Source organism: Varibaculum timonense (assembly GCF_027694345.1).
GTDB lineage: Bacteria > Actinomycetota > Actinomycetes > Actinomycetales > Actinomycetaceae > Varibaculum > Varibaculum timonense_A.
In genome coordinates this window covers 115,343-173,013 of the sequence record NZ_JAQEVU010000005.1, presented here as the reverse complement: position 1 = coordinate 173,013, position 57,671 = coordinate 115,343, and the positions used below count along the sequence as shown (strand labels likewise).

At 49.9% G+C, this 57,671-nt stretch carries 46 protein-coding genes (2 of these 46 running past the window's edge); 13 read left to right on the top strand and 33 right to left on the bottom strand.

All coding sequences use genetic code 11. From position 1 onward, the window contains the following. From rpsQ to PG728_RS05715, 19 genes are all read right to left on the bottom strand, one after another. A protein-coding gene (rpsQ, locus tag PG728_RS05805; RefSeq protein WP_072510704.1) for a 30S ribosomal protein S17 crosses the window boundary here: on the bottom strand, nucleotides 1-53 show its 5' portion. The gene continues 232 nt to the left of window position 1, outside the view; the window shows 53 of its 285 coding nt (coding positions 1-53); it begins with the start codon at nucleotides 51-53; the stop codon falls past the left edge of the window. 5 nt (nucleotides 54-58) lie between these two features. After that, complete coding sequence (rpmC, locus tag PG728_RS05800; protein WP_072510703.1) at nucleotides 59-289, bottom strand: 50S ribosomal protein L29; 231 nt, start codon at nucleotides 287-289, stop codon at nucleotides 59-61. Continuing rightward, nucleotides 289-708 carry a 50S ribosomal protein L16 gene (gene rplP / locus PG728_RS05795; protein WP_072510702.1) on the bottom strand — a complete coding sequence of 140 codons (420 nt, stop codon included), beginning with the start codon at nucleotides 706-708 and terminating at the stop codon, nucleotides 289-291. The genes rpmC and rplP overlap by 1 nt, the downstream gene beginning before the upstream one ends. Nucleotide 709: 1 nt before the next feature. Continuing rightward, nucleotides 710-1,621 (bottom strand): 30S ribosomal protein S3, encoded by a 912-nt coding sequence (gene rpsC / locus PG728_RS05790; protein WP_270626301.1) that lies wholly within the window; start codon nucleotides 1,619-1,621, stop codon nucleotides 710-712. Continuing rightward, entirely contained in the window at nucleotides 1,621-1,989 is a 369-nt protein-coding gene (rplV, locus tag PG728_RS05785) for a 50S ribosomal protein L22 (protein WP_072510701.1), read from the bottom strand. Before rplV ends, rpsC begins: the two co-directional genes overlap by 1 nt. 27 nt (nucleotides 1,990-2,016) lie before the next feature. Continuing rightward, a complete protein-coding gene (gene rpsS / locus PG728_RS05780) occupies nucleotides 2,017-2,298 on the bottom strand; it encodes a 30S ribosomal protein S19 (protein WP_022864274.1) in 282 nt (93 codons plus the stop codon). A 14-nt stretch (nucleotides 2,299-2,312) separates the two neighbouring features. After that, nucleotides 2,313-3,149, bottom strand: coding sequence for a 50S ribosomal protein L2 (rplB, locus tag PG728_RS05775; RefSeq protein ID WP_072510700.1), 837 nt, complete (start codon nucleotides 3,147-3,149; stop codon nucleotides 2,313-2,315). 15 nt (nucleotides 3,150-3,164) lie between these two features. Continuing rightward, nucleotides 3,165-3,470: a 50S ribosomal protein L23 gene (gene rplW / locus PG728_RS05770; protein ID WP_072510699.1), complete on the bottom strand. Its 306-nt coding sequence runs from the start codon at nucleotides 3,468-3,470 to the stop codon at nucleotides 3,165-3,167. A 4-nt stretch (nucleotides 3,471-3,474) separates the two neighbouring features. Then, a complete protein-coding gene (rplD, locus tag PG728_RS05765) occupies nucleotides 3,475-4,119 on the bottom strand; it encodes a 50S ribosomal protein L4 (protein WP_270626296.1) in 645 nt (214 codons plus the stop codon). Between the two features lie 2 nt (nucleotides 4,120-4,121). Then, nucleotides 4,122-4,790, bottom strand: coding sequence for a 50S ribosomal protein L3 (gene rplC / locus PG728_RS05760; RefSeq protein ID WP_072510697.1), 669 nt, complete (start codon nucleotides 4,788-4,790; stop codon nucleotides 4,122-4,124). A gap of 11 nt (nucleotides 4,791-4,801) precedes the next feature. Further along, nucleotides 4,802-5,110 carry a 30S ribosomal protein S10 gene (gene rpsJ / locus PG728_RS05755; protein ID WP_072510696.1) on the bottom strand — a complete coding sequence of 103 codons (309 nt, stop codon included), beginning with the start codon at nucleotides 5,108-5,110 and terminating at the stop codon, nucleotides 4,802-4,804. A 702-nt stretch (nucleotides 5,111-5,812) separates the two neighbouring features. Next, complete coding sequence (locus tag PG728_RS05750) at nucleotides 5,813-6,196, bottom strand: type II toxin-antitoxin system death-on-curing family toxin (protein ID WP_270626293.1); 384 nt, start codon at nucleotides 6,194-6,196, stop codon at nucleotides 5,813-5,815. Next, entirely contained in the window at nucleotides 6,193-6,405 is a 213-nt protein-coding gene (locus tag PG728_RS05745) for a type II toxin-antitoxin system Phd/YefM family antitoxin (RefSeq protein WP_238127726.1), read from the bottom strand. The genes PG728_RS05750 and PG728_RS05745 overlap by 4 nt, the downstream gene beginning before the upstream one ends. 599 nt (nucleotides 6,406-7,004) lie before the next feature. After that, nucleotides 7,005-7,226 (bottom strand): type II toxin-antitoxin system RelB family antitoxin, encoded by a 222-nt coding sequence (gene relB, locus PG728_RS05740; RefSeq protein WP_270626291.1) that lies wholly within the window; start codon nucleotides 7,224-7,226, stop codon nucleotides 7,005-7,007. Nucleotides 7,227-7,331: 105 nt separating this feature from the next. Then, nucleotides 7,332-8,060 carry an NYN domain-containing protein gene (locus tag PG728_RS05735; protein WP_270626289.1) on the bottom strand — a complete coding sequence of 243 codons (729 nt, stop codon included), beginning with the start codon at nucleotides 8,058-8,060 and terminating at the stop codon, nucleotides 7,332-7,334. 531 nt (nucleotides 8,061-8,591) lie between these two features. Continuing rightward, nucleotides 8,592-9,326: a pilin N-terminal domain-containing protein gene (locus PG728_RS05730; RefSeq protein WP_270626287.1), complete on the bottom strand. Its 735-nt coding sequence runs from the start codon at nucleotides 9,324-9,326 to the stop codon at nucleotides 8,592-8,594. Further along, the gene (locus tag PG728_RS05725) at nucleotides 9,323-10,324 is read right to left on the bottom strand and encodes a class C sortase (protein ID WP_333558166.1); all 1,002 of its coding nucleotides are present in this window, start codon (nucleotides 10,322-10,324) and stop codon (nucleotides 9,323-9,325) included. The genes PG728_RS05730 and PG728_RS05725 overlap by 4 nt, the downstream gene beginning before the upstream one ends. A gap of 57 nt (nucleotides 10,325-10,381) precedes the next feature. Then, nucleotides 10,382-11,854: a SpaH/EbpB family LPXTG-anchored major pilin gene (locus tag PG728_RS05720; protein ID WP_270626285.1), complete on the bottom strand. Its 1,473-nt coding sequence runs from the start codon at nucleotides 11,852-11,854 to the stop codon at nucleotides 10,382-10,384. A gap of 201 nt (nucleotides 11,855-12,055) precedes the next feature. Further along, entirely contained in the window at nucleotides 12,056-18,775 is a 6,720-nt protein-coding gene (locus PG728_RS05715) for a DUF5979 domain-containing protein (RefSeq protein WP_270626283.1), read from the bottom strand. Nucleotides 18,776-18,908: 133 nt separating this feature from the next. Between PG728_RS05715 and PG728_RS05710 the strand changes: the two genes are divergently transcribed. Further along, nucleotides 18,909-19,067: a hypothetical protein gene (locus tag PG728_RS05710; RefSeq protein ID WP_270626281.1), complete on the top strand. Its 159-nt coding sequence runs from the start codon at nucleotides 18,909-18,911 to the stop codon at nucleotides 19,065-19,067. A 146-nt stretch (nucleotides 19,068-19,213) separates the two neighbouring features. On the opposite strand, the gene tuf is transcribed toward PG728_RS05710, so the two are convergent. From tuf to rpsL, 4 genes are all read right to left on the bottom strand, one after another. Beyond that, on the bottom strand, nucleotides 19,214-20,404 hold the full coding sequence (gene tuf / locus PG728_RS05705; RefSeq protein ID WP_072510689.1) for an elongation factor Tu: 1,191 nt from the start codon (nucleotides 20,402-20,404) through the stop codon (nucleotides 19,214-19,216). 126 nt (nucleotides 20,405-20,530) lie between these two features. Further along, nucleotides 20,531-22,684, bottom strand: a complete 2,154-nt coding sequence (fusA, locus tag PG728_RS05700) for an elongation factor G (RefSeq protein ID WP_072510688.1) — start codon at nucleotides 22,682-22,684, stop codon at nucleotides 20,531-20,533. A 21-nt stretch (nucleotides 22,685-22,705) separates the two neighbouring features. After that, nucleotides 22,706-23,176, bottom strand: coding sequence for a 30S ribosomal protein S7 (gene rpsG / locus PG728_RS05695; RefSeq protein ID WP_072510687.1), 471 nt, complete (start codon nucleotides 23,174-23,176; stop codon nucleotides 22,706-22,708). A 1-nt stretch (nucleotide 23,177) separates the two neighbouring features. Then, entirely contained in the window at nucleotides 23,178-23,552 is a 375-nt protein-coding gene (gene rpsL / locus PG728_RS05690) for a 30S ribosomal protein S12 (protein ID WP_072510686.1), read from the bottom strand. 2,871 nt (nucleotides 23,553-26,423) lie between these two features. Here rpsL and PG728_RS05685 point away from each other — a divergent pair. Beyond that, nucleotides 26,424-27,974, top strand: a complete 1,551-nt coding sequence (locus PG728_RS05685) for an isochorismate synthase (protein ID WP_270626277.1) — start codon at nucleotides 26,424-26,426, stop codon at nucleotides 27,972-27,974. 157 nt (nucleotides 27,975-28,131) lie between these two features. On the opposite strand, the gene PG728_RS05680 is transcribed toward PG728_RS05685, so the two are convergent. The 4 genes from PG728_RS05680 to PG728_RS05665 form a co-directional block, all read right to left on the bottom strand. Further along, nucleotides 28,132-30,303 carry a hypothetical protein gene (locus tag PG728_RS05680; protein ID WP_270626275.1) on the bottom strand — a complete coding sequence of 724 codons (2,172 nt, stop codon included), beginning with the start codon at nucleotides 30,301-30,303 and terminating at the stop codon, nucleotides 28,132-28,134. A gap of 145 nt (nucleotides 30,304-30,448) precedes the next feature. After that, nucleotides 30,449-32,722: a thiamine pyrophosphate-binding protein gene (locus tag PG728_RS05675; RefSeq protein ID WP_270626272.1), complete on the bottom strand. Its 2,274-nt coding sequence runs from the start codon at nucleotides 32,720-32,722 to the stop codon at nucleotides 30,449-30,451. Further along, on the bottom strand, nucleotides 32,719-33,801 hold the full coding sequence (locus PG728_RS05670) for an o-succinylbenzoate synthase (RefSeq protein ID WP_270626270.1): 1,083 nt from the start codon (nucleotides 33,799-33,801) through the stop codon (nucleotides 32,719-32,721). Before PG728_RS05670 ends, PG728_RS05675 begins: the two co-directional genes overlap by 4 nt. 113 nt (nucleotides 33,802-33,914) lie before the next feature. Continuing rightward, nucleotides 33,915-35,147, bottom strand: coding sequence for a 1,4-dihydroxy-2-naphthoyl-CoA synthase (locus tag PG728_RS05665; protein ID WP_270626268.1), 1,233 nt, complete (start codon nucleotides 35,145-35,147; stop codon nucleotides 33,915-33,917). A 1,402-nt stretch (nucleotides 35,148-36,549) separates the two neighbouring features. Here PG728_RS05665 and PG728_RS05660 point away from each other — a divergent pair. After that, nucleotides 36,550-38,463 carry an AMP-binding protein gene (locus tag PG728_RS05660; protein WP_270626266.1) on the top strand — a complete coding sequence of 638 codons (1,914 nt, stop codon included), beginning with the start codon at nucleotides 36,550-36,552 and terminating at the stop codon, nucleotides 38,461-38,463. 6 nt (nucleotides 38,464-38,469) lie between these two features. Here PG728_RS05660 and PG728_RS05655 read toward each other — a convergent pair whose 3' ends face one another. The 6 genes from PG728_RS05655 to PG728_RS05630 all read right to left on the bottom strand — a co-directional run bounded on the left by PG728_RS05655 (nucleotide 38,470) and on the right by PG728_RS05630 (nucleotide 47,160). Continuing rightward, nucleotides 38,470-39,312: a hypothetical protein gene (locus PG728_RS05655; RefSeq protein WP_270626265.1), complete on the bottom strand. Its 843-nt coding sequence runs from the start codon at nucleotides 39,310-39,312 to the stop codon at nucleotides 38,470-38,472. 90 nt (nucleotides 39,313-39,402) lie between these two features. Next, on the bottom strand, nucleotides 39,403-40,923 hold the full coding sequence (locus tag PG728_RS05650) for an alginate O-acetyltransferase AlgX-related protein (RefSeq protein ID WP_270626263.1): 1,521 nt from the start codon (nucleotides 40,921-40,923) through the stop codon (nucleotides 39,403-39,405). 18 nt (nucleotides 40,924-40,941) lie between these two features. Then, nucleotides 40,942-42,399 carry an MBOAT family O-acyltransferase gene (locus tag PG728_RS05645; protein ID WP_270626262.1) on the bottom strand — a complete coding sequence of 486 codons (1,458 nt, stop codon included), beginning with the start codon at nucleotides 42,397-42,399 and terminating at the stop codon, nucleotides 40,942-40,944. Beyond that, a complete protein-coding gene (locus PG728_RS05640) occupies nucleotides 42,399-44,138 on the bottom strand; it encodes a peptidoglycan-binding domain-containing protein (RefSeq protein ID WP_270626260.1) in 1,740 nt (579 codons plus the stop codon). Before PG728_RS05640 ends, PG728_RS05645 begins: the two co-directional genes overlap by 1 nt. Before the next feature lie 202 nt (nucleotides 44,139-44,340). Further along, nucleotides 44,341-45,279, bottom strand: coding sequence for a hypothetical protein (locus tag PG728_RS05635; protein WP_270626259.1), 939 nt, complete (start codon nucleotides 45,277-45,279; stop codon nucleotides 44,341-44,343). A 36-nt stretch (nucleotides 45,280-45,315) separates the two neighbouring features. Further along, nucleotides 45,316-47,160 (bottom strand): aminotransferase class I/II-fold pyridoxal phosphate-dependent enzyme, encoded by a 1,845-nt coding sequence (locus PG728_RS05630; protein ID WP_270626258.1) that lies wholly within the window; start codon nucleotides 47,158-47,160, stop codon nucleotides 45,316-45,318. A gap of 170 nt (nucleotides 47,161-47,330) precedes the next feature. Between PG728_RS05630 and PG728_RS05625 the strand changes: the two genes are divergently transcribed. The 10 genes from PG728_RS05625 to PG728_RS05580 form a co-directional block, all read left to right on the top strand. After that, the gene (locus tag PG728_RS05625) at nucleotides 47,331-48,380 is read left to right on the top strand and encodes a glycosyltransferase family 2 protein (protein WP_270626257.1); all 1,050 of its coding nucleotides are present in this window, start codon (nucleotides 47,331-47,333) and stop codon (nucleotides 48,378-48,380) included. Between the two features lie 146 nt (nucleotides 48,381-48,526). Next, a complete protein-coding gene (locus tag PG728_RS05620; RefSeq protein ID WP_270626256.1) occupies nucleotides 48,527-49,261 on the top strand; it encodes an IspD/TarI family cytidylyltransferase in 735 nt (244 codons plus the stop codon). Next, nucleotides 49,258-50,268, top strand: a complete 1,011-nt coding sequence (locus tag PG728_RS05615) for an alcohol dehydrogenase catalytic domain-containing protein (RefSeq protein WP_270626255.1) — start codon at nucleotides 49,258-49,260, stop codon at nucleotides 50,266-50,268. Before PG728_RS05620 ends, PG728_RS05615 begins: the two co-directional genes overlap by 4 nt. A 5-nt stretch (nucleotides 50,269-50,273) precedes the next feature. Next, a complete protein-coding gene (locus PG728_RS05610) occupies nucleotides 50,274-51,287 on the top strand; it encodes a glycosyltransferase family 2 protein (protein ID WP_270626254.1) in 1,014 nt (337 codons plus the stop codon). Further along, nucleotides 51,274-52,401 (top strand): glycosyltransferase family 4 protein, encoded by a 1,128-nt coding sequence (locus PG728_RS05605; protein ID WP_270626253.1) that lies wholly within the window; start codon nucleotides 51,274-51,276, stop codon nucleotides 52,399-52,401. Before PG728_RS05610 ends, PG728_RS05605 begins: the two co-directional genes overlap by 14 nt. Before the next feature lie 101 nt (nucleotides 52,402-52,502). Beyond that, entirely contained in the window at nucleotides 52,503-53,351 is an 849-nt protein-coding gene (locus tag PG728_RS05600; RefSeq protein WP_270626251.1) for a LicD family protein, read from the top strand. Nucleotides 53,352-53,377: 26 nt separating this feature from the next. Further along, on the top strand, nucleotides 53,378-54,217 hold the full coding sequence (locus tag PG728_RS05595) for a LicD family protein (protein WP_270626249.1): 840 nt from the start codon (nucleotides 53,378-53,380) through the stop codon (nucleotides 54,215-54,217). Then, nucleotides 54,217-55,911 (top strand): O-antigen polysaccharide polymerase Wzy family protein, encoded by a 1,695-nt coding sequence (locus tag PG728_RS05590; protein ID WP_270626248.1) that lies wholly within the window; start codon nucleotides 54,217-54,219, stop codon nucleotides 55,909-55,911. The genes PG728_RS05595 and PG728_RS05590 overlap by 1 nt, the downstream gene beginning before the upstream one ends. Beyond that, the gene (locus PG728_RS05585; protein ID WP_270626247.1) at nucleotides 55,904-56,944 is read left to right on the top strand and encodes a YveK family protein; all 1,041 of its coding nucleotides are present in this window, start codon (nucleotides 55,904-55,906) and stop codon (nucleotides 56,942-56,944) included. The genes PG728_RS05590 and PG728_RS05585 overlap by 8 nt, the downstream gene beginning before the upstream one ends. A gap of 29 nt (nucleotides 56,945-56,973) precedes the next feature. Further along, a protein-coding gene (locus PG728_RS05580) for an MATE family efflux transporter (protein ID WP_270626246.1) crosses the window boundary here: on the top strand, nucleotides 56,974-57,671 show its beginning. Its footprint extends 835 nt past the window's final position; only the first 698 of its 1,533 coding nucleotides appear in the window; its start codon is at nucleotides 56,974-56,976; its stop codon lies off the right edge, out of view.

The window sequence follows — 57,671 nt, the reverse complement described above, 5'->3', positions numbered from 1 at the left end:
ACCTTGCGGTGATTACGCTCTACAACAGCAGTTTTCTCAGTTTCTTCGCTCATAAATCCTACTCCTCAGCCTGCGGAGCGGTACGAATACCGAGCTCCCGCTCTCTAGCGATAGTGTAAATGCGGGCAATATCGCGACGTAGCTGCCCAATCTGTCCGCGATCTTCACCAGCACCTGTGGCCAGCTGAAAACGCAGATTAAACAGCTCAGTCTTAGCTTCATCTAGTTTCTTGGACAGCTGTTCTTCATCCAGCATATCCAAATCGGACATTTTCAAGCCCTTTGCCATTACTGATCACCGCCTTCACGGGTAATGAAACGGGTCTTAATCGGCAACTTGTGCTGTGCACGACTCATTGCCTGACGAGCTACATCTTCAGAAACACCCGCTAATTCGAACATAATGCGACCGGGCTTAACCGGAGCTACCCACCATTCGGGAGAACCCTTACCGGAACCCATACGAGTTTCAGCCGGTTTCTTCGTCAGCGGACGGTCCGGGAAAATGTTAATCCACACTTTACCGCCACGCTTAATATAGCGGGTCATAGCGATACGAGCGGCCTCGATCTGCCGGTTAGTAATGTAGGCGTGATCTAGAGCCTGAATCCCGTATTCACCGAATGCTAGTTCAGTACCGCGCTTAGCCACACCTTTTCGAGTAGGGCGATGCTGTTTGCGCCATTTAGTCCTACGAGGAATTAACACGTTACTCCTCCGTTCCGTTTTCTTGGGGCTTCACAGCCTCTTCAGCTACAGCGTTATTAGCGGCTAAAGCCTGATCGTCTTTTACTGCGTTCTCGGCGGTTTTATCCTCCGAGCTTACATTCTCGGCTTTTTCCGCTTGGGGAGCGCCTTCTTGGCGACCCTCTGTGCGTGCCGAACGCCGACCGGAACGAGAGCCATCACGACCAGCGCGTCCTCTGCGGGAACCGCGTCCGGAACGCCCTGAGGATTCAGCCTGCTTGCGGGTGAACTCCGTCTCGGTCAAATCGCCCTTATAAATCCATACTTTAACGCCAATGCGTCCGAAAGTAGTGTGAGCTTCATAGAAACCGTAATCGATAAGGGCGCGTAGCGTGTGCAACGGAACTCGACCTTCACGGTAGAACTCTGAACGCGACATTTCTGCCCCGCCTAGACGACCCGAGCACTGCACCCGGATACCCAGAGCACCACCGCGCAGCGCCGACTGCATACCTTTGCGCATTGCGCGCCTAAACGACACGCGCGCAGCCAGCTGCTCGGCGATACCCTGTGCCACCAGCTGGGCATCAATCTCGGGGTTCTTAACCTCAAGAATGTTCAGCTGCACCTGCTTACCGGTGAGTTTCTCCAAATCGCCACGTAGACGATCTGCTTCTGCACCGCGCCGACCAATAACGATACCGGGGCGGGCGGTATGCAAATCCACACGAACCCGGTCACGGGTGCGCTCAATATCAATCTTTGAAATACCCGCCCGCTCTAAGCTCTTTTCCATGAGCCGACGAATTTTCACATCTTCTTTAACGAAATCGCTGTAACGCTGTCCCGGCTTAGTGGAGTCCGAGAACCAGCGGGAACGGTGATCGGTGGTGATACCTAACCGAAAACCGGTAGGGCTTACCTTTTGTCCCATTAGTCGTTCTCCTCTTCCTGTTTGCCGTCAGAAACTACAATCGTAATATGGCTGGTCCGCTTGAGAATCCGACCTGCGCGCCCTTGAGCACGAGGACGGAAGCGTTTCATCGTAGGACCTTCATCTACGTACGCTAGCGAAACGGTCAGTTCCGCAAACGTATCTTTTTCACCAGACCGATTTGCCTTAGCGGCGGCGTTATACATTGCGCTGCGAAGTACCTTACGAACATCGGTTGCGACCGCTTGGGGAGCGAAACGCAGGATGTCGTAGGCCTCGAGGGCGTTCTTGCCGCGAATCAGGTTCACGACGCGACGCGACTTCTGCGGCGTAGAGCGCACGAACCGCGCTTTCGCCATGCCTTCCATCTTTGCCTTCTTTCTCTTCCGGCGCGCCTAACGGCGGCGTGCCTTACGGTCGTCCTTGTCATGTCCACGGAAGGTACGAGTGGGAGCGAATTCGCCCAGCTTGTGCCCAACCATGTTTTCAGTTACGTACACGGGAACGTGTTTGCGTCCATCGTGTACCGCAATGGTGTGTCCAATAAAATCGGGGGTAATCATAGAGCGGCGTGACCAGGTCTTGATAACCGACTTTTTATTGGCGTCATTCAGAGCGTCGACTTTTTTCATCAAGTGGTCGTCGACGAAAGGACCTTTCTTTAGGCTACGTGCCATGATTTATCTCCTGCCTAACGCTTCTTGCCGGTCTTACGACGACGCACGATAAGTTTGTCGCTAGCTTTATTCGGACGACGGGTACGACCTTCGGGCTTACCCCAGGGGCTAACCGGGTGACGACCGCCAGAAGTGCGACCTTCACCACCGCCATGGGGGTGATCAACCGGGTTCATTACCACACCACGTACCTTGGGACGCTTGCCTTTCCAGCGCATACGCCCGGCTTTACCCCAAGTGATATTGCCGTGATCAGAGTTACCGACCTCGCCGATGGTGGCGCGGCAAGCAACCTCAACGTTACGGATTTCACCGGAGGGCATACGTAGCTGAGCGTATTTACCTTCCTTGGCTACCAGCTGCACAGATACCCCAGCACTGCGGGCGATTTTCGCTCCCCCGCCTGGACGCATCTCTACGGCGTGAACCACGGTACCCAACGGAATGTTGGTTAGCGGTAAGCAGTTGCCGGGTTTGATATCCGCGGTCGGTCCTTGCTCGATGACATCGCCCTGATGCAGTTTATTCGGGGCAATGATGTAACGCTTGTCGCCATCTGCATAGTGCAGGAGGGCGATATTTGCGCTGCGGTTCGGATCATATTCGATGTGGGCAACCTTTGCGGGCACCCCATCTTTGTCGTGACGACGGAAATCAATCACGCGGTAACGGCGCTTATGTCCCCCGCCACGCCGGCGGGAAGTGATGCGACCGTCATTGTTACGTCCACCAGTTTTGTGGATAGGACGCAGCAGGGACTTCTCCGGGTGGTCGCGGGTGATTTCCGCGAAGTCAGATACCGATGCGAAACGGCGACCGGGAGTAGTCGGCTTGTATTTTCGAATACCCATTACTTGTTCACCCCTTTACGCAGTCGTTTCGTTGAAGATATCGATTGTGCCTTCGGCTAGGGTAACGATGGCTCGTTTGCAATCTTTGCGTTTGCCATAGCCGGTGCGGGTACGTACCCGCTTGCCTTTGCGCGCAATCGTATTTACGGTCTTTACTTTTACATCGAAGATTTTTTCGATAGCAATCCGAATCTCGGTCTTATTAGCTTTCGGGTCTACCTCGAAAGTATATTTTCCGAGATCCATTAGCCCATAGGCTTTTTCCGAGACGATTGGGCGGTAAATAATATCCCGCGGGTTCTTTGTAACCTCTAGTGCCATTTTGTTACGCCTCCTGTCCGGTCTTGTCGGAGATGAACTGGCGAATAGCAGCCTCTGTGAAGATGATGTCCTCGTTGTTGAGCACATCATAGGTGTTGAGCTGATCAACCATCAGCAGGTGTACCTGAGGTAGGTTGCGCACCGACAATACCTGTTCTTCTTCGGAGCGGGTAAGCACTACTAGGGCGTAACGCTGCTCTACTAGGGATTCGATATGTTTACGTCCCGCTTTAGTCGAGGGAGTTTCCACATCAACTAGCGCAGTCACCAGGTGCATACGGTCTTTACGTACCCGATCGGATAGGGCACAGGCGAGAGCCGCTGCTTTCATCTTCTTGGGGGTGCGCTGCGAGTAGTCACGAGGTTGCGGACCGTGTACTACCCCACCGCCACGCCATTGCGGAGCGCGGATAGAGCCTTGACGAGCCCGACCAGTTCCCTTTTGCCGCCACGGCTTCTTGCCACCGCCGCGTACCTGACCACGGGTCTTGGTCGCGTGGGTCCCTTGCCGAGCAGCGGCAAGCTGGGCATTAACTACCTGGTGCATCAAGGGAATATTGGGGTCACGATCAAATAGGCTGGCAGGCAAGTCAATAGTGCCGGTTTCTTTGCCAGCGGGATCGGTGATGCTTAGCGAAAGATTAGTCATAATCACGCACCTTTCACTGCGCTGCGAATCAGGACAATACCACCCTTAGGTCCGGGAATAGCCCCGGTTAATAAGAGGATGCCTTTTTCGACATCAAGAGCCTGAACTTTAAGATTTTGGATGGTGCGACGATCTCCGCCCATACGTCCGGCCATGCGTAAACCTTTGAATACGCGTCCGGGGGTGGCGCAAGCGCCGATTGAACCGGGCTTACGGTGGTTGCGGTGTGCACCATGTGAAGCGGAAACGCCGGCGAAGCCGTGACGTTTCATAACCCCGGCGAAACCTTTACCTTTGGTGGTTCCGGTAACGTCTACCTTTTGCCCGACCTCGAAAAGGTCAGCGGCAAGTTCCTGTCCGAGGGCGAATTCCTCGTTTTCGGCGGTACGTACCTCTACCAGATGGCGGCGGGGGGTAACTCCTGCTTTTTCAAAATGGCCGGCAAGGGGCTTGGTGACTTTACGTTTGTCGATTTCGCCGAAACCGATTTGGATGGCGCTGTAGCCGTCAGTTTCTTGGTTGCGAACCTGAGTCACCACGTTCTTGTCGACCTGCACGACGGTGATGGGAACGACTTTTCCGTCCTGATCCCAAACTTGGGTCATGCCTAGCTTGCGGCCGAGAAGTGCCCTGGTGGGTACTGCGGCAGCCGGCTGGGTCTGCGTGGTCATAATTTATTTCCTTAGAGTTTAATCTCGATATTTACGTCAGCGGGCAAATCGAGACGCATTAGCGAATCAACTGCCTTGGGCGTGGGGTCAACAATGTCAATGAGCCGTTTGTGCGTACGCATTTCAAACTGCTCCCGGCTGTCCTTGTACTTGTGGGGCGACCGAATCACGGTGAAAGTGTTCTTTTCGGTCGGCAACGGCACTGGGCCTACCACAGTAGCGCCCGCACGCTGAACCGTATCCACGATTTTCTTTGCGGACGAGTCAATGACCTGGTGGTCATATGACTTCAGCCGGATGCGGATTTTCTGTCCCGCCATTCCGTCTACCTCTTCTTTTTCCGTAGATGTTTCCCCGGTTTTCCCGGGCCTACCAGGGGATTTCATTCCCTTGCTTGCACCAGATTAGCCTGAACGAATCTGGTCGGCGACAAGCAGGTAAGTATCTTTGAAACTTACTTGGAGGTCTCTTAGCTGTTCCCCGCGATATTTTCCGCCGGGCACGCGTTGATTCCTGCATTCTTGCTGCCGAACACTAGAAGAGCGGGTACGCAAGCGCACCTTTCAACTAGAGCCAGTAAACTACTTTAACGCGCTGTCAAACACCCTTTCAAGCTGCGCTCATGTGAATGACCCCACGTACCCGCGTCCGGGCGTGTCGCGACGTTCATTTTGCCGATTTTTGCTGCCCGAGGACGCGTGTGTTCCCCTGCCCCACTGGACTTCGTTGCCGCACGCAAGAGGGCGAATTTTGCCTCGCGCCCCGAAATCCGGAAAATGCTCTGGCATTTTCACGGATTTAGTGCCCGAAGCCTACCCTTCGGCATAAATCCGCCCTCGTGCTTTTACGCGTCACGTTCCACATCTCCGCGCGGGGACTAGGTTTTATCCCAGTCTGCTAGGCGGGCGCAAAACTCGAAAGATGACCTTGTAATTATCAAGTTCGTGGGTCGGAGGATAACCTAGTTCCCGAGCATACCTGGCAAGAAATACCCCTACGCAGGCACGAAAACTGAGGTTTGGTCACTCCACTACATTTCTGACCCAACGTACGAGCTCATTGTATCCAACAGCCCCATCCGCCACACCCAGAATAGTCTCGAGAAATGAAGCATGATCAGGTTTGAAATCTATACCGGATACTCTGAGATATGTGCCTAACAGTGCGGCACCAGTTCTCTTGTTTCCATCTAGGAATGGGTGACCGGAGATAATTCCAAATGCATATCTGCACGCCTTCTCAATTGGGTCAGGGTACAAATGTTCATCACCGAAGGTCTGGAAAGGCTGTGCGAGCGCCGACTTTAGAATCCCCTCATCGCGAACTCCATCGAGTCCGCCGAACCGAACGATTGCCGCAGCATGAATAGCGAGGACATCCTGCTGCGAAAACGCAAATCCGTTCATTTGGCCAGTTCTTGGAATACGTCGGCATATTCATCCATGAAATCGACTGCAACGTCGGCTACATCGGTCGCGCCGTGTGCCGGTTGGATAATTACCCACGGCCGATTATTCTTCAAAATGGTGAGGGGTTTCCCCGTCCTGTTCACTTCTGCCGTAACCCGGGAAAAATTATTTTTTGCTTCCGCTAGACCCATTGTAAATGCAGGCATCGACATTCCCCTTCTTGACTTAGCAAAATTATGGCTAATATTTGATCCAGAGTCAATAGGTCGGCGTACCTTATGCATTTTGAGCGCGAAATGGATTGTTGGCATGAATGATGGAGTGGTTTGTTTGGGTACGCGTGTTGAGATTACGAAGCGGTTGCGTCAGTCGTATCGCGGCACTCATTTTCCGCCGCGCAAGGGTTGCTTTTGTAACGTCCTGCGCGAAAACTAGGTTTTTCCTCCCTTCCGCGCGACAGCAGGGTCCTCCACGACTGACGCAGCGGGGCTGCCGCGGTAAAAGCGCTCGGGGGACCCCAGTGAGCCTTGCTTCGCTCGACTCAAGCCCCCTCTCGCATCTTTTACCGTGCCAGCCAATTCGCAACTTCAGCACTTGCGGCTGTGTGACACCGTACCGCATGCGGGGGATAGTTTTATCCGAGTAGGTGCGGTGGGCATAAGAATTCGGAAAACGCCGCTACGTTTCCCGAAGTCTTGGGCAGGAGGAAAAACTTTCCCCCCGCGCGCACCTAGTCGAGGTTAGCTCCCGCGCGTGAACTGGCGCGGTTAAGTAACAGGTGTTTGGCAATGTTTGCGGATCTATTTCATAGACCGCACTCTTCCCAAAGTTCCTCAATGGGACGTGATTTGCGGCCATCGCGCTCGTATTCATCAAGAGCTTCGCGCGCTATCTGTAAATCGTATTCATCTTCAAGCCGTTCAAAGAACGCCTGTTTAAAGGCTTCACCGAGAGAGATTGAATGAATGCGCGCATAGCTGGAGGCTAAACGTTGTTCCTCGTCAGTCAAACTAATAGATACAGACATAATACAATCTCCCCTTTCCTTTACTTCATAGTATTCCTGGGGTTAATACCCAAATTGACATGAGGCACCACGGATCGCTAAGTATCCCATGCAAGTTGTGTGATGTTACTTAAGGCTGTAGTCGTGTAAATCCAAAGAAGCGCGGTAATCTTCCGCCCTCATATTCGTGGTCCAAAGCCGGAATCCGTCTGGGCTCAACGATCCCCTCGTATATGGCAAGTCGTTATTAAGCCATTTTACGGCTTCCACCTGGCAGTATTCGTGAGCTTGCTCAATTGCTGGGGTTAAATCGCTGTCTCTAGAGGCTAAGATGACACCATCGAAATTCCCAGAAGAAGCTAGTCGGACGAGCGCGAGCGCGCAAAGTACGTCCACCCCTTTCTCCTGGGGACTAACCGACAAATCGATACCTCGCTCAGGGTAAGGAAGATATTTGTACTTTAAGGGACGATAAACAACTTCCAATGATAAATCGTGCAACTTAGCGGACTTCATCCGTTGTTCTCGTTGCTTTAGATTTCGAGCATTTGCTTGCGGGTTGGCTTCCGAAGAGGGCAGCCCTCGATAAACTTCGACTCGGCTAATAAGAAAAGAGCAGCCCAATTTTTCCAGAGAACCCGTATTCTTTACCTTTTGCAGCTGGCGGGCAAAGTTCACGGGGCAGATCAGGGAATCTTCTATGGGACTGCTCGGTGCGAAGATTTCGTGCGCGCTAAGGTGTACATTCTGATAGTCGATGACCAGCGCCATGTTTTTTACTGGTTTATCCATTTCGCACCCATAGATAGAATAAACCTCGCCAATCCCGGAGGACGGCGAGGAGCTATAGCTCAACAATAACAGACTACAGCGCTTTACTGCAAAGCATCGGCGTACCTTATGTTTTTTGAGCGCGAAGGCGGTGTGGTGCCTCATTTAGTTTGAGCGCGGGAGGAAAGTTTTAACCGAGTGCGCGCGGGTCGCGGCCGGTAATACATATGGAAAGGACACGCTAACTAGATACAGCGGGGAGGAGGTTTTATGCCGATTAGGCTAGGTGGGCGTAAGACTTTGAAAAGACTCTAGTCTTTTCAAAGTCTTTGGGCAGGAGGCAAAAACCTCCTCCCCGCCCCCCACAAAGCCGACCGCAGAATCTCGGAGTGCTTTTAGCGAACCAGAGCCGCGCAGAAATAGCGGGAGGAAAAACCTTTCCCCGCGCGGACTCAATCGGGATAAGCTCCCGTGCACCTGACTGCGATAGGCATCCGGGCGCACGATTCGCAGTAGGTTCGGCGCATAGTAATCCCCCGCGCGGCCTTGGATACCGTGCGGGGGAAAGGAGTATTCAGTTGCGCCGGAATTCCTAAAGTGGCGGCGGGGGTTTCTTTAAGCGGCGTCGGGGGTTTCTTCGTCTTGGCGACGCCGCGAAGCAGCAATCAAGAAACCGGTGCTAAATAGCATGGCGGCAAGCAGCAGACTGCCGGTCACCATCGCACCTGTCCTCGGCATACGCGGAGATGGTGGGGTGGTTGGTTTAGGGGTGGGAGCCGGGGTAGCTTCGCTCATTAGTTTAGGAGTTACTTCGACATTAAAAGTCCATACATGCAGGTCAGGATTGCCAGCGGGCATGGTAATTAGGAACGGTTTGATACGACCATATTTATGAGTGGTGTCCGCCGGCTTCTGGTCGCTGACCAGGTATAGCCCTACCGGAACGTCGGTAAAGGTAACCTTGCCACCCTCATCAGTGACTGCGGTCTTGGCAGCTTCTAAACCTTTATCTTTTGCCTGCTTAACCGTCATTTTCTGTAGCTGCGCCCAGTCGGCGCTTACTAAATCTACCCCTTTGACTCGGTTAATTTGAATTACTTGCCCGCCGGCCGGTCCGTTCGGCTTTTGCCCGGGCGTCGGGTCATCATAGGGATTAGCAGCGGTCTTATTAACGGTTAGTTTCCCTAGGCGTGCCGGGTTGATGGTTGCCGGGTCGAGACCGGCGATATCTCCCACTACTACTGGTTGATCGGATTGCGGTGAGGCTATCGCTGATGCTGGTACCAGGGCAAGCATTAGTGCAGCCAGTAGCCCCAAGCTTGCTGTCAGCTTGTGTCGCTTACTGTTCACTGTTTTCTCCTTGCGTTTCGCGGTGGGTAGTGTTTAGTTATTTCTGGCCTCCTGACGGTCGTTCCGTCAGGAGGTGTCGGGGGTGATTCCCCGGATGCTTTCTGGTTATCTTCTTCGTCCTTTTCGCGGCGGCGCTGTTTCCACAGCCACCAGCCGAGAAGCAGGGCGGCCAGGCAGGCCACAAAAATTATGGCTCCCATCCACCATGGCCATTCCAGCTTTCCGGCTCCGGCGAAGGGGTCGGTTTTATCCATCGGTACTCGCTCCCCGGTCACCAGCAGCCGGTGGCTGTTAATTCCGTAGGGCGTGCAGGTTAGGACGGTTAGGAGGTCTTTGCCTTCTTGCCGCTGCAGGCTTTTGACCTCATTGGGACGTACTACTTGAATCCATTTCACCTGGTATTTGAGCTTTTGCCCCGCTACCTGGATATAGATAGCGTCACCTTTTTTAACCTCAGGGAGGTTGTCTAGCAAAGTGGCTGTGGAAAGTCCGCTATGCCCGGTGAGTACCGCGTGGGTTCCTTTTCCCCCCACTGGGAGGGAGGATCCGTACAGATGCCCGATTCCGCGTTCTAGGGTGTCTGGCTGGGAACCGTGGTAGATAGGTAAATCTACTTTGATTCCGGGGATTACTAGACGCCCCATTTCCGGGACGATATTTAGTTGTCTTAAATATACCTGATAGGGGTTGTTGTCTTTGGCTACCCGCGCCAGCCAGGGGTCTAGGATGGGGGCTCCTGGCGTGTGCTGGTTGTATGCCTGCGCTGCCTTGAAGGATTCAGACAGCTGTTGCCTATCTAGATTTTTTTCTGCTTTTGAGTATTCGTAGGCGATTTGGAGTTGGCGGGCATTGTTCCATTGGGTTGCTACCACGGGGTAGAGCAACACCGCAATACCCGCCAACGCCAAGATTACGGGAATCAAGGTAGAGCCGCGGCTGCGTTTGCTGTTTTGCTCCCGCTGACCGTTTGCTTTATTAGCTGTCTCTTTTTTCCCCAATTTTCGCCTTGCTATTAAGTGTCGGGGAGCGATTTGCTCCCCGACACTCTATTTTAGTTATGCGCGTACCCGGTTGCGACGAGCATAGTAGTATGCTCCGCCTAGCAATCCGGCTGCCACAATCAGGAAGAGGGCGATGCCCGCTCCACCGGTTAGCGGCAGCTTAGATAGGATATCGGAACTCTTTAGCGTGTTCTGGTACTCTACCTCTACTGCCTTTTTGGCATCAGCAGCGGCTTTAACCGCGGTCTTATCGAAACCGACTTTTTGGACGGCGCTTCCCAATTCGTATCCTTCAGGAGCCTTAGTCTGCACGATGCACAGATTGTTGTCACGTGCCGCTAGGGGCTCGTCGCTGACTTTGCCAGCTTTTAGACCGGTCAAAATGGCTTCACCTTTGGTGGAAGCATCACCAGTAGCGGCATCGTCACAAGCGTAGACGCTGAACTCCGCATTTTTATCGTTGATTGAGGTTTGTCCATCTTTGTTATTTACCTTCAGCTTAGCCATCGGAATATCCGGCTGGTCTTGAGGATCAGTTTCACTGCCGCCGTTTTCACCTTTCTCCGAGTCGTAGTTGTAGGCAGCCTTGTTCTTAATAACCCATTCACTGGCTTCTTTTTGCCAAACTTCGTCACCTTTGGGGGCAACTTTACCGGTCAAGGTCACTCGCAGGGTCTTGCCTGAATTGTCATCTAGCTTGGCAAGTCCATCAGCAGTTAGCTGAATTCCGTAAGGATTCTCAACAACGGTGTAGTCAGTAGTCACAAGCGCTGTTGTTGTAGCGCCATCTACAATTTCCACTTTCTCAATCTTGGAGTTGGTACTATCAACCTTCAGCGGTCCCGAAGGAGTATCAGTGACTTTGTAGCTCTTTAACTTGTCACCGTCAGCCTTCGCGGTCAAGGTAGGAATCGGAGATTCAATCTCGAACTTCATCTCGGAACCAGGCTTAACTACCTGGTCTTTGGCGGTGATGTCTTTCTTGGTGATCTTCCCCGCGGAACCGTTCTTGGGATATACGGTCACGGTATCCATCCAGGTTCCAGTATCCGGATCAGTCATTGGAATCAGGATTAAGGACGGAAGCGCCGCTTTAGATCCGGTAGGAGCCTTGGTTTGGGTCAAACGGTACAAACCAGGCTTGACCGTAAACGAAGTTTTACCACTGGCATCCAAGTCTTTCGTTTCTGGAGCTGGCGAGGTTGCCAGTTTGAACGTGGCGGTAGTCGCCTTGGTGGCTTCATTGTAACCAGCGGTAGTGGTCACATCGTAGTCACCTTTTTCCAGCTTGAAAGTACCTGAGGATAGTTTTTTATTTTCATCAAATTTGCCACTCTTACCATCAGCAGTTACCCCAGTTTCTCCTACCTGGGGTTCTACTGAAATGGTGAATTCTTGGTCTTTATCAATAGCGGGGGCGGCGCTGGCGCCAGGCGCGCCAATGGCTACCAATCCCAGGGCACTCATCCCTAGGGCGGCTGCTAGCGCCATCCCTTTGCGAACTAATTTATTGTTTGTCGTAAACATGGTTACCTCTTCGTGTTCTGTGGAGTTTACGTTCCAGTTTGGTTATTTCCTTATTTGCTTGTCTTCAAGATTTACGTTTTACCCCCTATTACCCAGGGTCAATGCCGGAGCGGAAGAATCTTTGCCGAACCAAAGACCTCCTCCAGGCAGCCAGCATCCACCCAGCGGGGAGGCGCGGCAAGAGGGCGCGGTGTACTTTTTTCATTCGCGCCTCCTATTCCACATTACGGCTGCCGATGCCAACACTAGGGATATGCCGAACGCCCAGAGCCACGGCAAATACCCGCCGGTTAAGGGCAGGTTCCCGAAGGTTACATCGGCTAGCTCTATCTGCCAGGCGTTAATCTGGGTAGTCGGCTTATAGACGGCGACCAGTCCGGAACTTTGAGTTTCCCCGCTCAGCCCAACTTGGGTGTCTTGGGCATCTGCTTGGGTCACCGGGTCAAGGGTGATGTCAAACTTCCAGTCGAATGGGAATCGTTCTCCGGCGTTCTTACCGGCATTAATGTTTGCCACCAGGTAGCTTCCAGGAGCCAGCTCCGTTGCGGATTCATAAACCCCGTTTTGTCCCGCAACTGCTTTCAGGGGTATTTCCTCCCCTGGCTTGCCGTTCTGGTTTGCTTTGACCAGCTTAAAGGAAGCATCGGGGATAACGTTTCCTTTGGGGCTGTCAGCTTTATAGATACGCACTTTGGAGCCGTTGGTATAGACCGAGTACAGCACTACCCCGCGCTGCGTATCCTGATTTAAGGTGACTGTAAAGGGCGAACTGCTAAGGGCGTTCTTTACCAAACCCGGTTGGTTAAAGTTGGTGCTGTCTTCTAGGAAGAACCCTAGTTTATCTGCGTCCCAAGGCACCCAGTTTCCTGCCACTTTCAAATAGGGGGTGGCGGAAGTATCGGGTTTATTACCGGTGACTACGCAGGTGCTTCCGACCGGCACTTTCGGTAGGGCAACGAATTTGCCTCGCTCTGCCTGGTCGGTTGTACCCTCTACTTTGGGATATTTCCCATCCGCATAGGCAGCGGGTACTGGAAGCCCCTCGGGGTAGGAACAGGAGTAACTGTACTGATATTTGATGTCAGCGGGTAGCACTTCATCGCGACGCGCGCCCTCTACCGCTGTTCCTACCTCGTATTTGGCGTAGGGGGCAAAGTAGAAATCTTCAAAAGTAATAGTGGTTACTTTCTTACCCTCTTTATCCAGATTTAGGGGGCTAACCTTTAGGGAATCCGGTTTGCTCTGGTTAGCGGATTTCTCTTCTTGGTTTGGCGTTCCCTCGGTTGTTACCGTGGCACTGGGGTTTAGGGACAGTTGGGGCGCATAGGTTGCTACCGGGTCTTTGCCGTCTTGGTTTTCATGCCAGAACACGCATTTGGAGGTGGCGGGTACGAAGTTTGCGCCCTCTTGCCCGGACAACAAGCTCACCGTAGAGTCAGCAGCTAAATCTGCCGATCCTTGGTAAACCTTGGGGTCGCCGCCCGTCTCTTTTAGATATTTGTCGGTACACCGATAGTGAACCCGGTATCCTACCTGCCCTTTATCGACCAATACCTGCCCGAACGACATATCCGTGTCGGTACTATCCTTGCGCACCACCTGCGCAACTTTAACGTTCGCTGCCGGGCGATCAAACTTGTTTTCGATAGTGAACAGGGATTGCTTTTGTGATTCTTGAGCATCATTTACCAACTGGGGGTGCACAATAAATCCGAGGATTTGCTGATCGCCGCTCTGCAAGTTCAGGTTAGAATCATCTTTCGCCTGCGAGTTTTTCCCTTTATTGTAGGCGAACAGGTCGGTCAATCCGTCTTTATCGGCAGTCACAGTTGGTTGGGTCGCATCTTTTGTAATGGTGGTGGTGACTTTAGCATCTAGTTGCGGGAATTTTGCTTCCGCTAATACGCAGCGATAATTCACCGGAATCAACTGATTAGCGACCGCGTCCTCCCAGGTTCCCGGGTTGGTTTCACTTTCTTTAAAGGTGAGTTCAACATTGATAATCGCGGCAGCACTGCCGGGGAGTTCTGCCCCTTCAGCTCCAATCAGAGGAGGCGGGGCGCAGTACAAACGGGCGCTAAAGGTTTTCCCGTGGGCGAGCGCAGCCCCGTTACCACTATTATTCAAACTAGCTTTCACCTGGGTTTTTTGGAAAGTGTAGTTGTTCCAAGGAACCATAGTTCCCGCAAAGTTCTCGGGCAAGGTATCGGGAACTACCGGGTTGCGGGGCTTACCTTGCGAATCTTTGGGGTTGTCTTTTTCGTTGTTGAAGTAGGGATTAGCTTTGGCTTCTTTATCCCGCGGTAACAGCACTTGGGCTTTAACCGTAGTCCCTTCATCTGCGGGGCGACATTTATCTGAGGAGGCCTCGCAAGCAGTGGCAGGTTCACGGCTGCGGTAGCCGTCAGTTATCTCCCAGTAGTGATCCCAAACGGTGTTTTCTACCTGTGCATTATCGGAGTTTTCGGTGAGGGTACAGACCGCTCCCGCCGGCAGGGCATCAACCACGTGCCATTCACCTTGCAAAAAACGTCCCATAGTGGCTCTACCACTGGGTTTAAGGTTTTGCAGCCGGGAAGCCAGGTCATCACCAAAGCTTGCCTGGGCATTGGTGTTTACATCAATGGTACGCGGAGCAGGAATGTTAATCGCTTTCCCGTTCAGGGTACAGGTCCAGTCCATTTGGAACTGTTTATCCCCGGAGATAATGGTTACCCCTTCACCACCAACTTTCTTTTTGAGGTTGAAAGAGGCGAGCTGCATCCGGTAGTCACGTTTTAGGGTAATGCTTTGCCCGTCACCGGAAGTCCAATCGTATTGGTATCCGTTAGTGGCAGCCGTGCCGTTTGCGCCCTCCCATTCCGGTTTCTGTAACGTAGTTCCCGGAATCTTTAACGCGGCTTGGGTAGCACTCACAGAGCAGTTCCAGCCGTTAGGTACGCTCAGGGATTTCGCGCTGCCCCCGTTGGATAGGTGCAGCGGATAGGTCACCGTGGATTCGTTGGCTCCGGAACCTAGTTTGCAGGAAACATTTAGGGGAACCATTTTGCTATCAGCATCATTGGCAGCTATCCCGAGGGCGGCTTTACGCCACTGATCGGGTACCGGGATTCTGTCTGTAGTTGCGGTCGCGTTCGCTGCTTTAGAGGTCCACATACTAGAGCTAGAAGCCAGGTTTACGCTGGTATTTTTGGTTTTGAACCACAGGTGTAAAGCTTGGGTTCTGCTCTTTCCGCTTTCGGGAGCTACCGCATTCACCGTTAGCTTTGCTCCCTTTTCTGCCTGCTCGTAGTTATCACCATTAATGGCGTAACGTACCTCAAACTTACTTTCTTCTGATTGCGGGATTAGTTGTCCGCTGAGAGTGCAGTTCGCTTGAGAGGGAATCCCTGCGGTTGCTATCTCGGTGGGACTACCATTCTTCAAATCGATGGCAACTGTTTGAGTATCAGCCGCGCCCTCACATTTAAGGGTAGCGTTTACCTTATCGGGGATTAAGCTGCGTAGCGCCTGATATTCAGGGCGCGAATGAATTACCGGGCGCAGATACCAACTGCCCGCCGCCGGTAAGGAATAGGTGGTAGTTAAATCCACAGTTGCAGTCCCGCTGGCAGGAATGGTGACTTGTTTCGGGGCAGCTTCATAGTTTACGGCAATATCGTTGATGTCTTGCGGCACTGATTGGATATTGCAGATTGAACCAGCCGGTAAATCCGTCAGGGTTTGAGCCCCATTTCCAGTGATGGTAACGGTTTTATCTGGTTGTGCTGCCTCGCCGGGAACCCGGCAGGAGGCAGTAATCAGATTATCTTTAGTCATTAAGACCTGCTGGGTTGCTGCCTCAGGTTCTGGGTTTTTCCAGGTTACAGTGTGATTAATTTTCAGGTTTGCCCGTTTATAGGTCAGGTCATTGGTGACGGTGACATCTTTTATAACGGTGGTGTCAGCAATGGGAGTGATTTTTATCGGTGCTGGTATTGCCACTTCAGCGTTTTGGAGGGCGCTGCCTTGCGCGTCCTCGATCAGGGTACAGGAGGCTCCGGCAGGAACATTCTCCACTATTTGCGGCTCTGAACGTTTGACACTGAAATTGTAGGTTTCTTTACCGTTTACCGGCAGATTATTTCCTTCGTCTTGACAGGACAGATGCATAGGGAAGTCCTTGCCAATCCCCTGGCTAGCGGCCTCGCCGGTGAGTTGTTTAGTCACCCGCAGTTTCCCTTTCAGGCGCTGTAAATCCTCGGTGAGGTGGATGACTTGTTCTCCGCCGGAATGAACCCAGAAATAATTGTTTTTACATTTCTTGGCAGCGCTTGGTTTACTGATGGCATCTTCGGCGCAAATCGTGGAGCTGTAGCTGTCTTTGGTTACGACTCCGGGAATCTTTACCGGTTGCCCTATTGCCGGGTTCGGTCCGTGGATATTAGCATTTGGCGGAGTGGTAGCAAATAAACAGTGAGTCCCAACCGGCCAGACATCATTTCCTTTCTGGTCTTTACCGAGGGTAATACTGGCGGTCCCATCAGTGTTTACTCCTACCCAGTCCACTCCGACGAAACCAGGATAGGAACCCACGTTCGTTTCGGGAAGTTCCGGGGGTTTAGTGGGGTCAGGCATGAAACGGCAATTGTAGTAAACCGGAATCTTCTTCGGTAAAGTACCGTTAGCGATTTTTGCTGCTATCGCCGCATCGTTACCAGAGTTAGAGAACTTTACATCAATTTTGATATGCGCTCGCAGCGACGAATAGGTGGTGTTTGAAACTAATTGCGAAATCTCGGTAGTGGTGTTGTCCGGGTTAAATAACTGGACATTACCCACTATCTTGTTGGAAACAGATTGTCCACCGTCTTTAGTTTTCTGGGTTTGGGTTTCGTCTAGCTTGAAGTTGGTTCCTTTGACTTCAGTGTTGGAAGTGAAAAGTGAATTCGCTTTTGCCAGGGTGTACCCTGCCGGTAGGTTCAGGGTTTCGTTAATTGTGCATTGCGTGCCGACCGGCATCGCGACATCGGAAATATCTATCGGGTCTAAGGTAACAGCTACGTTTAGCCCTTTTACTTGGCGGTTAGCAGTTCCTTGCGCAACTACCGCCTGGGGGTCTTTTGCCTTGGGATCGGTGCACTTCCATTGGAAACCATAGCTGACGCCTCCCTGGTAGGCGGTGGGCTGTCCGCCAATCTCGTAACGAATTTGTTCGTTTTCTACTCCAGCTTTCTTGATTAGCTGCATTTTTTGCAGCGGTCGTGAATAGCTAGAACATTTAATGGAGAAGAATTTGTTGTATTGGTCTGCCGTTATTCTAAATCCAGTTCTACCACTAGCATCTTTGTCAAGATTTTCGGGGAAGAAATCTTCGGATTGTCCATCTGTTCTGTTTAACCCGCGACAGCGGGCATTATGCCCTTGGAATTGGGTAAAGACATACTTGTCGGTTCGTTCCGGTTGGCGAACATCAACTCCCCTGGTCATTTGCGCCTTGGTTAGGTTGATAACTATTCGCCCGTCACTGCCGGTGGTATGGTTCTGGGCAGTAGTTGAGGCATTGAGAGGGCTAAAGTTAATGATTTGCCGCGAATTCGGTTTCACATAGCGGAAATCCCCATCAAGTAGGTCAGAGGTTAATGAAAGGTGGGTATCCTCCCACATCCACCCACGCATAGATTTTTCAAAAGTACCGTTGGCAATACCGTCTTTTGCGGGATTCCGATAATAGTTACCGTTCGGGTAAGCAAAGTGACCGTTTGGAGCCCCAGCACTATCAGAGGGGAAAGGAATGTATTGATAGTTGCTAGTGGGTTGTTTATAGTCCTGCACCCCGGTTAAAGCCCTCAGGAACATATGGCGAGTGGATTCACCACCACCAGTTGAATTGGGGAATCTATCAACCCAGTCCCCCATACCCATCGTGCGGATATCGGCTCCCATACCGCGAATCATGCGGGCAACATCTAGCATCCCTGCCCGCCCCGGATTCCTTTCTAACGGCAGACCATTCCACAGGCATTGATGTAAAAACTGTGAATCAAGGTTCTCGGGGTCATCTACGAAACGTCCCTCTGCGTCGTGAACGACCGCCCATTCTGTATAATTGGTTTTACAGATATTATCCGTGGTGGTTACCGACTTACTCAGATGCCAGTGCGGATCTGAAACCGACATGATAATAATTTTGGAATAGAGAGGACGGGGAACGAATCCGGGTTCCCCCCCGTGTTCTTTTAACTGTTCTTGCTTGTACAGGTACATATCCCGGTAGAGTTTACCTAAACCCCACTCACTGTTTCCGCCGTATCCAGTTTCCATGTTTCCGCCCTTGCCATTGGTGGCATCCAATGACCAGACCTTATCCATGACTTTCTGATAACCAGCCGCATCTGCCAGTGACGTGGCTTTCAGGTCGGGGGTGTTATTGCCGTATCTTCCTTGGTCTTGTTTACGGGCATAGTGGTAAATACCGACCGACAGGGGGGATCCTTTGAGCCCTTCGATAACCTTGGCTACCGCCTGATTCTGATCCCAGTTTCGGCAATTAGAGTTCCATTGACCATCATTTAGGCGTTTTCGGGAGGCTGGTATTTCGGGATAATCGTGCGGACAGGCTCTACCGGCAGTTCCTGGGATAGCGCCACCCATAGTTTGATAACCGTACCAAGACCCAAACTCAAAGACTAGCGCAACCGAGCCAGCATTTTTAATGTCTTGAGATTCTAGCTCTCGGGGAGAATCTAGCGGCCACGGGTCGTCCGCTCCTCCAATTATCGGGTGACTAGGGTCGGAAGGTTCTGCTTGCGCCTGTGGCAACGCCAACACTGCCACCGGAATTAACGCAATAACCAGCCCTAACAGGGTTAGCACCGCTACCAATTTCTGAGATTTGTTATGTCCTGCCACGTTACACCTAACAATCTTCATACTTTGCATATGAGTAATCCCCCCCCCCCCAACAAAGTGAGAGAGGGAACTACCGTCAATTAAGTATTATTATAGCTTTACCACAATCTAGATAACAAGATTTTAACGAAGAAAAATCGGCTATTTTTATAAAACTCAGATTGTGCCGTCACCACTAGGACTTTACGCCCATCGAAAAGTTCTCACGGTTTGCCCGGCAGTATTCTCCGTCTCCAGTGAGCGATACCAAGGGGGCTGTAATCCTGCCTATCTATCTTTAGCTATCTCCTCTAATACTCCCGCTCAACCCGGTCTTATGTAGGAATAATCCCAAAAAGAGTCCACATAACTTCGAGGAAAGCCTTAACCGGCATTACCTCAATTAAAGGCGCACATAAAAAAAGTTGTGCCTGGGAGCTAACCTCCCAGGCACAACTAAAAAGATTAGAAACTAATCGTCAGATTAGTTTACAGATCAATCTTGGTTACACGACCGGAACCAACGGTACGGCCACCTTCACGAATAGCGAAGCCCAGACCAACCTCCATAGCGATAGGCTGAATCAGCTCTACCGAGATTTCAGTGGTGTCACCAGGCATAACCATTTCCTTGCCCTCGGGCAGGGTGATAACGCCAGTCACGTCAGTGGTACGGAAGTAGAACTGAGGACGGTAGCCAGAGTAGAAGCTCTTGTGACGACCACCCTCGTCCTTCTTCAAGATGTAGACCTGACCCTCGAACTGGGTGTGAGTGGTGATAGAACCAGGAGCAACCACAACCTGACCGCGTTCAACGTCTTCACGCTTGATACCACGCAGCAACAGACCGGTGTTGTCACCAGCTTCAGCCTGATCCATGGACTTGTGGAAAGTCTCGATACCGGTAACAGTGGTCTTCTGCGGATCACGGATACCCAGAATCTCAACCTCGGAGTTCAAAGGCAGCTTACCGCGCTCAACACGACCGGTAACTACGGTGCCACGACCAGTAATGGTGAACACGTCCTCGATCGGCATCAAGAAGGGCTTATCCAAATCGCGGGTGGGTTCAGGAATGAACTCATCAACCGCATCCATAAGCGCCTTAACCTGACCAACCCACTGTTCGTCGCCCTCAAGAGCCTTCAAAGCGGAAACACGAACGATAGGAGCGTTATCTCCATCGAAGTCCTGGCTGGAGAGCAGGTCGCGGCATTCTTCCTCAACCAGTTCCAGCATCTCGTCGTCATCAACCATGTCGCACTTGTTCAGAGCAACCAGGATTGCCGGAACGCCCACCTGACGAGCGAGCAGTACGTGCTCGCGAGTCTGAGCCATAGGACCGTCAGTAGCGGCAACCACCAGGATTGCGCCGTCCATCTGAGCAGCACCAGTAATCATGTTCTTGATGTAGTCAGCGTGACCAGGAGCGTCTACGTGTGCGTAGTGACGCTTTTCGGTCTGGTATTCAACGTGGGAAACGTTAATAGTAATCCCGCGTTCACGCTCTTCCGGAGCGTTGTCTACGTCCTCGAAAGGAGTAAACGCATTCAGTTCCGGATAGGTGTCGTGCAGCACTTTGGTGATAGCCGCGGTCAAGGTAGTCTTGCCGTGGTCAACGTGCCCAATAGTACCAATATTAACGTGCGGTTTAGTCCGCTCGTACTTAGCCTTAGCCAATTAATGTCCTCCTGGACTCGGGTAGTTATCTATCGCTTGGTTGTCACTGTTAAGGCTAACACCCAACGCGAATGATCTCCTACGGGTTATTTGTGATATTTAATAAAATAAAGGCACCCGCGAGGGCTATTCGCCTCGGGTCTTAGCGATGACTTCCTCAGCAACCGACTTCGGAACCTCATCGTAGCTGTCGAACTGCATGGTATATACCGCACGCCCCTGGGTCTTAGACCGCAGGTCACCCACGTAACCAAACATTTCCGACAACGGAACCTTTGCCCGGACTTCTTTCACTCCGTTCACGTCATCCATGGACTGAATGAATCCGCGGCGAGAAGAAAGGTCACCCATCACGTCACCCATATACTCTTCCGGAGTTCTGACCTCAACGGCCATAATCGGTTCGAGCAATACGGGCTTGGCGCGACGTGCACCCTCCCTCAAAACCATGTTACCAGCTATCTTGAACGCCATTTCCGAAGAGTCTACGTCATGGTAAGCACCATCCGTCAGAGTCGCTTTGATACCGGTCAAAGGATAACCAGCCAAAACGCCTCCCTCCATGGCTTCACGAATGCCGTGATCGACCGACGGAATATATTCACGCGGAATACGTCCACCAGTAATCTTGTTTACAAACTCGTACGGTTCTTCCGCATCCAAAGGAAGCGGTTCGAAAGTAACCAGTACTTTAGCGAACTGACCAGAACCACCAGTCTGCTTCTTGTGAGTGTACTCTACATCCTCTACCGTCTTGCGGATAGTTTCGCGATAAGCAACCATCGGTGCGCCCACGTTTGCTTCCACGTGGAACTCGCGTTTCATCCTATCTACCAGCACGTCCAAGTGTAGCTCACCCATACCACCGATAACGGTCTGACCAGTTTCGTCATCGAGACGAACCGTGAAAGTCGGGTCTTCTTCCGCCAGACGCTGAATAGCAATGCCTAGTTTCTCTTGGTCGGCTTTGGTCTTGGGCTCAATCGCGACGTGGATAACCGGATCAGGGAAGTTCATAGACTCTAGCACTACCGGATGAGAACTCTCGCAAAGGGTATCACCAGTAGTAACATCTTTAAGCCCCACGAACGCATAGATATTACCTGCGTGCGCGACCTCAATCGGATTTTCCTTGTTAGAGTGCATCTGGAAAATCTTGCCAACGCGCTCTTTCTTGTCTTTGGTGGCGTTAGTCAGGTTAGAGCCAGCCTTAATCTGCCCGGAATAAATCCGGACATAAGTTAGCTTGCCATAGAAAGGATGAGCTGCAATCTTGAACGCCAAGGCAGCGAAAGGAGCATCGTTTTTCGGAGGACAAAGAACCGTCTTTTCTTCGTCTCCTGGCAGATGACCCTCAAGAGCGGGAACATCTAACGGCGAAGGCAGATAACGCAAAACAGCGTCTAGAACCGGCTGTACGCCCTTATTCTTGAAAGCACTGCCCGCAAATACCGGGTAGATTTCGCTCTTCAAAGTGAGCTCACGGATACCGGCAATAATCTGCTCATTGCTTAGCTCACCGTTTTCTAGGTAAGCCTCCATCAATTCGTCATTAGCTTCCGCGGCGGTGTCAATCAACTTTTCACGGTATTCAACGGCGCGATCTTTCAAATCGTCCGGAATCTCGGCGTATTCAAGCACCGCACCTAGAGTAGCGTCGCCCTCTTTAACCTTGCCGCCAGCCTTTTGAGCCTGCTCGGCACTGAAAGTCTCGGGGAAGTAGACTGCTTTCATTTCCAGCAAATCTACAATCCCTTTGAAATCAGCTTCCGCGCCAATCGGCAGCACCATAACTACCGGGCGGGCGTGCAAACGATCCTCAATGGTCTTTACCGAGTAGTAGAAGTCCGCGCCGAGCTTGTCCATCTTGTTGATGAAGCAGATACGGGGAACGTCATACTTGTCAGCTTGACGCCAAACGGTTTCCGACTGGGGCTCCACGCCCTCTTTGCCATCGAAAACAGCAACTGCACCGTCGAGGACGCGCAGAGAGCGCTCTACCTCTACGGTAAAATCAACGTGACCAGGGGTGTCAATAATGTTAATCTGCTGACCGTTCCAAAAACAGGTAGTAGCCGCGGAAGTAATGGTGATACCGCGTTCTTTTTCCTGCTCCATCCAGTCCATAGTTCCGGCACCATCATGGGTTTCCCCAATCTTGTAGTTGATGCCCGTGTAGTACAGGATGCGTTCGGTTACAGTGGTTTTACCAGCATCAATGTGAGCCATGATGCCAATGTTGCGAACCTGAGAGAGGTCAGCAAGCACTTCTAATGCCACAATCGTTCCTTCCGGTTAGGTTTACCAGCGGTAATGAGCGAAAGCCTTGTTGGACTCCGCCATCTTGTGCATGTCTTCACGACGCTTCACCGCAGCACCCAGGCCGTTGGAAGCATCCAAAATCTCGTTCATGAGGCGTTCGGTCATAGTCTTTTCGCGACGTTGGCGTGAATAATCAACCAACCAGCGCAAAGCCAAAGTGGTTGCCCGAGCAGGGCGAACCTCTACCGGTACCTGATAGGTGGCGCCACCAACGCGGCGAGAACGCACCTCAAGGGCGGGGCGAACATTCTCCATAGCCCGTTTGAGGACGCTGACCGGTTCTTGCTCGGTACGTTCACGTACACCCTCGAGTGCGCCGTAAACAATACGTTCCGCCAATGATTTCTTGCCATCTAGCAGCACCCGATTGACCAATTGGGTAACAATGGTCGAGTTGTAAACCGGATCAACTGCCAAAGGGCGCTTAGGAGCTGGACCTTTACGAGGCATACTACTTCTTCTCCTTCTTTGCGCCGTACTTGGATCGACCCTGGCTGCGGTCACGAACACCCTGAGTGTCCAACGCACCGCGCACAATGTGGAAACGCACACCGGGCAGATCCTTTACACGTCCACCGCGCACCAGCACGATGGAGTGTTCTTGCAGATTATGTCCCTCGCCGGGAATGTAAGCGGTTACTTCAATACCGCTGGATAGGCGCACACGTGCCACTTTCCGCAATGCCGAGTTCGGCTTCTTCGGGGTGGTGGTGTAAACACGAGTGCAAACGCCACGACGCTGAGGGGAACCCTTTAGCGCGCGAGTTTTACTCTTCGCCTTCTTAGTTGAGCGTCCTTTGCGGACCAACTGTTGGATGGTAGGCACTACTTCTCCTGTTACTGAATGTCTAAACTATTGCCACGCGGTACCGAAATATCTGACCCCAGAATCGGGCATAATCCACCGCTGGGGCCGGTCCGCAAGGTCAAGGCTGCAGGATGCTTGCCTAGGTGGTCAGCGGATTACGCCTGACTGACTTACCCTTTACGTCCGGAGCTCAAAGCAGAAGAGCCCGCGCCAGAAAATCTGGCTAGTTTGCGCCGTAACTGAGCGAACTGGACTTTTACAGTTTAAGCCGGCGGCTGCAACTGGTTGCCCAGGAGCTTGCGTAACGAACGCATCTCTGGAGCCCGGTATCGCGGGCACCGTTATTAAAATTAGCTACGGAGCGGCGAAGGGTCAAACCTGACTACGAAATATTTGCACTTTTGTGACTGATTCCATGGGTTTGTTCAAGCTGCGCTCTCTCATGCTTTGTCGATGGCGACGGATTACTGTCCTTTCCGCCCTCCGCAGACATAGTCACCCTCCCGGTTTGCGTGCAAACCCTCTTTTTTAAGTCTTACCTACAAATCAGGAGGGCGGTTCTGCACAAGGAGGGTGATTTGTGGCATTAGCGGCGACATTTTCACCCTCCCGCAACATTTCCGCCCTCCACAGACAAAAGCTCTTCCCGCTTCCAGGTCGGCGTAACATTTCCACCCTCCCAGTTCACACACAAACCCTCTTATTTAAGTCTTACCTACAAATCGGGAGGGCGGTTCTGCACAAGGAGGGTGTTTTTGTGCCATTAGCGCTGACATTTCCGCCCTCCCGTGACGTTTCCGCCCTCCACAGACAAAAGCACCCTCCCAGTTCACGCACAAACTCTCTTTTTTAAGTCTTAACTACAAATCAGGAGGACGATTCTGCACAAGGAGGGGGATCTCGTATCGGGAGGGTGATTCTGCACAGGGAGGGCGATTTTTGGCATTAGCAGTGACATTTCCGCCCTCCCGTGACGTTTCCGCCCTCCACAGACAAAAGCACCCTCCCAGTTACGGTTTTAGGTGCAGATTGGCTGGGATTTGAGGGATTAGGAGACAGTTATGGCTAGTTCAGGAGGGTGGTTTTACATCGGGAGGGTGGTTCTGCATAGGGAGGGCGATTTTTGGCATTAGCAGTGACATTTCCGCCCTCCCGTGACGTTTCCGCCCTCCACAGACAAAAGCACCCTCCCAGTTCGCGCACAAACCCTCTTTTTCAAGTCTTAACTACAAATCGGGAGGGTGATTCTGTACAGGGAGGGCGATTTTGTGGCGTTAGAGGCAACATTTTCACCCTCCCGTGACATTTTCACCCTCCGCAGACATAGTCACCCTCCCGGTTTCAGATCGGCGCAACTTTTTCACCCTCCCATGACATTTCCGCCCTCCACAGACAAAAGCACCCTCCCAGTTCGCGCACAAACCCTCTTTTTTAAGTCTTAGCAGCAAATCGGGAGGGCGATTCTGCACAGGGAGGATGGTTTTACATCGGGAGGGTGTTTTTGTGTTGGGAGGGTGTTTTTGCATCAGGAGGGCGGTTTTACATCGGGAGGGTGGTTCTTGCACAGAGAGGGTAGTTTTGTGGCGTTAGTGGCAACATTTTCACCCTCCCGTGACATTTTCACCCTCCCGGTTTCAGGTCGGCGCAACTTTTTCACCCTCCCATGACATTTCCGCCCTCCCCAGACAAAAGCACCCTCCCAGTTCACGCGCAAACCCTCTTTTTTAAGTCTTAGCAGCAAATCGGGAGGGCGATTCTGCACAGGGAGGATGGTTTTAGATCGGGAGGGTGTTTTTGTGTTGGGAGGGGGTTTTTGCATCAGGAGGGCGGTTTTACATCGGGAGGGTGGTTCTTGTACAGAGAGGGTAGTTTTGTGGCGTTAGTGGCAACATTTTCACCCTCCCGTGACATTTTCACCCTCCCGGTTTCAGGTCGGCGCAACTTTTTCACCCTCCCATGACATTTCCGCCCTCCCGTGACGTTTCCGCCCTCCGCAGACAAAAGCACCCTCCCAGTTCACGCGCAAACCCTCTTTTTTAAGTCTTACCTACAAATCAGGAGGGCGGTTCTGCACAAGGAGGGTGGTTTTATGGCATTAGAGCTGACATTTCCACCCTCCCGCAACGTTTCCACCCTCCCGCAACGTTTCCACCCTCCACAGACAAAAGCACCCTCTCAGTTCACGTACAAACCCTCTTATTTAGGTCTTAACTACAAATCGGGAGGGCGGTTCTGCACAAGGAGGGTGGTTTTGTGCCATTAGCGGCGACATTTTCACCCTCCCGCAACATTTCCACCCTCCACAGACCATATCGCCCTCCCGGTTTCAGGTCGGCATAACATTTTCACCCTCCCAGTTCCAGGTCTAGGCGACCTTTCCGCCCTCCGCAGACAAAAGTACCCTCCCAGTTCGCGTGCAAACCCTCTTTTTTTAAGTCTTAACTACAAATCGGGAGGGTGATTCTGTACAGGGAGGGCGATTTTGTGGCGTTAGTGGCAACATTTTCACCCTCCCGTGACATTTTCACCCTCCGCAGACATAGTCACCCTCCCGGTTTCAGGTCGGCGCAACTTTTTCACCCTCCCGTAACATTTCCACCCTCCACAGACAAAAGCACCCTCCCAGTTACGGTTATAGGTGCAGATTGGCTGGGATTTGAGGGATTAGGAGACAGTTATGGCTAGTTAGGGAGGGCGATTTCGTATCGGGAGGGTGATTCTGCACAGAGAGGGTGGTTTTGTGTTGGGATGCAGTTTCGCCTGCGGAGGGCATTAACGTGAGAATCAAGCAGGCCCGAAAGATGTAACACCCCAGTAACTCACCGAAGAAAGCCCTCATGCAGCGAATCGGTTCGTTTCTAGCAGCTTCCTGACTTATCATGAGGAATCGTGTGCCCATACAGCCTATCCGCAAGCAAAGTTTTGCAGTATCACGTATGCCGGCTGAGCGAACACGGCTGCCAGTTCGACCAGCTAATTGCGTATCTACAGCAAAATCAGCAGCGACTTTCCGCGCAGTTACCCGCGGAAAACGCCCTGACCGTATGGAGCGGACAGCGCCTGAAGATAGCCGGAATAGGAATAGCGTGGCAGGAATCTTTTAGCGGGACAGACAGTTTCCTTAAAGCCCAAACCACCTGGCAAAAGCTGTGTTCACACAGTCAAAACCTTAGAAACCAAATATATAACACCGCTATTTTCCCAAATGGCAATGCGGATCAGGAATATCTTCCGGACTCTCAGCCCGCACCCCTTGCCGCCAATACCGATAATCCTATTTTCCGGAAAGAAACTAGCGCTCAGTTTGATGGATACAAGGCAGATTCGACACCTACCTGGCCGTTGGTATTCGGTAGTTTCGGTTTCACTCCCTCCACTCCCTCCATTTTGCTAATACCAGCCCTCGCGGTGGTAAGCACTGATAGTGGAACCTGGCTTTGGCAGGCGCGTTTACAAGGTGAGAATAGTAATTCTCAAGGATGCGAGCCAGTTTCCTTCCAAACGCGAAGCGACAAATTAGCCACTAACTCCAGCCAAACAATAACTACGGGGTGTTCCTCTGACCCCACATTAGCCGTAGCGAAACCAGCGACCCTGCAGGCAAAAATGCCCAGTCACGGCGGGGAAAGCGCTCCAGTCTGTATCGAGAAAAGCTATCCTCATCTAAATCCGCAAGCCTGGATGCAGGCAGTAGGGCGAGCACGAAGCGAAATTCAAAGTGGTAGAGCCGAGAAAATCGTACTCGCCCGCGACATACAACTTCGCTTTGACCAGGAGATTTCTTTACTTAGAGTCACAAACTACCTCGCAAATCAATACCCAAACTGTTGGACATATGCGATAGACGACCTGGTGGGAGCTAGCCCCGAGATGCTAGCCAGCGTTCTGGACGGGAAACTGCTGTGCCGCGTCCTGGCTGGCTCGGCTATTCCCACCAAGGAGAATTATCTCTTTACCGACCCTAAAGAGCAGCTAGAACACCGATTAGCGGTGCAAAGCGCCGAAGAATCACTTGTGAACCTCGGTCTCGATTTGCAAGTCCCCTCCCCGCGGCTACTCCGCCTAGGGTATGTTACCCATTTAGCAACCGATATTACTGCCGAAAACCTAGCAGACCAGGGCGTAACCTCGCTGAGCGCTGCTGGAGCTTTACACCCCACCGCGGCTGTGTGCGGCAAACCGCGCGAAGTTGCAGCAGCCCGCCTTAGCGAACTAGAAGCAATGAATCGGGGGCGTTACGCTGCCCCAATAGGCTGGATGGATGCCAGTGGCGAGGGCGAATGGGCAATCGCGTTGCGGTGCGCGCAGCGGCATCATTCCCGTGGCGATATTTACCGAGTTATTGCTGGTGCTGGCATTATGAGGGATTCTAATCCTCAGCGCGAACTGGTCGAGACTGAAACCAAAATGTCACCAATGATTCGGGCATTAACAGCGTAAGTATACTGAGATATCTAAAAACGCGAACTTGGCGTGTTTTCTTAAAGCGCTATGCATATTAGCCGTTAGTTATAAGAAAGCTACAGCTAGTTATCGACCCTTATCCAGGTTAATGCCGATAACTAGCTGTAGCTCAAATGGTTATTTAGTTATTTTTTTAGTTTTTCGCCTTTTTACGGACTGATACTAATGCCATTCCGGCTCCTAGCATTGTGATGAAGCAGATTAGTGCTACATATGCTTGAGTGCCGGTATTTCCTAAACGACCGGAAACAGATCCCTTACCTGGCTTTGTCTTCGAGTCCTGAGATTTTCCTGGCTTAGCCTTCTCCGCAGCAGTCTTAGCCCGAACAGTCTTAGCAGGCTCAATCACAGACGAAGAACCATCAGCATAAGAAATAGTCACCTTACCGTTATCAGCAACCTCGACCTTAGCAGTATCAGGAAGATTAGGATTAGCAGCCTTAACCGCAGCCTTAACAGCATCCTTCTCACCAGCAGTCAACTTAGCAACATCATCAACCGCAACCACAACCGGATCAACCAAACTAGCCTTCTCCGCAGCAGTCTTAGCCCGAACAGTCTTAGCAGGCTCAATCACAGACGAAGAACCATCAGCATAAGAAATAGTCACCTTACCGTTATCAGCAACCTCGACCTTAGCAGTATCAGGAAGATTAGGATTAGCAGCCTTAACCGCAGCCTTAACAGCATCCTTCTCACCAGCAGTCAACTTAGCAACATCATCAACCGCAACCACAACCGGATCAACCAAACTAGCCTTCTCCGCAGCAGTCTTAGCCCGAACAGTCTTAGCAGGCTCAATCACAGACGAAGAACCATCAGCATAAGAAATAGTCACCTTACCGTTATCAGCAACCTCGACCTTAGCAGTATCAGGAAGATTAGGATTAGCAGCCTTAACCGCAGCCTTAACAGCATCCTTCTCACCAGCAGTCAACTTAGCAACATCATCAACCGCAACCACAACCGGATCAACCAAACTAGCCTTCTCCGCAGCAGTCTTAGCCCGAACAGTCTTAGCAGGCTCAATCACAGACGAAGAACCATCAGCATAAGAAATAGTCACCTTACCGTTATCAGCAACCTCGACCTTAGCAGTATCAGGAAGATTAGGATTAGCAGCCTTAACCGCAGCCTTAACAGCATCCTTCTCACCAGCAGTCAACTTAGCAACATCATCAACCGCAACCACAACCGGATCTGCGAAGTTGATTTTTACGAACATCTTGACAGTGTCAATGGAGTCGCCTTTTTGATCGTCCTTGTATTTGACGTTTACGGTAATCTCTTGGGCAACTCCGATCTTTGTAGGATCAATAGAATCGGGTACAAGTTTTGTACCTTCAGGAAGCTGCAAATCTGTCTCGTTATAATCAGCGTCGCTTGCCTTCGATTTTGCTTTAAAAGTTACCGCTTTTGCCTCGTTAATTTTATCGGAGGTTAATTCGGTGAGACTCGAAATTTCAATGGGTTTATTTACGTTATTCAAAGTCTGGTCAAGAACGGGCTCGTACTTATCCTTAAGCGGCTTAACGACGTAATACATCTTGCCAACTGATTTATCTTGATTGTTGGAGGCACGGTAAACCGTATAGGTGGTTTTATGGTCACCTAATTTCGCATCAAGAGCAACTGTGCCATGTACTTTTATTTCATACTGAGGATAACTACCATCAGCATCAGACTTAACCTGTCCACTATCTGCCATGTCCAGAAGTAGACCTTTCGGCAATTCCTGTACTTCCACGTACGGTCTACCATCGGCATTTAACTTAACTTGAGAGATTGAGGGCGTGCGGATGGTTTCACCCTTTTTATTCTTGGGATTACCCGGTAATGCCAGATTTTCTAAATACATCTTGTGGTTTACCAACCCAGCAGTATCACCGCGGAAGAAGTAAAGATTTACCGTATCCCAGGGGTAATCAGGGGCAGAAACGGTGTTGCCATTGTTTTGCCACAGTGGCAGCTGCGGAAAATCATGGGAGTCGTTATCGGTAGTCCAGGCATATTTAGTAATATCTGCAACATCCAACGTATTGGTTGAAATGTCCTTATAGAGCAAGGTTGCAACCCCACCCTCAATCGTTACATTTAACGCCTCAGGGTTCGCAGCTTTAACTTTTTCTTGAAGGGTTTTGACCTCTTGGTCAGTTAAATCCCAAGGATTATAAACCTTGATTTTCTCTGCGGGAGGTTTAGCTGGATAGTCATCCTTAGCTGCCGCAAATGCGGGAACAGCACTAAAAGACAGGGCAACAGCACCCGCTAAAGTTGCACCTGCTATTTTCTTAAATAATTTCATTTACATTATCTCCCCCCCCCCGATTCCTTAGCCTTCGACTTACAGACCAGAACCGAGGATTATATTAAGGAATTCCAACAGATTTAGATTAGCATAAGAGGAATAAAATCTGAATCCACTAACAGCAAGTCTGCAACCAAGCAGGCTACACAGATAATTCGTTAGAAATGGCGGATTCCAGTAAAGCTCTGCGAGAACGCAAATCCGGCAGGTAAGCATTAATTTCAACGATTTCACGGCGCGGAGTCTCCCGAAGAATCTTCTTCAGCTCCTCTGCGTCCTGAGCGCAACGATAATCCCAGCCCAGCCCAGTAGCCAATGCAGAAAAATCAAAACGCTGCGGGGTCAAGAAATAACGCGGAAATACCTCCCGGTAGCGCTGCTCGCCATGCTCCAAAGTAGCAAAGATATTGCCACCCCCATCGTTTAACACCATCACCTGAACGACTGGTTGTTTTTCCAGCTGCCCCGTCAGCAAACCCGTCAAATCGTGCAGACAGGTCAAATCCCCGGCAATCAGACGCACTGCCCGACCAGTTCCGGCAGCCAACCCCAAGGCGGTCGAAATATTCCCATCAATCCCGGACAGTCCCCGATTCGCGCAATACCTGATTCCCCGCCCTCCCCGAGCAGCTAAATCAAAAGCCCGAATCGTGTTAGAAGCCCCCAACATCGTCAAGGGCGGCGTGCAGCCCTGACTGGATTCCGGCGCGTACACGTCCTCATAAATGCGGGCAAAAGCAAACGGGTCTATTCCCATTTCTAACTCCCGCAGACTCTCCTCAAGTTCAGCGTTATTATCCGAATGGGACAGCCGCAGCCGATGCGCCACCTCGCTCGCTAAAGATGCTCTAGCGGTATCCCCAGAAGTTGCAAACACAACCTTGGTAGACTTACTTAAAGCTACCTCCTCAGCAGTTTTCCCTGGAGAGCTTTGACGCGAATCAAGAGCCGCATACTTCGAATTTTGCCAAACCGTTACCGCTCGTGAATCTACGCAGCGCCGATAGGCTTCCTCAACTGCGTGGGCGGCGCGCTGCCAACGTTGCAACCAACTGGTATCAGCGGCTTTAGGAAATACTTCCCCAACCCGCTCTACACTGGTCTCCACATATTTACCGGTGAGATTAGTTTTCGCTCCCAAACTGGGCAAAGAATAAATCGGAATATCCATGCGGGAAAGCAACGCCGCAACCGAACGCGATAACGTGGCATGACCAGCTACTATAACTTGCCGGATTTCAGAAGCCATAGCGGGTAAAACCTGCGGACCGTGAGCTATCTGCACCGCACTGCCAATCCCCACCCGAACCGTTGGCTCCGCTAACATCGGCAAGCCCCAAGCAGCAGCGGCCGTTTGCACCGCTAACGGGCATTGATCAGCTAAAACTACCACCGTTTTTGCTTCCGGCCTGGGAGCAGAGAATTCCTCCTGCACTCTATCTGCCTCGTCTAAAGCCGCGAGTGCGCCCTTTAGCCGCCCCTCAGCTTGCCCCACGGAGCCACTTCCACCTGGGGTTTTCTCTTTTCCTAAGGACGAGCCGGCACTTTGGTGGGTCGGGGTTAGATTCCCAGCAACACTCGGGAAAATAGCAGCGTCCTCGCCAGATTCTGCCTGTAGCAAATCTTGCGGAATCTCCCAGTTTTCGCTGCTGACCAGCGGAGGGGCGATACAAAGATTAATATGCACCGGGCAGCACTGCCGTATTCTTCCAGACACGTTAGCCCAGGCTCGCCTCACGGCGCAACGAATCTTTTCAACAGATTCTTCAATCACATCTTCTGTGGCATCAATATCTAGCGCAACCGGACAGTAGCGACCATAAATCCCCTCCTGCCAGGTAGTTTGATTGGCACCGGTGCCGCGCAGGGCGCGAGGACGATCAGCGGTTAAAACCATCAGGGGGATACCTGCGTGGAAGGCCTCCATAATTCCGGCCCCCAATTCGGCGACCGCGGTACCAGAAGTCACTACCAAAGCTACTGGCGTGTAGCTCTCTGTAAAGCCCTCATTGTTGCAGCTCTCAGCGCTTAAATCTGTGGCGCTATCACCGGTAGCCGCCAGGGTTGTGCGACTGCCGTCCTCAAAACCGGTAGTCTCTGTTCTAGATTTGACTGAATCCTGTAGATAAATGCCAGATTTCGCTAGCCCTAAAGCAAAAAAAGCGGCGGAACGTTCATCAAGACGAACATGGGTACGTACCAAACCGACCTGCTCTAACGCAGCTAAAGCATAGGTTAGGGGCGCAGAGCGCGAGCCGGGGCTAATGACGAAATCTCGCACTCCAGCCCGCACCAATTCGCTGACGGTTTCCCTGGCGAGGATGGTAGCGGATTCGGTCATATTTTCACCGGCATCAGCGGTTTGACGATTGTGATTATCGCCGGGCAAGTGGGAGGGCAGATAAGCGTCAGTCACCTAGTCGCTACCTCCGCCACATCTCGAATCCGCTGACTCCATCGTTTAACCAAATCGCGGCGAGGTTCCGTATCAGCCACCTGAATTAAATCTGGGTTTACTTCGACTGCTCGCACCTCCAAGCATCCGCCTTTGACCTGCCAATGCTCACGGGAAATATCCGATTTGAGCAGCTGGCTGGTGGCGAGGCCACAGGCGTGCGGAAGCTGGGGCAGGGCGGCAGCAGCACGCACCCCCAAGCCGATACCGATAGCGCTATCGACTGCGGAAGAAACCACCACTTCCATACCGCGTTTATTAGCTTCCTGAGCTAAATCTAGTACCGCTTGCACCCCGCCCAAAGGCTGGATTTTCACCACCATCACATCGGCACAATCTTCTGACAGTTCAGCTAGAGGATTGGGGAAACGGCGAATCAGCTCATCGACCGCTATCGGCACCGAGACGGTTTTACGCAGTTCACTGAGCTCTTCGGCGCTTTTACAGGGCTGCTCTACATATTCCAAACCCCCCGCTGCCTCATTTAAGGCTGCAATCGCGGTTTTCGCTTCCTCCAGATTCCAGGCTCCATTAGCATCAACCCTGATTTGGTAATCCCCGCCGATTTGTTTTTCGAGGGCGGCTCGCACGGCTTTTACCCGTTCCACGTCATCAGCAAGTTCAGTGCCTCTATCAGCTACTTTGACTTTCGCTGTGCGGCAACCTCCGCTTTGCTCTACGATTTGGGTGGCGCGCGCGGGAGATACCACCGGAACGGTCACGTTCACCGGCACGCTTTGCCGTACCGGGTCTGGCAGGGGCTCGGTCAGAGCATTAACCGTTGCCCACAGCCAACGTTTTGATTCATGTGGTCCATAATCCCAAAAGGGCGCGAACTCTCCCCAGCAATCCCCACGACGCAACAGCACGCCCTCGCGCACAATTATCCGGCGGAAACGGTTCACCAACGGGAGGGAATAAACCAAGGCCTGGTCAATTTCGATAGGGGGAAACTCGCTATGGTCAAAAAGACTGCTTAGCTCACTAAGTTCAGGTTTTGACACCTCAACCAACATCGGGGTGTTTATGTTTCCTACCATCACGATTCCCTTTAAAGTAAGTTGTTATCGCCCCATTTAGCTAAGCGGTTTTGGGCTTGCCGCTAGCTTTTTGAGCTTAATGTTTCCGGTTATTTTACTTTTCTCTTATAAATCTAATAGTAATAGGGGAATGCTGACCAGTCAGGCTCCCGATGTTCCAAGAATGCGGTGCGCCCCTCTTCGGCTTCATCGGTGCCGTAGGCTAATCTGGTAGCTTCTCCCGCAAAGAGTTGCTGCCCTAATAACCCATCGTCTGCCAGGTTAAACGCATATTTCAACATCCGGATAGCCTGGGGAGATTTCCGGGCGACAGTTAGTGCCCATTCTAGCGCTACGGCTTCTAGTTCCTGATGAGGTACTGCCGCGTTGATTACCCCCCATTCTTCGGCTTGCCGCGCATCATAGGTGTTTGCCAAGTAAAAGATTTGCCTTGCCCGCTTGTCACCTACTTGCCGCGCCAGCAGTGCCGAGCCATATCCGGCATCGAAGGAGCCGACATTGGCATCGGTTTGTTTGAAACGAGCATATTCTTGGCTGGCCAACGCCAGGTCACACACCACCACCAGGGAATGTCCACCCCCGGCTGCCCATCCGGGAACTGCCGCAATCACCGGTTTCGGCATTGCCCGGATTATCCGCTGTACCTCTAGAATATGTAGGCGTCCGGTACGCGCTAAATCTAGATTTTGCCGGCGCTGGGAAACTTCCGCGTCCGGGTCGGCACCTGCCTGTTCATATCTATACCCGCCGCGGTCACGAATCCGCTGGTCACCACCGGAACAAAAACTGTACCCCCCGTCGGAATCGCTAGGACCGTTCCCGGTGAGGATTACGGCTGCCACATCGGCGGCACTACGGGCATATTCCAGACACGCCAGCAGTTCATCTACGGTGTGGGGACGAAAAGCGTTGCGCACTTGTGGTCGGTCAAAGGCAATGCGCAAAACCGGAAGTTTAGCGCCATTTTCCCCGCAATCAGCCAGTTCGGTAGCTTCCAGGTTGGTTAGCTGGTAGCGTTCACGCCCGGGCTTGTAGGGTTTTGGGTTTCTACTTGATTTGACCGGGTGGGAGGTAGTTTCACCCGGCAAGGATGGGGATAAGGACGAGGGGGAGGGCGAGGGCGAGGATGGAGTTGGGAATGATGTTGAGGGCGAGGGCGAGGTCGATATTGAGGAGGAGGGGGCGGGAGTTGAAACTGGGGCATCTTCGGCAGCTGCTAAACCGTTCATGCCTCTGCTTTTCACTACTGCGCGATGAAAGGTGAGGTCAGTTAAGTTTTCAAATCCGGGAACCGGAATCCATCGCTGCGCGTCGAAAGTGTCAGATATATTTGCTAGCTGGCTCATAGCTTTACCTTATCGCGAGGTCGCTCTTACCTAAGTTTCCTCCTTAGCCACTACCCCGCAAAGCGACATCATTTCCTTTCTGCACTCGCCCTCATAAGGCAGGAAGTTTTTCCTCCCCTCCCTGTGCAAAATCACCCTCCCTATACAAAACCACCCTCACGATTTGTAGTTAAGACCTAAAAAAGAGGGTTTGGACGCGAACTGGGAGGGCGATTACGTCTCGGGAGGGCAGAAATGTAATGCCGACCCGCAACCGGGAGGGCGAAAAATCCACCACTAACGCCACATAACCACCCTCCCTATACAAAAACACCCTCCCGATTTGCAGTTAAGACCTAAAAAAGAGGGTTTGCACGCGAACCGGGAGGGCGATACTGTCTGCGGAGGGCGAAAACGTCACGGGAGGGCGGAAAATCCACCACTAACGCCACAAAACCACCCTCCCCATGCAAAACCGCCCTCCCGATTTGCAGTAAAGACCTAAAAAAGGGGGTTTACAAGCGAACTGGGAGGGCGATTACGTCTCGGGAGGGCAGAAATGTAATGCCGACCCGCAACCGGGAGGGCGAAAAATCCACCACTAACGCCACAAAACCACCCTCCCTATACAAAACCACCCTCCCGACTTGCAGTTAAGACCTAAAAAAGAGGGTTTACAAGCGAACTGGGAGGGCGATTACGTCTCGGGAGGGCAGAAACGTCACGCCGACCTAAAACCAGGAGGGCGATACTGTCTGCGGAGGGCGGAAACGTCACAGGAGGGCGAAAAATCCACCACTTACGCCGCAAAACCACCCTCCCTATACAAAACCACCCTCACGATTTGTAGTTAAGACCTAAAAAAGAGGGTTTGTGTGCGAACCGGGAGGGTGACTATGTCTGTGGAGGGCGGAAATGTCAGCGCTAATGGCACAGAATCGCCCTCCCTAAGTAAAACCACCCTCCTTATGCAAAACCGCCCTCCCTATGTAAAATCGCCCGCCTTGTGCAGAACCGCCCTCACGATTTGTAGTTAAGACCTAAAAAAGAGGGTTTACAAGCGAACTGGGAGGACGATACTGTCTGCGGAGGGTGGAAACGTCACGGGAAGGCGGAAATACCACCACTTACGCCACAAAACCACCCTCCCTATACATAACCACCCTCCCGATTTGCAGTTAAGACCTTAAAAAGGGGGTTTGCACCTGAACTGGGAGGGCGATTACGTCTCGGGAGGGCAGAAATGTAATGCCGACCCGCAACCGGGAGGGCGAAAAATCCACCACTAACGCCACAAAACCACCCTCCCTATACAAAACCACCCTCCCTAACCAGACATAACTGCCCTCCAATCCCAGCAGCCACAGCTACTGCCCACCGGCGCGATAAGCTTAACGATAGCGCCTACTATCGGAGGTCGGATTTGCGCGTTGTTCCCCCACCTAGCACAACAGCCAGGCAAGCATGCGAAATTTTAGCTTCTGCAGATAGCATCAGCGCAGGAAGCTACCATCTTGAGAAAACCGAACACGCTCCGCAAACTATCTGGCTGCAGCCGAAACCAAATAGGGAAAACTCTCCAGGACAGCCCACAGAAGATACCGCGCCTCGCCCCCTGATTTTCCTGCCAGTATCCGATAACCCAGAGCACGACGCGTTATTTTTCACCGCTCTAGAAACCAGGTTGCGAGCCGAAAAACCCTCAGCACCGGCAGCACCGGTCAATATGGAAACCTCTCAGGACAGCAAACATAAAGACCTTATTGCCGCCTTACAGATTTTAGAGAACTACCAGCCGATATTCTTTCCCGTCCGCGCTGAACGTCTCACCCCTATTTGGGCACGCCAACAGGCTTTAAGGCTAAAACGATTGCCTAAAGAGGTAGTTTTCCTGCTTTCAACTTCAGGTTCAACTAAACCCGGAGGACGCTTAGTCGGACTTTCACTCTCCGCCCTGGAAGCCTCCCACCAGGCAACTTGCGAGCGCCTGGGTACAGACGGGATTTGGATTTCGGCTCTCCCCCGCGATCATATTGCCGGTTTTCAAGTGATTGCTCGCGCCTTTGCCAGCGGTAGCGAAGCACTAACTATCGACATGACCGGCGGGTTTAAGGTCTCACGTCTTACGGATGCTCTGCTGCGGGCCAGGGAACTTACTTCCTCACTATCCCCCTCCCCCGCCTTGCCACTTTATTTGTCGTTAGTACCCACTCAGCTGCGTCGCGCCCTCGCCAATCAGGAAGCGGTTTCAGCTTTACGTTTATGCGCTGCAATCCTGGTGGGAGGAGCACGCATTTCCCCAGCTCTGCTGGCTGAGGGACGCGGGAAAGGGTTAAATCTGGTAACCACCTACGGCATGACTGAAACCTGTGGCGGATGCGTTTATGACGGAGTGCCGCTGCCGGGGGTGAAAGTTGCGGTTAATGCGGGGAGGGTTTGGCTTTGCACTCCTGGGTTGATGAGTGGATATTTAGAGGAAGAATGCGACCGTGAAATCCAGGTGTTTAACGGGGAGCGCTGGCTTAGAACGAATGATTGGGGACGGATTGTTGTTAAGGACGAGCATGGGGGCAGTATTACCGAAAACGCTGCTGGCTCCAGCGCTGGCAGGAATAAGGGCACATCGCTAGCATTCCCGCTGCCATCTCCAGAAAGTGCGCCTATTGGGCTGGAACTTCGCGAAAAGGGCAACGATGTGGGGCAAAATCAGGAGATAGGCTCCGAGGATTATGCCCAGCGAACTGCCCCGCTAATCATTGATGATATTTCTTCTGCCCTCCTAGAGGTATTAGGGAGGATAGACGACACTATTATTTGTGGGGGTGTCAATGTTTCACTTCCCCTAGTAAAGGAAGCATCTGAGAAGTTCGGTTTTTCGGGGATAGAGTTGTGCGGTCTGCCTGATGAGGAGTGGGGCGAGGTGTTGTGTGCAGTTTTTTCCCGGCAAAGGTTGAGGGGCTATGAAGCATCTTCCCCAATGCTGAATCCGAAATCTCCGGTTTCAGCAAAGCTAAACTTCGCCGGAGTAAATCCGAAAGACGTAGGTTCAAGTGAGTTAAATCCGGGAGAGTTAAGCTCGGGAGATTTGCCTTCGAGTGGGATAAATGGGATAGATGAGATAAATGCGGCAGATTTAAGCATTGGAGACTTAAATCCGGCGTACCTGGGACAAAAACTACGTGCCGCTTTGCGCGGGCGCTTGCCGGCTTCGCATTTGCCAAGGGCGGCGGCCATTCTTCCTGACTTCCCCTTATTGCCAAGCGGAAAAATCGACCGTCGCGCCCTAAAAAAAGCAGTCTACTGTCTTAACCAGCAAAACCTTATCTGGCGTCGCTGATTCTGGCTATCGCCATCCGGGATCGCCTTCACCTTTACAGGGGTTAGATTCCTGCTTGATATTACTACTTTGAGATTTTTTTCCGGCTGGTTTTGCTTTTTGCTTATTAGCTGGTGCTTTCTGTTTTTGAGTACGAGTGGTTTTAGGAGCCTTCTGGGTGGTAGATTTTTCTGTTACTTTCTTCCCTGATTCAGTTTTTTTAGATGCTTCTTGTTCGCTGGCAGCTTTGTCTGTTTCATCTGTTTCCTGCTTTTCAGCCTCCGCCTTTTCGGCGGCAGCTTTTAGAGCTTTTTGAGATTCGAGAGTGTCGAACTTTTCGCCATCTTTAGTCTCGCCTGCGAAATAGATTAATTTTAAATCCGTATCAAACCTAAGTTCTGTCTTACTTAAAGTTTTCAAGGTTTCAATCGGGAGCTGATTAACTTCATATTTTTCTTCTTCAGATGCATTAAGCAATAAATCGATAAGCGGTCTATGGTTTACTTTCGCAGCATCTGGATCACCATCTTTTTCGACCTCGTCTGCGGGAGCTTTCACATATTCGGCAGGAACGTAAAGAGTCGCCATCTCTTTATCTTTAAATTCTGTACCTTTTGTAAAGGCTAGCTTAGAGAACGCTTCGTCACCTGTTTTTTTAATCGACACTTCTTTAATACTTTTGCCCGTATTATTGGTGAGTGATACCTGAGTAGCATCTACCCCATCTGCACCAATAGCTATATTGGTAACCTTTTCTGGGGCTTTTTGCTTACTAGCGTCACTCGCGGAGCATCCGCTAAAAGCAAGCATTAGACCTAAGGCACTCAAGAGCAGAATAACTTTTTTCACCATATTTTGAAGAGCAGACACTGTTTCTTACCTTTCCTATTCTTCGAGATACGCATTTCATTTATAAATAATGTAAAGGGAGCTTAAGGAAGCCCACTTGGTTTCACTTAGCTAATTACCGTTCTCCTGTATTTCACCTATTTTTCTTACTTGCACACCGAATGCCTTACTGGCTGCATATATTTCTATACGGGTGTTCGCAGTAATATCTGATTGCGGTATATAGAATCGATACCCATAGTCATTAACTATTTGCTGGTTCCTGTTTGTAATTGATTTTCTGTAGCCTTGGTAATCTCGTATCTGTGTATCCTGTGATTCATTTTTTGCGGTCGTGATTCTGGCAAATACTTCAACATCACCTTGGCGGTGCGCGGCGGGAATAGTTCCATCGATTACTTTGAATATCCCATTCTTCTCTAGCTTGACTTTCTCTTTATCGGTACTATCCACCAGTTCATAGGCATTGAGATTAGTTGCGGGGCTCGCGAGAGCTGGAGGCTCGGTGGCGAAAAAAGGGATTAATCTTTCGGCTCGTTCTACAACTAACACTTCTGGCTCTTGGGAAAACGCATAGGTAATATCGTAGGGAATCAGCTTTGAATACTGGGCAGCGGCAAAACTGGGAGAAAGTACCGGCACTAGCGAGTTACCGAAAGAGTCCCGGAACATAAACAGATTCTTTTCACCTTGTCCCGTTGTTTGAACTAAATCCGCTGTCGCATCGGGGTTATCGTCTGCATATTCCCAGAGATCACCTTGGAATTGCTCTAGGTCGTTTATTCCTTCAGCTCGCCAGTTCGGTTCTGTCAAAGTAGAGGTCGGATTCTGCATTTTCTCTATATCACCGACGAATCCCGCCCCTAGTTTCCAATCTGGATTCTTGGCGAGGTTATCTACTTGCAAATGTTCGAGTAGCTGGTCGGCAGCAACGCACGCACCCTTGAAATTCCAATGAGTGTCTGCTTTCTGATAGAGAACCTCTTTGCTGCTTTTTAGTTTTTTGGTGAAATCAACATAGGGAACCCCTAAATCACCTAATCGCCTCTGCAAACGGTTCAAATTAGAATGCTCAAAATCTGCTGCTAAATATCGATTTGGCATATAGTTGCCGTAAAGGGTGTTCTTATTTGGCGCTAAAGCTACCGTAAATTTGATTCCGCGTTCTTCAGCCTGTTCAGAAAGAATCTTTAGATTAGTGGCAGCATTGTCTATCCCGCGGGAGGATAGCCGATTAAATCCCAGGTAGTCATCAAGGGTATCCCGGTAAAACAGGTAACCATCTTTACCTATAACAACCTGGTTGGTTATCGAGGACGAGAACAGCCCACGTTTGAGGGCGGCAGCAGTTCCAATCAGTTTTCCTCGAAAAGGGAAAGTTTTTTCGAGATAAGTTCCACTATCCCGCAAATAGTTGATGTTTAGCCCTCCGGAAGATGCTGTTAATGAGGGCGAAGTTAGTTTTGAGGCTTGCGAGGGTTCTTGCCATTTTTCTACCGGGAACAGGTGTGATACCGCTGGAATCAGCATCAGGCATAAAGTTACAGTCACGAAAATACGCATGAGGTGTTTGTTCATTTTTTCTGTTAGCGGGGTATTCTTTGCTTCGGATAAATCGCGTTTTTCATTCATTTCTACTGCCAGCACCTCCTAAAACCTGAAATAAATGAAGGGATGATAGCCACCGGCAGCCAGGATTAGCAGATTAGCTACTAGCAGTAGCAGCGTTAGGGCGAAGCTCCATATCCTGGTATCTACTACTGCCGGGCTATAGGTCGAGGAGGGATTAGTAACCCCTAGTTTTTCCCAAAAGGGCGCTTTTGGAGCCAAGATTTGAGTAACTGGGAGCATTGCGATTAAAGCGATGCAGAAAATGGTTACAGTCCACGGATCTAGGTATGACAGTGCTAAAGAACCGGCTCTCACCGTGGAATCAGTTTTTAACCCAACCATGGCGGCATAGAGATGCAAAGCTTGGGAAAAGCTATCAGCTCTGAAGATTACAAACGATGTCACCACGATGAACATCGTGTAGAAATGTCCAATCCAAGTTGGAAGTTTCTTGACGGGCAGGATTTCCTCGAGCATCAAAAATATCCCGTGGATTAGTCCCCACACTACAAAAGTCCAAGCAGCGCCGTGCCAAAGACCGCAAAGCAGAAAAACCGTGAATTTGTTTATAACCGTCCGGGTTGTGCCTTTACGGTTTCCTCCTAGAGGAATATAGAGATACTCCAAAAACCAAGTGGATAGCGAGATGTGCCAACGCCGCCAAAATTCTTGCATCGAGCGCGAAATATAGGGGTAGGTGAAGTTTTCTTGGAATTGGAAGCCGAACATTGCGGCCATCCCAATTGCCATATCCGAATAGCCGGAAAAATCGAAGTAAATCTGGAGGGCGTAACAGATAGCTGCTAGCCAGGCAGCATAAACATCTACTTGTCCACTTTGGCTTCCATAAATCCCGTCTACCACTACTGCCAAAGTGTCAGCGATAATCACTTTTTTGCTTAGTCCAACTATGAATCTACGTAAACCGCAAGCTACCCCGTTAAGGGTGATTTCGCGATGTGCTATCTGTTTTTCGATATGGCGGTAGCGCACGATTGGTCCCGCTATAAGTTGCGGGAAGAAAGAAATATAAAGCATGACCACGAAAGGATCACGAGCAGCGGAAATTCTCTTACGATAGACATCTATTACGTAAGAGAGTGCCTGAAAAGTATAGAAAGATATCCCAATCGGTAGAGATATTTCCCCGATTTTTAGGTTGAGACCCAGCACGGAATCTGCGGTTTGTACTAACATCCCTGTATATTTGAAGAACCCTAACATCCCTAGGTTAAGGACGAGCGCCAGCGTTAAAACGATATTGCGTCTGGTTGGTAGGCTGCCTTCTTTACCGGTATCCAAGGCTAAGGCTAAAGCCCAGTTCGCTAGGCAAGACACCAGCATTAACAGTACATAAATCGGTTCGCCGTAGGAATAAAACAGCAAACTCGCAAGTATCAGTACTGCGTTCTTTGCCCTTACCGAGGGGATTATCGCGGTGAGGATAAAAACAGACGGTAAGAAGAAAGAAATGAAAAGAACCGTACTAAAAACCACTAGTTAAGAGCTCTCTTATTGGCATCCCAATAGTAGATAGGAGCGTTCCAGTAGGTCTTGTAGTAAAACGCCCAGCCTCCTTTAGAACGCTTGTAAGCCATATCTTCGTCGGTATCGAAAATATAGGTGGTTCCACCGATTTTGATTTCATTCCAACCATGGGGGGCGCGTGCGTTGGCAACATATCCCAGGCGGATAGTTGCCTGCGAATACCCTAGCGCCTTAGCTATCCATTTGTAACCAGCAGCAAAGCTGTAACAGTTACCCCCGCCGTTGGCAAAAAATTCCTTGGCGTATCGGATATCCCAGTTACTGCCGCTAGGATGGGACTTCCCATGAGCACCAATATAATGATAGTTATTCACCACATACGCATAGGCACTGGATAAGGAACCATACCGCGCAACTATGGATTCTAGGGTGGCGTCTAGTTGAGCATCCCCGGAGCCAAGGTAGTTAAAATACATTCCCTTAGACCGGAGCGCTTTGATACTGCGCATCCCGACTTTGCCATCTGGGTAAATACCATTGGCTCTCTGGAAGTTTTTAACGCACTGCTCTGTAAGTTTTCCGTATCCTCCGTCTGGTGTGAAGCTACAGTATGAGGGATACAGATGGGTAAGAGCCGTTTGCACTACTTCAACTTTGTGATTCCAAGATCCATTACCCATAACACTGATGAAGTCGGTAGACGGGATAACCCAGACCGGAATCCCCTTTGCTCGTAGGGCTTTAGCAGTTTTCATCCCTACACCACCGTCTGGGGTAATCCCATGTGCCCTCTGGAAAGATTTCACAGCTGCCGTGGTTTTCCCTCCATATACTCCGTCAGCCCAGAATCCGGCATATTGTGGAAAGTATTTATTTAATCCTTGCTGCAAGACGAGCACACTGGCTACGCGAGAACCAGACCACATGGTGGCACTGGTCCAGTGGTTGGGACTTGGCTCTGGGGCATCTTTGATAACAATGTCTGTAGATGAATCCTCACGAATGGCGTCCGCGAAAGCCCGGTCTGCGATTTCACTTTCTGGCAAACCCAACTTTTCTCGGATATTACGTACACATTTAGCCGTGCCAGCCCCAAAAGTCTTATCCGGCCAGGTAATACCGCATTCATTTGGATACTTAATCATCATCCAAGTTTGTAAATTGCGCACGTAATCGCTGTTAGTCTGTCCCGGAACCAAGTTAAACTTAGTGTTGATTTTTCCAACAATCGCAGCTGTTATCCCCGCCTGGCGCAACTTTGCGGTCGTATAGTACCCAAATCCTCCATCAGCATATACCCCGAATTTGCGTTGTACACATTTGACTGCGGCCTCAGTTTTGCCACCAAACCCGCCATCGGGAGCGAAATCGACACATTCAGGATAGTAATGTGCCAACCCCAACTGCATGGTTCTAACTTCATTACTCCACTCACCGCGCCAAAGTACATGGGATACCAGAATTTGTGGACGAGACAACACTGGAAGTTGATTCGCAGCTTCTTGCCTGCTGACCGAAGTGTCCGAGTCTGCATTAGTCGGAGAGGAAGCGGGATTCGATGTTTCGGCAGAGCTTTCTCGTGTGGATTTATCCTTTTCAGGGGAATAGGAGTCGACCGTATCAGCCGCTTTGCTGTCTGATTCTTCGTTAGTTATTGTTCCGGTGTTTTCCAGTTCTTCGCCGTAAGCTGCCCCATTGACGGAAAGCATCAGCAGAATTGAAGAGAGTAAAACCGTCACAAATTTCACGCAAAAATATTTTGCTTTTGAAAACATCTATTTCCCCCTTTTATTCTCGCAAAATATGCTACCCCCCCCCCCGCGAATAAAGAGCAACTATCGTAACCAGCAGCACACCTGGGGAAATGAGCTATCAGTCTCCTTGAACAATCAAAAAGGACGAGTTAGTTGGCAATCCGGCAGTGCTCGCTAATCACCATTTACCACAGCCTCACAACCAAAATTTTCCTGCTGGCTCGCTAACATTTATCTGAGCCGAATCCGGAATGAGTTGCAGAATCTTATTGGCGAAATAGAAGTCATGAGCCACAATTCCAATGTTATAAACCAGAATTCTCTCTTCCATGCTGGTTCTTCCCGGTTTTTTCTTGGTTAAAACCTCTGCTACCTCAGCAAAATTGGGAAATTGATTAAAATACTTGAAATGTTCTATCTGGCTGGTTTCATCACCATATATCCGGTCAAAAACTAAATCCGCCTGCATAAAACCCCGAGTGTGAATGGGAATTAGAGTAGTTCCAGGCTCGAAAACCTCCGGGGATACTACATCTTCATGGAAAACAGTCACCGCCGAAAACACTACTTTCGCTCCAACCGCCGCTTCCTCCAGCGAGTCGTAATAGGAAAAATGGAGATTTGGATAACTGCTAAATCGCTCAGAGAAAAGATGATGCTGATTCTTATATTTAACAAGTCTGACGTCGAATTCTCGGTCAGGATGCCTGTGAGCAAGCACTAGCATTGCAGCCCGAGCAGTATTACCTAAGCCAACCATAGCGATTGACTGATACTCCGGAACCGCTAGTATGTCAGCGCTATGAACCGCCACCGCTCCGGTACGCATAGTAGTTATGTAATTGCCGTCAATGAGAGCCAGAGGTTTTCCAGTTTCGGTAGAATAAAGCAATATCTTGGCATCTAACGCCGGGCTTCTATCGGGATAGCGATTTACCAGCTTAACCCCGGCAATCCCCACACTGGGCATCACTATTGGCATAGTGTTCCAGAAACAATCTTTACCAGGATTAATGCTTATCTTTGCCGGCATAAGCATCTCAGTCTTATGCCTTAAAGCATCATCAACCCAATCCCACATAACAGCAGGATCCAGGTTAAGTTTTTCAATCTCTTTATGCCCGATGAGCTTCATATATCCCGTTCTTAGCTGCAGATTCTTGAATTAATTTCAGTGTTTTGCATCTTGGATGGCACGTAATACTTCCAGTAAGCGGGCGTTATCCTGGGTGGAACGAACCGCTAAGCGAATGTACTGCTTGCCATCAAAACCTTCTTTTTCAGATAAATCTTTTATGATTAAGTCATTTTCAAGACAGGAGATAGTAAGTTCCTTTGAGCTGTGGGGAGCCAGCACTTCCGCGGTTACAAAGTTGGCTTGTGAAGGGATTACCCGCAGATAGCTCAGCTGGTTCAGATCTTCTACGAACTTCGCCCTCACCGTTTTTATTTTCTCTAAGGCAGCTGCATAGTCTTTCTGGTATTTTTCTTCTATTTGCAGATAGAACTCGGCAAAAGAGTTAATGTTCCAGATAGAAACATCTTTCTTGAAACTTGCGATAGCGGCCGTATCCGAACTTGCTAAAATTCCCAGACGCAAGCCGGCAACCCCGTAACTCTTGGAAATAGATTTCATGATGAATAAGTGCGGATGGGAATCCAGAATTTCCTGGCTTAGTAGTGAATTGTCTTGGCCTTCAGCAAAGTCAATGAAACTTTCGTCGAGAACTAGGGTTACCCCCTCTTCTTCCGCCCAATCTGCCAGGCGGAGCGCATCTGCCTGGGGGATGAAGTTACCCGAAGGATTGTCAGGGTTAATCACAATCAGGGCTTTCACCCGCTCCCCGCTGTCTGTTTTCCCCTGTTCGTTGTTCCCGAAAAACTCTATTAAGTCATCTGCGGTGTAGGAAAAATCTGGGTTATCTGCCTGGAATACAACCGGCTTTTGCGAGCACCGATTGGGATACTCTTCAAAGGTGGGTCTAACCACTCCGTAAGGCATTGGCAGCTGCGCCATTAGAGATTTGATTAGCTCTGCTGCCCCATTCCCAACCACTACTTGTTCGGGGCGTAAAGCAAAGTTCTTGGCGGCAAGCAAAGAGTTCACTCCCATACCGGACGGATAGTCAGCAAGCAGGGAATCAAAGTTTGCTCGCATCTCGTCCTTCATGCGTTGGGGAGGGAAATAGGGATTTACCAGATAGCAATAGTCGAGCATCTTGGGGTAACGCCAATATCCGCCATAGCGGGATTCAAATAATTTCTTGCGTTGAGCAGTGTCAGGATGGAATATCGAGGACGCAATATCAAGATCTTGCACGTCATCGATTTCGTACCATTTCTGCCCATCTAGACGTTTAGCTTTTATCGCGGGATCATCTAGTAAAGTAATAACCCGCAAGACTTGCTCATAGTATTCATTACGTCCTAGAGCCTGGGTATAGGCATCTAGGAACGGAACATAATGCGTGGTAGAAAACTCTTTGGAAAACTTATAGATATTGACAGTCTTGTAGTAGGAATCAATATCGCGGTAAACAAATTTCTTGCCGGGGACGAAAGCAGAAATACTATCGTCCTCATCTAGTTTGACGACTGTGCCATCCATCCAGGACTCATATTTATCTACCAGCGCCAACGTAGGACGAGAATCGTCAAGGAGGGCATCTAGGATGCTATCTTCAAAAATCAAGTCTGACTCTAGTAGCACCGTATCTTCTTCAAGAAGTTTGTCCTTGGCTAGCCAAAGTGAATAGATATTATTCGTTTGGTCATAAATCGGGTTATTGATGAACTCTATCGGAGTAGAAATATCAAGAGTTTCAATAAAATCGATTAGCTTCTGCCCCTCATAGCCGGTCACAATTATGATTTTGGAAAAAGCTTTATTTTCAAGCTGATTGAGCATCCGCTCAATCATAGTTACCCCATTGACTTTCACCATGCACTTGGTGTTATCTGCAGTGAGATCTTTAAGGCGAGACCCCATTCCTGCCGCCAAAATAAGTGCCTGCATGAGACCAACTTTCTATCTATCGGTAGCCTTTGTTCGGTTTCTAATTCCCTAATGATACCGAATCGCAACTCTCTTACTCTGTTATCCGGGCAGTGTGTTTTGGACAAACCATGCGGTGAGCAAGGATAGTATAGACACACTAACTATTGGCGTCCTACCCAGGAAATAGTATGAATCACTTGGAGTCTGTAAAAAAACCGAAAATATCTGTGGGGATTATTGCATTAAACGAAGAGGAATATCTTCCCGATATGCTCTCCTGTATCCAGGCTCAAGACTACCCACACCATCTTATCCAGGTGGTACTGGTAGATAGCAGTTCTGAAGATGCTACCCCCCGGATTATGAAGGACTTTGCCGCGCAGGCAACCGACTTTGAATCCATTACTCTGCTCCCTAACCCCGGTAAAACCCTACCTAAGGGATTTAATCTATTCCTTAACTCTGCTACCGGAGAGATAATAGTCAGACTAGATGCTCACGCCCGTATCCCAAATAATTTTTTGAGCCAAATGGTAACGGTTCTGCATGAAGGAGAGGACGTGGTCGGCGGACCTCGACCTACTGTCACTCCCAAGAATGCCACCGCCTGGCAACGGGTATTGCATACGGTCGAAGAATCTTTATTTGGAGCCTCAATTGCAAAATATCGAGGGGAATCAAAGTCCGATGCTAACGCACCTCAGTACGTAAAATCGGTATTCCACCCCGGATACCGCCGCTCGGTGATAGATAAAGTGGGTTCTTTTAACGAGGAGCTCACTCGCACTGAGGACAACGACTATTCCTACCGCATTCGCAAGGCCGGATACAAGATTCGTTTTGATTCTAGAATCCATTCTGAACAGGTAATTCGCCCTTCACTTTCTGCAATGATTAGACAGAAATACCATAACGGCTACTGGATAGGGCGAACCCTGTTCGTACAACCCGGATGTGTCGAGGTCTACCATCTGGTACCTGGTGCTTTTGTATTGGCAATTGCCCTGGGAATCGCGCTGCGACTACGAGGAGTTAAGCTACCGTTGCGGCTGCTAGCGGCCAGCTATGGAACCGCCGACCTGGCTTTAAGTGCGCTATCGCTTCCAACCCTGAATCCGCCCACCAGTAAAGCTGCCGCCCTGCCTTTGATTTTCCCCGCCCTCCATATCGCCTACGGCATCGGCACTTGGAAAGGAATAGTTGAAGGCGCCTATAGAGCCTTCAGAGGGAAGAAATAGAACTTCCTCAGGATGATTTTTAACTGAATTGCCCTATCTATAAATATGAACTCCAGCGCCACTCGACAAATGTTCAGCTCCCAAAATCACAAACAGCTATAATTCGGATTACGTAAGCCTCTAAACAACCAGAAAGCACAGCGTTTATGATACATGCGGCGATTTTGGCGGGCGGCACCGGCTCGCGGATGAAAATGGCGAATATGCCGAAGCAGTTCCTAGAACTGGGCGACAAGCCGGTTATCCTCCACACCATTGAAAAGTTTTTACTTATTCCCGAGTTCGATTCAATATACGTTGGCGTACATAAAGACTGGACTGACTACACGAGGGATATTCTTAGCCGCGAGGGACTGAGTGAGAAAGTAACTGTGGTTACTGGTGGCTCAAACCGTAACGGAACAATTGCTAACATCCTTAATCACATTCAGAAAGACCACGGAGATAACCCTGACTCGGTTGTGGTAACCCACGACGCAGTCCGCCCCTTTGTTTCTCTGGCGATTATTACCGCCAATATCCGCGCTGCTCAAGAGCACGGCGCCTGCGATACCGTTATACCCGCGACCGACACTATAGTTAATTCCACAGATGCTGCCTTAATTGCAGAAATCCCCGATCGCAGCCAGCTATATCAGGGGCAGACCCCGCAAAGTTTTAAGATTGGCTTACTCCAAGATGCTTATGCGCGCCTTTGTGAAGAAGAAAAAGCTAGCATCCCGGATGCCTGCAAAGCACTAGTTCTAGCCGATATTCCCGTAGCCTTAGTGGCAGGCGCACCCGAAAACATCAAGCTAACCACAGTGATGGATTACCGCATAGCTCAAGCTCTCATTGACCGTCTACCTGGGGAAAGCAGTCCCCAAGGAGAAGCTGTATGATTACCGCTTCCTACCAGGTAACTGCTCCGCGCACTGTAGCGGTAAAATTTCACGAGATAAGCGCCCAGAATCGAGTGTGGGTACGTCCTACCCATATGTCTATTTGCCACGCAGATCAACGCTATTATCAGGGAAAACGACCTCAGGCTATTTTAGAAAAAAAATTCCCTATGGCTTTGATTCACGAAGCTGTCGGAGTTGTGGTTCGTGATGATTCTGGTGCTTTCCGGGCGGGCACCCCGGTAGCTATGATTCCAAATATCCCCGGAAAACCCATAGCAGGAATTTACGAAAACTACGCGCCTGGCTTTACTTTTTTATCCTCAGGTGCCGATGGTTTCATGCGCGAAATCGTGGATTTGCCGGCCAGACAACTGGTGCAGATTCCCCAGGCAAGCCCCCTTACTTCCCAAACCGAAATGACTTCGGTTGCGTGCCACGCAATTTCGCGTTGGCAGGCGTTTGCCGATACTGGTCGCACCACCGTAGGAATCTGGGGAGACGGGTCAGTCGGATACATACTCGCCTCGGTGCTGCGAGAACTTCATCCAGAGCTAGAGATAATAGCAATCGGGGTTAATCCCCCTAAACTCGACTATTTCAGCATGGCAAATGCCACCTATCTTGCCGGTAATCTTCCCGAGAATTTCTCGGTAGATTATGCTTTTGAATGTGCCGGAGGTGAAGGCTCTGTCTCTGCTATCAATGAGATAGTTGAAGTTATAAAACCGCAGGGCGTCCTTACCTTGATGGGAGTTACCGAGAATCCGGTGGGGATAGCTACCCGCACGGTACTAGAAAAGGGACTTACCCTGGTAGGTAGTTCTCGTTCTGGTCGCTTAGATTTTGAAAAAGCCGCCTCTCTGTGGGAAAAAGACAGCTTCTGCGCCAGAATAAGCAGAATCATTTTTGAAGATTCCCCAGTACGAGATGTAGATGGAATCCACCGGGTTTTTGGTAACGACCTCAGCAGTACCTTTAAAACTGCATTTAGCTGGGAAATCTAATCGTTATGGCAAATGCTAACCCCCTCCATGCTGCTATCACTGAGCAGCCCCTGGTAAGCCTGATTCTACCTGTTTATAACACCGGTAACCATCTCCGGCGTTGTGTAGCGTCGATTCAGGCGCAGTCCTATGAAAATTGGGAAGCTATTCTAGTAGACGATGGATCTACGGATGACTCTGGAGAACTATGCGATTTGCTAGCTGAGGAAGATTCCCGTGTCCGTGTAGTTCACCAAAAAAATGCCGGTCTTTCGGCTGCGCGTAATATTGGAATCTCCCGAGCCGCTGGGGAATTCATTTCGTTTATTGATTCCGATGATTTGGTATTACCAGATTTTATTGCTGCACTTTTGCAACAGTTCAACAAGGCTACGATTGAGATAGCCGTGGTGGGGATAGTAGACCGTTACGGCAGCCAAGACCGGGTAAATACCAGTCCCCTACGCGAGACATTGAGCTACGAAGAATTCTTTAAACTTACTTTATTAGGGCGCGCTCCGGGATCCGTATGTAATCGGCTTTACCGGCGTTCCGCCCTCGATAAGCTACGCTTCCGGGTAGGGCGTTATTATGAGGATTCTTTTTTCACGATTGACGGTTTAGGACATTTCAGAGAGGTTTCAGTAAACCTTGAACCTCTGTATGTATATGTACATCGAGAAAGCTCGATTACGACCCAGCCCTTCAGCTTCAGCTCCCTGGATCTAATAAAAGCGGCGGATTTGGCTCACCGTATTTGTGCGCAGTCCTATCCTCAGGTGAAAGAGGCTGCAACTTTTCGCTGGATTTCTGCCCGCTTTGTGGTACTTGACCGTTTGTTACAGGTTCATTCGCCAGCCGAAAACACTATCAGAGCTCAGCTTATAAAGGACTTACGGGCGCACACCTGGGCAGTTATAAAAATGTCCGGTTTTCACTACACTCGCAAGATAGCGGCACTAGCACTCTTTTTTGGCTGGCCACTTTATAAACTACTCGTCCAGGCTAAACAAAGGAGAACCACTCTTGGGGAAGCCTAGAATCGCCTTTGCGATATGGGATATCGGTAATGTCGGAGGCGCACAAAGGGTAATCGGACTGGTAGCTAATGCCTTATGCGCTGACTTTGAGGTTCACATTGTTAATCTCTATGGCTATCCGGAAAAACGCGGCCCCTCTATCCCCATTGACCCCAGGGTTACAGTTTCCTATTTAGGCAAAGGCACGATGCCGCGACTTCGAAAAACCATCGTGCAATCTTTTAATCCCCTGCGAAAGTATCTGAAACAAAACCAGATTGACGTTTGCCTCCTGCAAACCACTGATATGGGAATTATCGCCGCCCCGGTGGTTTTATGGAGCCGCTTATTTGGCGGCAGAAATCGCTGCAAGTTTGTGTTTCATGACCATGGGGCACTGGCAGCGCAGCTAAGCCAAAAAGATATCACTACCATTCGTAAGATTTCTGCCCGCCTGTGTGATCGGACTGTGGTGCTTACTAAGCGCAGCGCCGCGGATTATCAAAAGTTTCTTAAAATGCCGCGGCGGAAGTTAGCGGTTATAACAAACTGGATTGATCCTGAGATTAACCCCGAGGACGTGCAGGCAGATATCAGCGCAAAAAGAATTATTTGGGCAGGCAGGCTTTCAGCAGAGAAAGGTCCCTTGCGGATTCCCGAGATTGCAAAAGAAATTTTCCCCAATTTCCCTGATTGGCAATGGGATATCTTTGGTGACGGTGCGGAACGCGAAGCTTTGGAAAAGAAAATTCGTGAGTACGGCCTGGAAAACCAGGTATTTTTACGGGGAAAAACCGCGCATCTCTATGAAGAATTCCCGAAATATTCAATCGGAACTCTCACTTCGGATATGGAGGGAATGCCGATGTTCCTCCTAGAAGCTACCGCTTTTTCCTTACCTTGCGTCTCTTTTGACGTAGTTACCGGTCCTAATGAAATCATTGCTGATGGTCAGGACGGTTTCTTGGTAAAACCTTTTGATACTCACCTTTATGCGCGCAACCTTCAGCATTTAATGGCTAGCCAAGAGTTACGAGAGGAGTTTTCGAAGCGGCAGAGATTAGTTAAGGAAAAATTTTCTATGCAGAAAATCGCTCCTCTCTGGAGAAGATTTTTATCTGAACTGGCCGGGTAAATATCTTCCTAAATCTGGAGAACCTATTATCTGCTAGTTTTGTATTATTAACAGATACATTCCCATGGTTTCTAATATAAGTAGGGCAAAACGGAGTAGAAATGAGTTTTGATTCTGGTGACAGCACCGAGCGCCTATTATCACTTGAAGAAATAAAGGCGCACGAGAAAGAAACTCTTCAGGTACTTTGGCAGTACTGCCGGAAACATAAAATCCGAATGTGGCTTGCCTACGGAAGTCTGCTGGGAGCAGTAAGGCATAAAGATTTAATCCCCTGGGATGACGACATCGATGTGGTGATGTTAGCGGATGATTATTTTCAACTTATCGAGCTACTAAAAGAAACTAACGGCTTTATTGATGACCGATACCGCTTTGTTTGCTCCGCAATCGACTCGCGCTGCCCCGTTAGTTGGGGAAAAGTAATAGATACCCATACTCTGGTAGAAGAAGAGATTTTAGATATCGATTCGATTCCCAGTCTTAATGGACTATGGGTCGATATATTCCCTCTGTACGGAGTTCATAAACAGAAATTCATACAAAAAGGCGCAACTACCGTTTCTGACTTCCTTTATTTACTAATGCGAATTGCCTGTTGGAAGAGACTTCCCGGAATTGGGAAACGTGGTCAGCTAGTTGCCTCGATTTTCGGGAGATTCGCTAAGCGGATTGGGTATGCGGCATTCGCTAAATCCCTAGAACTATGGTTAAAATTCTGCTTTCCTACCACTAAAAAAGCCCGAAGTGTCTTTTGTAGCGCACGCCCTGAACGGGAATTCCCGATTGCGCTGTTCCAAAAATCCATCCCTCTGGTTTTGGGGAATCGCAAATACCCTGCCCCCGCGAACTACGATACTATGCTCACAATGATGTACGGAGACTACAGAACGATTCCCCCGGTCGAAGAACGTGTCTATCACCCGATGAAAGCCTGGCTGCTGAAATAAGACTGCCGGACAGAAAGTAGCTTGAAATGTTAGTCCCTAAACCAGGCGAGGCTTTGAGCCCTCAGGAAGTCAAGGATTTGGAGTTTGAGATTCTCGCAGACTTTGCTTCTTTCTGCAAAGCTCACAACTGGCGCTATTGGATTGCCTATGGGTCGCTATTGGGAGCGGTGCGCCATGGCGACATGATTCCCTGGGATGATGACATCGACATTTGGATGCCCGCAAATGACTATTACAAAATGCTCGCATATTACAAAGCCAACAAGGTCACCTCTCCCATTGGCAAAAACCGGGAACTGCTCTGCCCCGAAACTGACTGCAATTCCTATACAGTTTTTGGGAAAGTCGTGGACACCCGCACAGTTACCTCTGAAGCTTTATCCACGGCCAAAGTGAACAATATGGGAGTTTGGATTGATATTTTTCCCCTATACGGGGAAAAAAACTCCCGGTTCTTAAATTCGCTTGAAAAGAGCATAGTCTACTTACTTCTGGTCTGTATGCAGATTTCCACGATATCAAATCGCCCAAAACACACCTGGAAAGGTAAAATAGCACGCCCTCTCTTGACACCGCTAGCAAAATTAATCGGATACCAACGTTTCGGAATAGCATCCTCAAAACTCCTTAGCAAATGGTTCAATTCATTCGACAAGGCGACCACGGTTTTCGCATCTGATAATTTGTTCCGGAATCATCGTAAATCTATTTTTAAAGAAACTATTTATGTAAAATTTGGAGAAGCCATGTACCCGATTCCCCGTCGATACGACGAGTTCCTACGGGTCGAATATGGCGACGATTATATGACTCCCCCTCCACCAAACGACAGACAAAGTCATGAGCTAAATGCGCGGTGGCGATAATGGCAAATCAGGCACGAATATCTAATAGTACAACCAGAATTTCTATTCCCACCTTCTTCTCGGTTCGCTCTATTATTGCCGTTGCTGCATTATTCGTAGCTTTTATTGCGGCTATTACTTTTATTTTTACCTGGGGAAGAGTCGATTGGGAAAATTCCTTTAAGACTATTTGGGCTATTTGGGCAGCCCTGATTGTTTACTGCTGCGCACGTTGGCGAGAACAAATAGTTACTATTTTCTTTCTACTTGCGTTTTTCTTATTCCTTTTAGGTCGCCCCTTTGTGCGTATTTTACAAGGGAAAAAGTGGTGGATTGGCGGTGTCCCCGCAGTTGAGTTTTCTCTATGGATATTATTCCTAGCGCTAATTTCATTAGGGGTGGGAGCAATTCTATTTGCTCTGTTTACCAGACAACCACGAAGCGAAACTATTTCTCGATTCGCTTTTATTCGAAACCGCTTCCTTTCCGGTAACCGAGTTGAATGGCTAGAAAAATACCGGGATGTGAATCTAAACTTACACGCCCTGGCCGCAGTTTCCCTGACTATTTTTATAATCTGCTGGTTAGCCTCCGCCTATCTTGGTTACGAAAAACTCTCTTTCATCGTAGATAAATCGTACACTGATTATTTTCTGTACTTTAAAGAAAGTGCCCCTTTACCAGTGCGCACTTTAGCGACCTTCACTGACTATGCGCTCTGCATTTATCTACTCACCATGCCGCGTAAACGACACGCCTATGTAGCGCTAAGCTCAAATATACTGCTAAACATTCCCACCCTTCTTGTGGGCTTGCGTGGCAGATTTATGTTTTCAGTTCTTTTTGCGACGCTTTACTTCTTTTTACGAGCTCGTCACGACAGTAAAGATACCTGGATAGGACGTTTTGAAAAAAGAGGACTAATTTTCGGTATTCCCGTTGCTATCGTCATACTGAATTCTATTAACTACATTCGTTCTCAAAAAGTAAATTTAACCGCAAATTTTCTTGAGAGTATTGTTGATTTTTTTGACAAACAGGGAGTTTCCTTTGAGGTACTTTCCCATGGTTACTACGCTGCATATAAGACAGCTTCCTTTGAAAACAACTACACCTTCGGACCCTTCATTGATTTTCTAACCCGTGACTCCTACGGGCGACTACTCTCCGGCTTACCCTCCCTACCCGGAAATAACAGCCAGACGATGGCCACCGAGTCTCATTCTTTTGCTCATGCGCTCAGTTTTTTTCAACACCAGAACTATCTAGGAGGCGAGGGCTACGGTTCTTCCTATTTACTGGAACTGTTTGTAGATTATAGCTGGCTCGGCGTTATCTGCGGATCACTAATACTTGGAGTTGTTTTGGCAGCTATGCCCCGAATGTTTGACCGGGGAGGAATCAGCGGATTAGTGGCATTGTGCTCTTTGGAATCTATTTTCTGGATACCACGTGACTCTGCCTTGGGATGGCTAACCTTCATCGTTTCGATACAGTTCTGGCTGCTAGTAGCTATCGTTTATCTGCTCGCTGAGGTTTTATCTTCACGCCGCCCCTATCTGACTTCTAGCCTTAATTACTCGACTCGAGGGGAAAAGCTGAGCACTTCACCTCAAAATAACCCCAAGCCGCACCCACTAAACCTTGCTCTGCTTTCCTCGAAACCACTAGAATTACTCGCAGCTAAGAAACCACAAGGAGACCTCTATGCCTAACGCAGTTATTTCTTCTGCCAAAGGAGCCATACAAAAGTATTGGTGGCTAAGTATTGTTTTTGCCCTGTTATTCACAGCTGTCCCGGTATTTACCAGCGGAGGCTCCGCCACTTCTTTCTCCCGCAGTTACTCTTCGTCCGCCGCCCTCGGGATTCCCACTAAAGTTACAACCTCAGACAATGAATCCAATGATGCAACCGACTATTCCAGTTTTGTAATTAAGGCAGGAAAAGGAATTATCGAACAAGACCTTTCAAAAAGAGCAGTTACCCACTTTGGTACTAATGCCGAAAGCCTTTCCTTTAGTTCCCCTCCATACCTTGACTCTTTTTACCGCACACCAGTAAATGTCCCTATCCTCAGCATCAACGTTACTGGCGATAATCAAAAACTAGTAAAAGAAGCAACCGATTGGGCTCTAGAGGAAACAAAAAATGATCTCGCCGGATTATTCCCTGGGGTGTCAGTGAATATCTATCAACAGGCCACTGCCCCCACAGAAACTGTTCTTACTGAAAACAAGTCAGGATTATCAATCTCGCGTATTATCCTATTTGCTATTCTCGGACTGTGCGCCGGTTTGATTGTCGGTATGTTTATTGAGTTCATTAATCCCCGATTACGCACTAGACGCGATTTTGTAGACATCTTAGGGATTCGCGGTTCCCTGGTTTCTTGGCCTAACAAGAGTAAGGTCAAGAGAAATCAGCAGGTTTCTATCCTAGGGGTATCACTGGCATCGTCAGTAAAAGAGGATTCAACCAAGACCATTTGGGTAGCTGGTTTAGGAGCAAATGCCCCCAGCGCTGAGGTCTATGAAACAATCACTGAGATTGCAGACAACACAATGGTGACCGTAAAGCTAATTGACGATTTACTATCCAACCCCAAGTGGGTTTTAAAGGTCGCACCCCAGGATTCAATTCTCTTAGCAACTAGAGCAGGTGCAGCTAAACCCCAAGAACTTCGGGATACCCGCACACTGCTATCAAATATAAATAAAGACAACATTTCAGCCGCCCTAGCCCGGTAAGGCTCGGATACCAGGAACGGCGAGCGAGCATGACTCGGCTTAAAAGAAGCGCCCAAAACGCAGCGGTTGGAATTCTTGGGCAGGTATTTTCAATTGCCTGCAACTTTGCAACACGCATGGTATTTGTGCGCACCCTGAGTCAGGACTATTTAGGAATTGAGGGTTTGTTTTCCTCGTTGCTGGTAATGCTCTCCCTGGCCGAGTTGGGAATCGGATCAGCGATAATCTACTCACTCTACGAACCTTTAGCGAAAAATAATCGCGAAAAGATTCGTGCATTGATGCAACTTTATCGCCGCGCCTACTGGACGATTGCAGCCATAGTAGCGACTCTAGGGATTTTCTTCTCTCTAAAACTAGAGTGGTTTATAAAAGAAATACCCGATATCAAACACCTGCGCCTTTATTTCCTATTGTTTGTCGCCAACACCGCTGTCTCTTATCTCTACTCCTATAAGGGCACTTTGATTGGAGCAGATCAAAAGCAATATCTCGTGGATATTTGGCGCTATGTATTCACTCTAATCATGACCCTCGGCCAAATCATCGTACTTTTAACGACAGGTTCCTATTTTGGGTTTTTAGTTTGCATGGTTGTATGTACCTTCTTGCAAAACTTCGTAGTTTCGATAGTTACCGATCGTCGTTACCCATTCCTAAAGAGCAAAATGCCGGTACAGAAAATTGACCCGGATACACTGTCAAAAATAAAGAAAAATACTTTTGC

Excerpts from the sequence above, each read along its gene's own strand:
- rpmC (WP_072510703.1), bottom strand. The coding sequence starts at position 289 with ATGGCAAAGGGCTTGAAAATGTCCGATTTGGATATGCTGGATGAAGAA.
- rpsC (WP_270626301.1), bottom strand. The coding sequence starts at position 1,621 with ATGGGACAAAAGGTAAGCCCTACCGGTTTTCGGTTAGGTATCACCACC.
- rplV (WP_072510701.1), bottom strand. The coding sequence starts at position 1,989 with ATGGAAGGCATGGCGAAAGCGCGGTTCGTGCGCTCTACGCCGCAGAAG.
- rpsS (WP_022864274.1), bottom strand. The coding sequence starts at position 2,298 with ATGGCACGTAGCCTAAAGAAAGGTCCTTTCGTCGACGACCACTTGATG.
- rplB (WP_072510700.1), bottom strand. The coding sequence starts at position 3,149 with ATGGGTATTCGAAAATACAAGCCGACTACTCCCGGTCGCCGTTTCGCA.
- rplW (WP_072510699.1), bottom strand. The coding sequence starts at position 3,470 with ATGGCACTAGAGGTTACAAAGAACCCGCGGGATATTATTTACCGCCCA.
- rplD (WP_270626296.1), bottom strand. The coding sequence starts at position 4,119 with ATGACTAATCTTTCGCTAAGCATCACCGATCCCGCTGGCAAAGAAACC.
- rplC (WP_072510697.1), bottom strand. The coding sequence starts at position 4,790 with ATGACCACGCAGACCCAGCCGGCTGCCGCAGTACCCACCAGGGCACTT.
- rpsJ (WP_072510696.1), bottom strand. The coding sequence starts at position 5,110 with ATGGCGGGACAGAAAATCCGCATCCGGCTGAAGTCATATGACCACCAG.
- PG728_RS05750 (WP_270626293.1), bottom strand. The coding sequence starts at position 6,196 with ATGAACGGATTTGCGTTTTCGCAGCAGGATGTCCTCGCTATTCATGCT.
- PG728_RS05745 (WP_238127726.1), bottom strand. The coding sequence starts at position 6,405 with ATGCCTGCATTTACAATGGGTCTAGCGGAAGCAAAAAATAATTTTTCC.
- relB (WP_270626291.1), bottom strand. The coding sequence starts at position 7,226 with ATGTCTGTATCTATTAGTTTGACTGACGAGGAACAACGTTTAGCCTCC.
- PG728_RS05720 (WP_270626285.1), bottom strand. The coding sequence starts at position 11,854 with ATGTTTACGACAAACAATAAATTAGTTCGCAAAGGGATGGCGCTAGCA.
- PG728_RS05715 (WP_270626283.1), bottom strand. The coding sequence starts at position 18,775 with ATGCAAAGTATGAAGATTGTTAGGTGTAACGTGGCAGGACATAACAAA.
- rpsG (WP_072510687.1), bottom strand. The coding sequence starts at position 23,176 with ATGCCTCGTAAAGGTCCAGCTCCTAAGCGCCCTTTGGCAGTTGATCCG.
- PG728_RS05680 (WP_270626275.1), bottom strand. The coding sequence starts at position 30,303 with ATGAAATTATTTAAGAAAATAGCAGGTGCAACTTTAGCGGGTGCTGTT.
- PG728_RS05670 (WP_270626270.1), bottom strand. The coding sequence starts at position 33,801 with ATGGTAGGAAACATAAACACCCCGATGTTGGTTGAGGTGTCAAAACCT.
- PG728_RS05665 (WP_270626268.1), bottom strand. The coding sequence starts at position 35,147 with ATGAGCCAGCTAGCAAATATATCTGACACTTTCGACGCGCAGCGATGG.
- PG728_RS05650 (WP_270626263.1), bottom strand. The coding sequence starts at position 40,923 with ATGAATGAAAAACGCGATTTATCCGAAGCAAAGAATACCCCGCTAACA.
- PG728_RS05635 (WP_270626259.1), bottom strand. The coding sequence starts at position 45,279 with ATGAAGCTCATCGGGCATAAAGAGATTGAAAAACTTAACCTGGATCCT.
- PG728_RS05630 (WP_270626258.1), bottom strand. The coding sequence starts at position 47,160 with ATGCAGGCACTTATTTTGGCGGCAGGAATGGGGTCTCGCCTTAAAGAT.
- PG728_RS05625 (WP_270626257.1), top strand. The coding sequence starts at position 47,331 with ATGAATCACTTGGAGTCTGTAAAAAAACCGAAAATATCTGTGGGGATT.
- PG728_RS05620 (WP_270626256.1), top strand. The coding sequence starts at position 48,527 with ATGATACATGCGGCGATTTTGGCGGGCGGCACCGGCTCGCGGATGAAA.
- PG728_RS05615 (WP_270626255.1), top strand. The coding sequence starts at position 49,258 with ATGATTACCGCTTCCTACCAGGTAACTGCTCCGCGCACTGTAGCGGTA.
- PG728_RS05610 (WP_270626254.1), top strand. The coding sequence starts at position 50,274 with ATGGCAAATGCTAACCCCCTCCATGCTGCTATCACTGAGCAGCCCCTG.
- PG728_RS05600 (WP_270626251.1), top strand. The coding sequence starts at position 52,503 with ATGAGTTTTGATTCTGGTGACAGCACCGAGCGCCTATTATCACTTGAA.
- PG728_RS05595 (WP_270626249.1), top strand. The coding sequence starts at position 53,378 with ATGTTAGTCCCTAAACCAGGCGAGGCTTTGAGCCCTCAGGAAGTCAAG.
- PG728_RS05590 (WP_270626248.1), top strand. The coding sequence starts at position 54,217 with ATGGCAAATCAGGCACGAATATCTAATAGTACAACCAGAATTTCTATT.
- PG728_RS05585 (WP_270626247.1), top strand. The coding sequence starts at position 55,904 with ATGCCTAACGCAGTTATTTCTTCTGCCAAAGGAGCCATACAAAAGTAT.